Annotated in this window: 49 protein-coding genes and 1 pseudogene (1 of these 50 running past the window's edge); 13 read left to right on the top strand and 37 right to left on the bottom strand. The window is 69.7% G+C overall.

Annotated elements, in window-relative coordinates:
- Window positions 1-836 carry the 5' portion of a xylulokinase gene (locus K340_RS27260; protein WP_051264995.1) on the bottom strand. 688 nt of this gene lie to the left of the window's left edge, so only the first 836 of its 1,524 coding nucleotides appear in the window; it begins with the start codon at window positions 834-836; its stop codon lies off the left edge, out of view.
- Between the two features lie 51 nt (window positions 837-887).
- The gene (locus K340_RS0103600) at window positions 888-1,913 is read right to left on the bottom strand and encodes a zinc-dependent alcohol dehydrogenase family protein (protein WP_029135698.1); all 1,026 of its coding nucleotides are present in this window, start codon (window positions 1,911-1,913) and stop codon (window positions 888-890) included.
- Between the two features lie 142 nt (window positions 1,914-2,055).
- Between K340_RS0103600 and K340_RS0103595 the strand changes: the two genes are divergently transcribed.
- From K340_RS0103595 to K340_RS37395, 3 genes and pseudogenes are all read left to right on the top strand, one after another.
- On the top strand, window positions 2,056-3,042 hold the full coding sequence (locus tag K340_RS0103595) for a LacI family DNA-binding transcriptional regulator (RefSeq protein WP_245599463.1): 987 nt from the start codon (window positions 2,056-2,058) through the stop codon (window positions 3,040-3,042).
- Between the two features lie 54 nt (window positions 3,043-3,096).
- Window positions 3,097-3,576: pseudogene (locus K340_RS37225) on the top strand (BREX system ATP-binding domain-containing protein); the annotation flags it as partial.
- Between the two features lie 669 nt (window positions 3,577-4,245).
- The gene (locus K340_RS37395; protein ID WP_322786024.1) at window positions 4,246-5,952 is read left to right on the top strand and encodes a helix-turn-helix transcriptional regulator; all 1,707 of its coding nucleotides are present in this window, start codon (window positions 4,246-4,248) and stop codon (window positions 5,950-5,952) included.
- Here the strand turns inward: K340_RS37395 and K340_RS0103585 are convergent.
- Entirely contained in the window at window positions 5,878-6,678 is an 801-nt protein-coding gene (locus tag K340_RS0103585; RefSeq protein ID WP_029135696.1) for an alpha/beta hydrolase, read from the bottom strand. The genes K340_RS37395 and K340_RS0103585 overlap by 75 nt on opposite strands.
- 215 nt (window positions 6,679-6,893) lie before the next feature.
- Here K340_RS0103585 and K340_RS0103580 point away from each other — a divergent pair, with 215 nt between their 5' ends.
- From K340_RS0103580 to K340_RS0103570, 3 genes are all read left to right on the top strand, one after another.
- Window positions 6,894-7,673 carry an SDR family NAD(P)-dependent oxidoreductase gene (locus K340_RS0103580; RefSeq protein ID WP_029135695.1) on the top strand — a complete coding sequence of 260 codons (780 nt, stop codon included), beginning with the start codon at window positions 6,894-6,896 and terminating at the stop codon, window positions 7,671-7,673.
- Between the two features lie 114 nt (window positions 7,674-7,787).
- The gene (locus K340_RS0103575) at window positions 7,788-8,705 is read left to right on the top strand and encodes an NADP-dependent oxidoreductase (RefSeq protein WP_029135694.1); all 918 of its coding nucleotides are present in this window, start codon (window positions 7,788-7,790) and stop codon (window positions 8,703-8,705) included.
- A gap of 60 nt (window positions 8,706-8,765) precedes the next feature.
- Window positions 8,766-9,665, top strand: coding sequence for an alpha/beta fold hydrolase (locus K340_RS0103570; RefSeq protein ID WP_029135693.1), 900 nt, complete (start codon window positions 8,766-8,768; stop codon window positions 9,663-9,665).
- Between the two features lie 65 nt (window positions 9,666-9,730).
- Here K340_RS0103570 and dprA read toward each other — a convergent pair whose 3' ends face one another.
- From dprA to K340_RS33805, 11 genes are all read right to left on the bottom strand, one after another.
- A complete protein-coding gene (gene dprA, locus K340_RS0103565) occupies window positions 9,731-10,912 on the bottom strand; it encodes a DNA-processing protein DprA (protein WP_051264993.1) in 1,182 nt (393 codons plus the stop codon).
- Window positions 10,909-12,423: a YifB family Mg chelatase-like AAA ATPase gene (locus K340_RS0103560; RefSeq protein WP_029135691.1), complete on the bottom strand. Its 1,515-nt coding sequence runs from the start codon at window positions 12,421-12,423 to the stop codon at window positions 10,909-10,911. The genes dprA and K340_RS0103560 overlap by 4 nt, the downstream gene beginning before the upstream one ends.
- Window positions 12,424-12,858: 435 nt before the next feature.
- Complete coding sequence (locus K340_RS0103555; RefSeq protein ID WP_051264991.1) at window positions 12,859-14,877, bottom strand: potassium transporter Kup; 2,019 nt, start codon at window positions 14,875-14,877, stop codon at window positions 12,859-12,861.
- Window positions 14,878-14,925: 48 nt separating this feature from the next.
- Entirely contained in the window at window positions 14,926-15,180 is a 255-nt protein-coding gene (locus K340_RS0103550; RefSeq protein ID WP_154674058.1) for a hypothetical protein, read from the bottom strand.
- A gap of 109 nt (window positions 15,181-15,289) precedes the next feature.
- The gene (locus tag K340_RS0103545) at window positions 15,290-15,676 is read right to left on the bottom strand and encodes a YraN family protein (protein WP_051264989.1); all 387 of its coding nucleotides are present in this window, start codon (window positions 15,674-15,676) and stop codon (window positions 15,290-15,292) included.
- 153 nt (window positions 15,677-15,829) lie between these two features.
- Window positions 15,830-16,144: a DUF2469 domain-containing protein gene (locus K340_RS0103540; RefSeq protein ID WP_029135687.1), complete on the bottom strand. Its 315-nt coding sequence runs from the start codon at window positions 16,142-16,144 to the stop codon at window positions 15,830-15,832.
- Window positions 16,141-17,004 (bottom strand): ribonuclease HII, encoded by an 864-nt coding sequence (locus K340_RS27250; RefSeq protein WP_084614010.1) that lies wholly within the window; start codon window positions 17,002-17,004, stop codon window positions 16,141-16,143. Before K340_RS27250 ends, K340_RS0103540 begins: the two co-directional genes overlap by 4 nt.
- 1 nt (window position 17,005) lies before the next feature.
- A complete protein-coding gene (gene lepB / locus K340_RS27245; RefSeq protein ID WP_084614009.1) occupies window positions 17,006-18,040 on the bottom strand; it encodes a signal peptidase I in 1,035 nt (344 codons plus the stop codon).
- A gap of 51 nt (window positions 18,041-18,091) precedes the next feature.
- On the bottom strand, window positions 18,092-18,445 hold the full coding sequence (gene rplS / locus K340_RS0103525) for a 50S ribosomal protein L19 (protein WP_029135686.1): 354 nt from the start codon (window positions 18,443-18,445) through the stop codon (window positions 18,092-18,094).
- A 224-nt stretch (window positions 18,446-18,669) separates the two neighbouring features.
- Window positions 18,670-19,986, bottom strand: coding sequence for an MFS transporter (locus K340_RS27240; protein ID WP_084614008.1), 1,317 nt, complete (start codon window positions 19,984-19,986; stop codon window positions 18,670-18,672).
- The gene (locus K340_RS33805) at window positions 19,983-20,669 is read right to left on the bottom strand and encodes an ArsR/SmtB family transcription factor (protein ID WP_051264987.1); all 687 of its coding nucleotides are present in this window, start codon (window positions 20,667-20,669) and stop codon (window positions 19,983-19,985) included. Before K340_RS33805 ends, K340_RS27240 begins: the two co-directional genes overlap by 4 nt.
- A gap of 143 nt (window positions 20,670-20,812) precedes the next feature.
- Between K340_RS33805 and K340_RS27230 the strand changes: the two genes are divergently transcribed.
- Entirely contained in the window at window positions 20,813-23,182 is a 2,370-nt protein-coding gene (locus tag K340_RS27230) for a GH116 family glycosyl-hydrolase (protein WP_051264985.1), read from the top strand.
- Window positions 23,183-23,219: 37 nt separating this feature from the next.
- Here K340_RS27230 and trmD read toward each other — a convergent pair whose 3' ends face one another.
- Genes trmD through rpsP form a run of 4 tightly spaced genes read right to left on the bottom strand, consistent with a single transcriptional unit; the run spans window position 23,220 to window position 25,633 of the window.
- Window positions 23,220-24,056 (bottom strand): tRNA (guanosine(37)-N1)-methyltransferase TrmD, encoded by an 837-nt coding sequence (trmD, locus tag K340_RS0103505; RefSeq protein WP_029135685.1) that lies wholly within the window; start codon window positions 24,054-24,056, stop codon window positions 23,220-23,222.
- 41 nt (window positions 24,057-24,097) lie between these two features.
- On the bottom strand, window positions 24,098-24,616 hold the full coding sequence (gene rimM / locus K340_RS0103500) for a ribosome maturation factor RimM (protein WP_029135684.1): 519 nt from the start codon (window positions 24,614-24,616) through the stop codon (window positions 24,098-24,100).
- Window positions 24,617-24,626: 10 nt separating this feature from the next.
- Window positions 24,627-24,875, bottom strand: a complete 249-nt coding sequence (locus tag K340_RS0103495) for an RNA-binding protein (protein ID WP_029135683.1) — start codon at window positions 24,873-24,875, stop codon at window positions 24,627-24,629.
- A complete protein-coding gene (gene rpsP, locus K340_RS27225; RefSeq protein ID WP_084614006.1) occupies window positions 24,875-25,633 on the bottom strand; it encodes a 30S ribosomal protein S16 in 759 nt (252 codons plus the stop codon). Before rpsP ends, K340_RS0103495 begins: the two co-directional genes overlap by 1 nt.
- Window positions 25,634-25,790: 157 nt before the next feature.
- On the opposite strand from rpsP, the gene K340_RS0103485 reads away from it, so the two are divergent.
- The gene (locus K340_RS0103485; RefSeq protein ID WP_029135682.1) at window positions 25,791-26,195 is read left to right on the top strand and encodes a GNAT family N-acetyltransferase; all 405 of its coding nucleotides are present in this window, start codon (window positions 25,791-25,793) and stop codon (window positions 26,193-26,195) included.
- On the opposite strand, the gene K340_RS0103480 is transcribed toward K340_RS0103485, so the two are convergent.
- From K340_RS0103480 to K340_RS0103435, 10 genes are all read right to left on the bottom strand, one after another.
- Window positions 26,180-26,788 carry a hypothetical protein gene (locus tag K340_RS0103480; RefSeq protein ID WP_154674057.1) on the bottom strand — a complete coding sequence of 203 codons (609 nt, stop codon included), beginning with the start codon at window positions 26,786-26,788 and terminating at the stop codon, window positions 26,180-26,182. The genes K340_RS0103485 and K340_RS0103480 overlap by 16 nt on opposite strands.
- Window positions 26,785-27,897, bottom strand: coding sequence for an amidohydrolase family protein (locus tag K340_RS0103475; protein ID WP_051265162.1), 1,113 nt, complete (start codon window positions 27,895-27,897; stop codon window positions 26,785-26,787). The genes K340_RS0103480 and K340_RS0103475 overlap by 4 nt, the downstream gene beginning before the upstream one ends.
- 34 nt (window positions 27,898-27,931) lie before the next feature.
- The gene (gene ffh / locus K340_RS0103470; protein WP_029135679.1) at window positions 27,932-29,500 is read right to left on the bottom strand and encodes a signal recognition particle protein; all 1,569 of its coding nucleotides are present in this window, start codon (window positions 29,498-29,500) and stop codon (window positions 27,932-27,934) included.
- Window positions 29,501-29,509: 9 nt separating this feature from the next.
- A complete protein-coding gene (locus K340_RS27220) occupies window positions 29,510-31,876 on the bottom strand; it encodes a [protein-PII] uridylyltransferase (protein ID WP_211229253.1) in 2,367 nt (788 codons plus the stop codon).
- A 27-nt stretch (window positions 31,877-31,903) separates the two neighbouring features.
- A complete protein-coding gene (locus K340_RS0103460) occupies window positions 31,904-32,242 on the bottom strand; it encodes a P-II family nitrogen regulator (protein ID WP_029135678.1) in 339 nt (112 codons plus the stop codon).
- 67 nt (window positions 32,243-32,309) lie between these two features.
- Window positions 32,310-33,725 (bottom strand): ammonium transporter, encoded by a 1,416-nt coding sequence (locus K340_RS27215; RefSeq protein ID WP_084614004.1) that lies wholly within the window; start codon window positions 33,723-33,725, stop codon window positions 32,310-32,312.
- 162 nt (window positions 33,726-33,887) lie between these two features.
- Window positions 33,888-35,540: a signal recognition particle-docking protein FtsY gene (ftsY, locus tag K340_RS36845; protein WP_051265160.1), complete on the bottom strand. Its 1,653-nt coding sequence runs from the start codon at window positions 35,538-35,540 to the stop codon at window positions 33,888-33,890.
- Between the two features lie 28 nt (window positions 35,541-35,568).
- Entirely contained in the window at window positions 35,569-38,643 is a 3,075-nt protein-coding gene (locus K340_RS0103445) for a bifunctional [glutamine synthetase] adenylyltransferase/[glutamine synthetase]-adenylyl-L-tyrosine phosphorylase (RefSeq protein WP_029135676.1), read from the bottom strand.
- Entirely contained in the window at window positions 38,643-39,344 is a 702-nt protein-coding gene (locus K340_RS0103440) for a type 1 glutamine amidotransferase (RefSeq protein WP_037362622.1), read from the bottom strand. The genes K340_RS0103445 and K340_RS0103440 overlap by 1 nt, the downstream gene beginning before the upstream one ends.
- A 3-nt stretch (window positions 39,345-39,347) precedes the next feature.
- Window positions 39,348-40,151, bottom strand: a complete 804-nt coding sequence (locus K340_RS0103435; RefSeq protein WP_029135674.1) for an exodeoxyribonuclease III — start codon at window positions 40,149-40,151, stop codon at window positions 39,348-39,350.
- 91 nt (window positions 40,152-40,242) lie between these two features.
- Between K340_RS0103435 and K340_RS0103430 the strand changes: the two genes are divergently transcribed.
- Complete coding sequence (locus tag K340_RS0103430) at window positions 40,243-40,587, top strand: hypothetical protein (RefSeq protein WP_029135673.1); 345 nt, start codon at window positions 40,243-40,245, stop codon at window positions 40,585-40,587.
- A 55-nt stretch (window positions 40,588-40,642) separates the two neighbouring features.
- Here the strand turns inward: K340_RS0103430 and K340_RS0103425 are convergent, their stop codons facing one another.
- Both K340_RS0103425 and K340_RS0103420 read right to left on the bottom strand, forming a co-directional pair.
- Window positions 40,643-44,308 carry an error-prone DNA polymerase gene (locus tag K340_RS0103425; protein WP_029135672.1) on the bottom strand — a complete coding sequence of 1,222 codons (3,666 nt, stop codon included), beginning with the start codon at window positions 44,306-44,308 and terminating at the stop codon, window positions 40,643-40,645.
- Window positions 44,308-46,002 (bottom strand): DNA polymerase Y family protein, encoded by a 1,695-nt coding sequence (locus K340_RS0103420; RefSeq protein WP_029135671.1) that lies wholly within the window; start codon window positions 46,000-46,002, stop codon window positions 44,308-44,310. Before K340_RS0103420 ends, K340_RS0103425 begins: the two co-directional genes overlap by 1 nt.
- 167 nt (window positions 46,003-46,169) lie before the next feature.
- Here K340_RS0103420 and K340_RS0103415 point away from each other — a divergent pair, with 167 nt between their 5' ends.
- Window positions 46,170-46,931, top strand: coding sequence for a class I SAM-dependent methyltransferase (locus K340_RS0103415; RefSeq protein WP_029135670.1), 762 nt, complete (start codon window positions 46,170-46,172; stop codon window positions 46,929-46,931).
- Window positions 46,932-46,937: 6 nt separating this feature from the next.
- On the opposite strand, the gene K340_RS0103410 is transcribed toward K340_RS0103415, so the two are convergent.
- Window positions 46,938-48,758: a glycoside hydrolase family 3 protein gene (locus tag K340_RS0103410; RefSeq protein ID WP_029135669.1), complete on the bottom strand. Its 1,821-nt coding sequence runs from the start codon at window positions 48,756-48,758 to the stop codon at window positions 46,938-46,940.
- A gap of 301 nt (window positions 48,759-49,059) precedes the next feature.
- On the opposite strand from K340_RS0103410, the gene K340_RS27210 reads away from it, so the two are divergent.
- Together K340_RS27210 and K340_RS0103400 are read left to right on the top strand one after the other, a co-directional pair.
- Complete coding sequence (locus K340_RS27210; RefSeq protein WP_051264981.1) at window positions 49,060-49,803, top strand: GntR family transcriptional regulator; 744 nt, start codon at window positions 49,060-49,062, stop codon at window positions 49,801-49,803.
- 17 nt (window positions 49,804-49,820) lie between these two features.
- Window positions 49,821-50,831: a 1-aminocyclopropane-1-carboxylate deaminase gene (locus K340_RS0103400; RefSeq protein WP_029135668.1), complete on the top strand. Its 1,011-nt coding sequence runs from the start codon at window positions 49,821-49,823 to the stop codon at window positions 50,829-50,831.
- 70 nt (window positions 50,832-50,901) lie between these two features.
- Here the strand turns inward: K340_RS0103400 and K340_RS33800 are convergent, their stop codons facing one another.
- The 5 genes from K340_RS33800 to hisD all read right to left on the bottom strand — a co-directional run bounded on the left by K340_RS33800 (window position 50,902) and on the right by hisD (window position 55,721).
- Complete coding sequence (locus K340_RS33800; protein ID WP_051264978.1) at window positions 50,902-51,888, bottom strand: hypothetical protein; 987 nt, start codon at window positions 51,886-51,888, stop codon at window positions 50,902-50,904.
- Between the two features lie 10 nt (window positions 51,889-51,898).
- Window positions 51,899-52,543 (bottom strand): imidazole glycerol phosphate synthase subunit HisH, encoded by a 645-nt coding sequence (hisH, locus tag K340_RS0103390; protein ID WP_169726900.1) that lies wholly within the window; start codon window positions 52,541-52,543, stop codon window positions 51,899-51,901.
- Window positions 52,544-52,672: 129 nt separating this feature from the next.
- Complete coding sequence (gene hisB, locus K340_RS0103385; protein WP_029135666.1) at window positions 52,673-53,284, bottom strand: imidazoleglycerol-phosphate dehydratase HisB; 612 nt, start codon at window positions 53,282-53,284, stop codon at window positions 52,673-52,675.
- Window positions 53,284-54,408, bottom strand: coding sequence for a histidinol-phosphate transaminase (locus tag K340_RS0103380; protein WP_029135665.1), 1,125 nt, complete (start codon window positions 54,406-54,408; stop codon window positions 53,284-53,286). Before K340_RS0103380 ends, hisB begins: the two co-directional genes overlap by 1 nt.
- Window positions 54,405-55,721 carry a histidinol dehydrogenase gene (hisD, locus tag K340_RS0103375; RefSeq protein ID WP_029135664.1) on the bottom strand — a complete coding sequence of 439 codons (1,317 nt, stop codon included), beginning with the start codon at window positions 55,719-55,721 and terminating at the stop codon, window positions 54,405-54,407. Before hisD ends, K340_RS0103380 begins: the two co-directional genes overlap by 4 nt.
- A gap of 123 nt (window positions 55,722-55,844) precedes the next feature.
- Between hisD and K340_RS0103370 the strand changes: the two genes are divergently transcribed.
- On the top strand, window positions 55,845-56,489 hold the full coding sequence (locus K340_RS0103370; RefSeq protein WP_029135663.1) for an SDR family oxidoreductase: 645 nt from the start codon (window positions 55,845-55,847) through the stop codon (window positions 56,487-56,489).
- 105 nt (window positions 56,490-56,594) lie between these two features.
- On the opposite strand, the gene K340_RS33795 is transcribed toward K340_RS0103370, so the two are convergent.
- Window positions 56,595-57,671: HNH endonuclease signature motif containing protein (locus K340_RS33795; RefSeq protein WP_154674055.1), on the bottom strand; the 1,077-nt coding region annotated here is incomplete at its 5' end.

Below are 57,671 nucleotides of genomic sequence, written 5' to 3'. Positions count from 1 at the left end.
AGTGCGTCGAGGGTCGGTGCGGCCACCGGGGTGATCAGCTGCGCCCCGGTGCCGATGGTCAGTTGCAGGCAACCGATCTCCGTCAGCCCCGATCCCAGGGCGGCCGCCGCCGTGTCCGCGGCGCCGGCCGCCACCACCAGGCCGGCCGGGAGCCCGAGTTCGGCCGCGGCACTGCCGAGCAGCTCCCCCGCCCGGTCGCCCGAGCACGTCAGCAAGGGCGCGAACAGCGCCGGGTCGAGGCCGAGTGCCTCGATCACCTCGCCGTCCCACCGCCGGCCGACCAGGTCGTACAACAGGGTGGCCGACGCATCGCTGGGTTCGGACCGGAACTCGCCGGTGAGCCTGGCCCTGATCCAGTCCTTGGGCTGCAGCGCCCACTTCGCCCGGCGCATCGTCTCCGGTTCTTCCACTGCCAGCCAGGCCAACAGCGGTCCGGCCATCCCTGGACTGAGCGGATTTCCCAGCCTGGCCCGGGTCGCCGTCGGCAGGTCGCGATAGATCGTCAGCTGCGGCTCCGCCCGGGAATCGGACCAGAGCATCGCCGGCCGGAGCGGTTTTCCGGATGCGTCGCACACCACCACCCCGTGCATCTGGCCGGACAGGCCGATGCCGATAGGCATCCGATCGGACTGTGCCCTGACCCGGCCGACGGCGTCCACGACGGCCGCCCACCACAGGGCCGGATCTGTTTCCGCCCAGCGCGTCCGCGGCCGCTGCACCGGATAGTCGACGACGGCGGTCGCCAGCGTGCTCCCGCCCAGCTCGACCAGCACCACCTTGACCGAGCTGGTGCCCAGATCGATACCCAGCAGTGCGCCGTCAACCCGTACTGTCACTGCCGTCCTCCAGATCTTTCGAACCGGTCGGTTGTCGCGGTGTCGAACCGGTCAGGGAACGATGACGACCTTGTGCGCGGTCTTGTCCTTGGCCAGTGTCCGAAGGGCGGTCCCGTACTCGTCCAGCGAGAACCGGTGGGTGATGATGCCGTCCGTCCGGACCCGTCCGGCCCGCAGGGCCGCGATGGTGGCGCCGAACGAGGTCATCTCGGCGAACGAACCCTTGATGGTGATCTCCCGGCGGAAGACGTCGTAGGGGTGGAAGGTCATCACCTCGTCCGCCCTGGTGACGCCGTAGATCAGCACGGTGCCACCGTTGCGGGTCAACGGGACGCAGATGTCGCCGACGGTGGTGGCACCGGTCGCCTCGACGACGATGTCGTAGCCGTCGCCGGACGGTGAGGCCGCCCGCAGCGCCTCGATGTTGCCGGCCGCGTCGTTCCGGTCGATCAACACGGCATTGGTGGCGCCCAACGCCTTCGCCGTCTCCAACTTGAACGGGGTCGGGCCGGCGACGGTGACGGCGGTGGCACCGCCGGAGGCGATCAGCTGGGCGAGCAGCAACCCGGTCGGCCCGGCTCCGATCACCAGCGCGGTGGAACCCGGCCGGACGTTCAGCGTCTCCAAGCCGTGCATGGCGCAGGAGGCCGGCTCGGTGAAGACCGCGGTGTCCACTCCCATACCCTCCACCGAAAAGACCAACTGCTCCGGCACGCAGCCGTACTCGGCGAAGAATCCGGGCATGTTCGAACCCAGCCCGGTCGAGTTCTCGCAGAGGATCACCCGGCCGGACAGACAGTAGGAACACAGGCCGCAGGGCAGGTTCGGGTTGACCGTCACCTGCTCGCCGATCGAGAACCGGGTCACCCCCTCGCCCAACGCAGCGACCGTGCCGACCACCTCGTGTCCGGGGATCATCGGGAACTTGGCGTCGAAATCGCCGTGGTGCAGGTGCAGGTCGGTCCCGCACACCCCGGTCTGGATCACCTTGATCAGCACCTGGCCCGCGGCCGGCTGCGGGGTCTGGATCTCGACCACTTCGAACTCGGTGGGCGCGGTGTAGCGAACTGCTCTCATCGTCGCGGCAACTTTCTGTCGGTACCGGGTATCTGCCGCCGAGCGTAGAGCACGTGGACGTATCTGTCACCGGTGACAGAGGCCGTTCCTGACACCGGTGACAGAACCCCGGTTGACGGCTATCGTCGCTCGGGTGAGCACCATGCGGGAGGTTGCAGCGCTGGCCGGTGTCAGCGGCAAGACGGTGTCCAGAGTGATCAACGACGACCGATACGTGTCCGCGGAGGTCCGCGAGCGGGTGCAGCGGGCGATCGCCGAGCTGGCGTACGTGCCGAACATGTTGTCCCAGACCTTTCGCACCGGCCGGGACAACGCGATCGGTGTCGCGGTCCCCGACCTGGCCGACCCGTTCTTCGGGGCGGTCGTGCAGGCCGTCACCGAAAGGGCACGGGAACGTTCGGTTGCGGTGCTCATCACCAGCCTCGGATCTCGCCCGCAGGACGAACAGCCGGCGGCGGAGTCGTTGCTCCGCAGGCACATCGCCGGGTTGATCGTCGCGCCGACCAGCGACGACCACCGCTACCTGCAGCCGTGGCGGGCCGGCACAGCGTTCGTCTTCATCGATCGACCACCGCGGCATCTGGCGGCCGATGCCGTCGTGCAGGACGATGCCGGTGGAGCCCGGGCTGCGGTGGAGCACCTGCTGGCGAACGGCCATCGCCGGATCGCCTTCATCGGTTGGGATTTGACGCTGACCACGATCCAACACCGACGGGATGGTTACCGAGCAGCGTTGCGCAGCGCAGGGGTACCGCCGGACCACCGGCTGGAGCGCGTGCTGGACCCAGCGGTCGGACCCTCTGCGGCATTAGCCGCCCTCTCGGAGGTTGCCGATCCGCCAACCGCGATCTTCAGCGCGGACTCACAGACCTCCATTGCGTTGGTGCCCGAACTGCACGCGCGCCGCAATCGGGGGCTCGCGCTGGTGAGCTTCGGTGATTTTCCGATGGCCGCAGCGCTGCGGCCGTCCGTCAGCGTTGTCGATCAGGACCCGGCCGCACTCGGTGACGCCGCCGCGGAACGGCTGTTCACCCGGGTCGACCACCCGACGCGCCGACTGCGCCGTCAGATCGTCATGCCGGTCCGACTGCAGGTCCGGCAGTCGAGTGCGCGTCCCCGCGTCCGGTGAGGTCGGTGCTGCCGGACGGGTGACTTTGGTGACCCAGGGCACCCAAAGCGGCATTATCGGCAGATGCTGCTCGGACGGGACAAAGTGCTCGGGCAGCTGGACGCCCGGTTGGCCGCCGCTGCGGCAGGCGACGGCAGCACCCTGGTGGTCCGCGGCGAGCCGGGCATCGGCAAGTCGAGTCTGCTGGCCGCGCATGCACAGCGCGCCCGCGACCGCGGATTCGTGCTGTTGCGGACCACCGGTGTCGAGGCCGAGACGCCGTTGCCGTACGCCGGCCTGCAGCAGTTGCTGCGGCCCGTCATCCACGACGCAGACCTGCTGCCAGCCGGTTTGCGACTGGCGCTGCACACCGCGTTCGGGATCAGGGTCGGACCACCACCGGAACTCTTCGCAGTGGCGATGACGGTGCTCGCCCTGATCACCGACGCAGCAGCCAGGACCCCCGTCGCGGTGGTGATCGACGACCTGCAGTGGCTCGATGACGCCAGCATCTCGGCGCTCGGCTTCGTCGCCCGCCGGGTCGCGGACGACCCGGTGCTGGTGGTAGCCACGATCCGGACCGCCCATCGGGTGCCGACCTGGGAGGACTTCGCCGATCTTCACCTGCCGCCGTTGGACGACGCCAGCGCCCGCGGTCTCATCGAACAGTCCGACGTCCGGCTCCCGGCCGAGAGCGTCGAGCGGATCCTGCGGCTGGCCGGCGGGAATCCGCTGGCCCTGGTCGAACTGCCGACGGTGTGGCAGCCCGAACACCTGCCCGGGACCGACGACGCCCCGCTCACCGCGCGACTCGAGCGTGCCTTCGGGCACCGGACCGCAGAGTTGCCGGCCGACACCCGGGACGTGCTGTTGGTGGCCTCGGTCGACGATGAGGACGATCTCGGAGAGATCCTCGCCGCCGCAACCGTTCTCTCCGGTCGGCAGGTCGGAGTCGCGGCTCTGGCGCCGGCCGAGCGGGCGGGGCTGGTGCGGGTGGGTTCGACGCGGTTGCGCTTCCGTCACCCGCTGATCCGGTCCGGTGTGCGCCAGTCGGAGGGCCGGCTGCGCCGGCACGCTGCCAACGCCGCGCTGGCGGACATCCTGATCCGGGATCCCTTCCGCCGCAGTTGGTACCGCTCGCAGTCGGTCGTAGGGCCGGACGACGAGGTGGCCGACGCGCTGGAGGCCAACCATGACGAATGCATCCGTCGCGGCTCGATCCGGATGGCTATCTCTGCCCTGGAACGGGCCGCCGAACTGACCGCCGATCCGGCCGGACGGGGACGTCGGCTGCTGTTGGCCGCCGAACTCGCCTTCACCCTCGGACAGGTCGAGCTGGTCGCCCGGCTGGTCGGGGCGGCTGCGCGGACGCCGCTGTCCGCTTTGGACCTGACCAGGGTGGAATGGCTCCGGGAGATCTTCAGCGACGGTGTTCCCGGTGATGCCGGCCGGGTACACCAGTTGTGCCAGGGGGCCGCCGTCGCGGCCGGCGCGGGCGACCTCGATCTGGCACTGAACCTGTTGCTGGGCGCAGCGTTGCGCTGCTGGTGGGCGGACTGCGGGCCCCGGGCCGGCGCCGAGGTGGCCAGCACCCTTCGGTCGCTGTCAGGGGCGAATCTGGACGCCAGATACGTCGCGGCACTGGCCGTCGCCGAACCCGTCGGCTGTGCCGCCGATGTGGACGAGTTGCTGTCCGCGGTGGTGACGGAGTCGGTGGTCGATCCCGATGCGCTGCGGCTGCTCGGGATGGCGGCGCACGCGATCGGCGACCAGCCACGGGCCGCGGACTTCCTGGAACGCGCGCAGCACACCTGCCGGGCCGAGGGCCGGCTGGGGTTGCTGGCCCAGGTTCTCGGAATGCATGGGTCGGTACTGCTGGACCTGGGCGATTGGCATGGCGCCGGCGCCGCCTCGGCGGAGGGCAGAAGGGCCGCCGCCGACACCGGACAACCGATCTGGAGCGCCGGGACCCTGGTCAACGAGGCCAGGGTGGCCGGCCTGACGGGCCACGGGGCGCTGGCCCTCGAGCTGGCCGACCAGGCGGATCGTTCGTTGATGTCGCACCCGCTCAACGACTTCCGGGCCTGTGGGCAGCTCGCCCGCGGCTTCGCACTGCTCAGTGACGGCCGGTATGCGGATGCCTTCCGCGCATTGTCCAGAGTGTTCGACACCGCGGACGCCTGCCATCATCAGCGCGAGCAGTTCAGCGGCATCATGTTCCTGGCGGAGGCCGCCGTGCATGTCGGTGAACAGGCCGCGGCCAGGCGGGTGCTGGCCGACATGGAGCAGCTGGCCACGATCACCCCGTCACCCCTGTTGCGGGTGCAACTGCTGTACTCGCGGGCCGTGCTGGCGCAGGACGCGGACGCCGACCGGCTGTTCGTCCAAGCGCTGGCCGCCGACCTTGACCGGTGGCCCTGGGTGCTGGCGCGCGTCGAACTGGCCTACGGCAGCTGGCTGCGCCGGCACCGCCGGGTCGCCGAGTCGCGGCAGTATCTGCGGTCGGCCCACCACCGACTTGAGCAGATCGGTGCCGCCGCCTGGGCCGGTCAGGCGGCCGCCGAGCTCGCCGCCACCGGTGCCGGACGATCGACAGCAGTCGCGGAGACGGCGCGGATTCCACTGTCGGCGCAAGAACTTCAGATCGCACTGTTGGCCGCCGACGGCCTGTCCAACCGGGAGATCGGCAGTCGGCTGTTCCTGTCCCACCGGACGGTTGGTTCCCACCTCTACCGGATCTTCCCGAAACTCGACATCAGCTCCCGCGGCCAGTTGGCGGGCCGGCTCGCGGCGGCCAGCCGACGACCGGAACCGTCAACGGGCGGCCGCGCCGGCGCGTCCGGCCGCGGACCGGCGTCAGAGACCCTGTTCGGTCAACCAGCCCAGGCAGCCGTCGGCGACGTCGCGCCATCCGGCATCGATGGTCAATGAGTGGCCGCGCCCGGCGAACTCGAGAAGTTCGGTGACGGCGGAGGAATGGCGGTACTGCTTGAAGGTGGACTTGGTGATGGACTCGGGCACGGTGTGGTCCTCGCTGGCCATCACCAGCAGCAGCGGCCCGCGATCGGCGTTGTCCGTCTGCACCTTGGCCGGTGAGTGCAGCGAGAAGTTCGCCGCGGCGGCCTCGAACAGCGGCCTGCCGGGTGCCGGAATGGTCCACTTGTCGAACAGCGCCTGCGATTCGTCCTCGCTGAGCGCATTGCCGAAGCTGTACCGGAATTCGTCGGCGGTGAGCGATACCGCCCGGTGCTTGTTGGCGGGATTCTTGAAGACCGGCAGGGTGGCTCGCAACGACGACAGCGGCAGCGGCAGCACGCCCTTGATCTGCGCGGCATCGATGCCGATGGCCGCCGCGCCGTGGTTCTCCCCCAACAACTTCTCCGCGATCATCCCGCCGAAGGAGTGACCGATCAGGATCGGCGGCACCTCCAGCTCCGCGACGATCTTCGCGTAGTGCTCGGTGACGTCTTCGATGCCGTGATCGGCGATAAGTTCCGGGTGCTGCCTGGCCTGTTCGACCGTGTCAGGGTCTCCGGGCCAGCCGGGCGCGATCGGCTGGTAGCCGTGCTGCTGGAAGTACTCCATCCACGGCGTCCAGGACGTGGCATGCAGCCACAGCCCGTGAATGAAGACGACGGGTCGTTGCGGTTCGCTCATCTGAGAAGTCCTCCTGGGCCGTCGGGGTCGCATCGCCGTGATCGTCACACCGGGACCCGGATCTGCACTTCGGTCAGATGACTGCAGTCGGATGACCAGATGACTGCAGTCGGATGACGGAAGCCGCCGCGGCGCGCCGGTCCTACCGTCGGCACCGAGCCTGCGGTTCGGCACTGTGCCGGGCCGCGGCGGTCGGAGAAGGAGCAAACGGCGTGCTGGAACTCGGACTTGCCGGTCGGACCGCGGTGGTCACCGGCGGCGGCCGCGGCATCGGGCTGGCGGTCGTGCGAGCCTGCTTGCGGGAAGGGATGCAGGTGATCGCCGGCGCCCGGCACCTGCCGGAGCCGTTGGCGCAGGATCAGTCTGCCGGTCCCGTCCAGTTCGTCGAGGTGGACCTCGGCTCGCCGGACGGCCCCGCCGAACTCATCGCGGCCGCCGGTGATCGGATCGATCTGCTGGTCAACAACGTCGGGTCCGCACCCGCTCGAACCGGTGGTTTCCTGGCGATCACCGACCAGCAGTGGGCAGACACGTTCGACATCAACCTGATGGCCGCGGTTCGCACCACCCGCGCGGCGCTGCCGGTGATGCTCGCCGGGAACGGCGGCTCGATCGTCTTCACCGGTTCGGTCAACGCAATGCTGCCGGACCCGGCGGTGCTGGACTACAGCGCTGCCAAGGCTGCCTCGTCCAGCCTGGCCAAGTCGCTGTCCAAGGAATTCGGCCGCCGCGGAATCCGGGTGAACAGCGTCGCGCCCGGACCGGTGGCCACCGATCTGTGGCTCGGCGCCGGCGGCGTCGCGCGGACGGTCGCCGATCGGACCGGCGGCTCCGCCGACGACGTGGCGGCCGCAGCCGCCCAGCAGATGATCACCGGCCGGTTCACCCGACCTGAGGAGGTGGCCGACCTGATCCTGCTGCTGGCCGGAGCGCCGTCGGCCAACGTCACCGGCGCCACGTACATCATCGACGGCGGCCTGATCACCACCCTGTGATCTCCGCGCCCTCGGTGCCGAGCACGGAAAGGAACGCATGCCATGTCGAGGAATTCCACCGCGCGCGGTCCTGCGGTCGTGCCAGGTACCCGTTCCGGTCCGGTGCCGGCAACCATGTCAGCACTGCGGGCGCACCGACGGGGCGGGCCCGAGCAACTGGCCTTGGAGCCGGCCCCGACGCCGCCCGTGGCCGACGACGAGGCATTGATCGAGGTGCATGCCGCCGCCATCACCTTCGCCGAACTCGGGTGGGACGAGGTCTGGAAGCACCTGCCGATGATTCCGTCCCACGAGGTGTCGGGAGTGGTCGTCGCCGTCGGTCGGTCAGTGACCTGGCCGCAGGTCGGCGATCAGGTGTACGGCCTGATCCGGTTCGACCGCGACGGAGCCGCCGCCGAGTATGTCTCGGTACCGGCCGCCGACCTCGCGCCGCGGCCACGGACGGTCGGACACACCGTCGCCGCTGCGGTGCCGCTCGCCGCGCTGACGGCCTGGCAGGCGCTCGTCGACCAGGCGAAGGTCCAGCCGGGCGAGCGGGTGTTGGTGCACGGCGGCGCCGGTGGCGTGGGTTCGTACGTCACCCAGATCGCCGCCCGACTGGGCGCGCGGGTGACGGCCACCGCCTTCACCGCCGACGTGGCACACGTCCTGCGACTCGGCGCCCACCGGGTGATCGATGTTGCCACGCAACAGTTCGACGCGACACCGGCGGCGTTCGACGTGGTCATCGACACGGTTGGCGGCGCGACCCTCGAGCGCTCGTACCCAGTGCTGGTCGCCGGCGGTCGACTGGTGACACTGCAGGCGCCGCCGTCCGCCGAAATGGTCGCGCGGCACGGCATTCAGGGTTTGTTCTTCGTCGTCAGCCCGAACCGCGACGAACTGAGTGCGCTCGCTGCGATGGTGGACGCCGGCGAACTCGAGGTCAAGATCGCTTCCACCTTTCCGCTTTCCGCCGGCCGGGCTGCCTTCGAAAGCGGCGCGCACTTCGACCGCCCGCCCGGCAAGACGGTGCTACTGGTCCGTGACTGACGGACCACAGACACGCATCCGGCAGACACCCGACCGACGACACCGACGAAGGGCACACCCATGAAGCCGCAGACACACCGTCACTCACCGCACCGCCGTCGCCGGACCCTGGGGGTGACCCTGGCCGTCGTCGGCCTGATCCTCGCCGGCGTGGTCCCTGCGTCTGCCGCAGCCGGCTCCGCGGCCGCGGCCCACTCGTTGCCGAAAGCCGCAGCCCAGCACCCCACCCAGCATCCGCAGGGGCCGGTGCCCACCGTCGTGTTGGTGCACGGTGCCTGGGCGGACGGCGCCAGCTGGAGTGGCGTGGTCCAGCGGCTGCAGGACGATCGGGTCGACGTTCAGGTGTTCCCGACACCTTTGCAGAGCCTGTCCGACGACAGCGCGGCGCTCCGTGATTTCCTCGGCGCCATCGACGGTCCGATCGTATTGGTAGGCCATTCCTACGGAGGCGCGGTGATCAGCGATGCCGCTACCGGCAATGCGAACGTCAAGGCCCTGGTCTATGTCGACGCGTTCGCGCCCGACCTGGGCGAGCCCGTGCTGGCGCTGCCCGGACCCGATTCGGCGTTGGCCGACCCGGATCCCACCAAGCTCTTCCGGTTCGTCCCGACGACCCTGCCACCCACTGCCGCCACCGAGCTGTATGTGCTTCCAAAGCTGTTCGTGACGGCGTTCGCCAACGATCTGCCCGGCCGGATTGCGAAGGTGCTGGCGGTGTCCCAACGACCGGTGACATTGGGCGCACTCCGCGAACCGTCGTCGGCACCCGCCTGGAAGAGCATCCCGTCGTGGTATCAGATCGGCACCATCGACAAGGTGATCCCGGCCGCGGCCCAGCGGGCGATGGCCGTCCGCGCCGGATCCCACATCAGCACCGCGAGAACCGGTCACCTGCCGATGATCTCCGATCCTCGATCGGTCACCAGGACCATCGAGGCGGCGATCGACGGCACCCGCTGACCCGGCACAGGCCGGACCCGCGCGTTCATCGCAGCAGGCGCCACCACAGGTTCTGCCTGGGCCACTCACCGCAGCCGACGCCAGTTCGGGCCATCGCGTTCGGCCAGTTCCTGCAGCTCGAGTTCGGCCAACGCGATCATCACCTCGCCGGCCGGTACACCCGACTCCTGGGCGAGTTCCCAGACCGTCCGGCCACCGCGCCCGGGCAACGCCTCGTACACCTTCGCCGTCTCACCGACCACCAGATCCGTGGGTTTGGCGGGCATCTCCGGCGGCGGGCTCAGCTCGAACAGCCCCATCGCGTCCAGCACATCGGACGCGCTGGTTGCCACCACCGCCTGGCCCTTGCGCAGCAGATCGTGGCACCCGATGGACAGCGCCGAGGTCACCGGACCGGGTACCGCCATCACCACCCGGTTGAGCTCCGTCGCCGCGTTGGCGGTACTGATCGTCCCAGACCGACGGCCCGCCTCGACGACCACCGTCACCGCTCCGAATGCGGCGATCAGCCTGTTGCGCACCAGGAATCGGTGCCGGGCCGGTGTTGTCCCCGGCGGGTACTCGCTGAGCACCACCCCGCCACCGGCCGCGATCTCGTCGATCAACTCCTTGTTCGCCACCGGGTACACGCGGTCGATCCCGCAGGCCAGGACCGCGATCGTGGATCGCGCACCTGCAGCGCTCATCGCCCCGCGGTGCGCCGCCGCGTCCACCCCGAAGGCCGCCCCGGACACCACTCGAGACCCCCGGCCGGCCACGTCCCCGGCCAGTTCCGCCGCTACCCGCCGGCCGTAGGCCGTGCATGCCCGGCTGCCGACGATCGTCACCGCCCCTCGTTGCTCCGGTGGCAACGCCGTGCCGCGCACGTACAACCCCAACGGAGCCACCAGGTCCGACATCTCGAAGGCGGCCATCGTCGCCGCCGGCCACTCGTCCTGTTCGGGCACCACCAGCCGCGCCCCAGACTCGCTGGCTCGGCGCAGGTCGTCGATCGCCAATCGCTGCAGCTGATCCGCCGTGGACCCATCCGTCCGGCCCGACGCCGAGCGCCGTAGTCCGCCCGGCGCAGCTCTGTGACGGATCTTCTCCCAGGCCAGTACCGGCCCATGCTCGGCGACGAAGGCGGCCAGCGTCGGGCTCGGTGGTTCGATCACCCGCAACAGCCCGGCCCTGGCCACCCGGATCTCGTCGATACTCTCGCCCATGGTCAGCTGCTCTCCTTGTCCCACACCGTATTTCGCCGTCACAGCCCCTCCCCGCAGCGCAGCGCCAAGGCCCGCCCCACGTCGCCCCGGTTCGGTATCTCCCGACCGGCCAGATCCGCGCTGGTCAGCGCCAAGCGCAACACCCGGTCGAACCCCCGGCCGGTCAGCCGACCCGTCCGCACCGCCCGCTCCACCAGTTCCGTCTCCGACCGGCCCGCCCGCCATTGCCGACGCACCACGGGGCCTGGCGCTTCCGCGTTCAACCGCCACGGTGTCGATCGCCACCGGTAGGCCGCGCGCTCCCTGGCCACCAGCACTCGTTCCGCGATCGGCGCCGAGGCCTCCGGCTTCTCCGCGGACTGCGTCAGCGATGCCGGATCCAGCGGCGGGATGTCGACGCGGATGTCGATCCGATCCAGCAGCGGCCCGGAGATCCGGCTCAGGTACCGCCGGCGGATGCCCGAGGCACAGGTGCAATCGACATCGCGGGCCGCTGCACACGGGCACGGGTTGGCCGCGATCACCAACTGGAACCTGGCCGGGAACCGCACCGCTCCACTTGCCCTGGCCAACATCACCCCACCCGACTCCAGCGGCTGCCGAAGCCCGTCCAGCACAGTAGGTTTGAACTCGGGTGCCTCATCCATGAACAGCACGCCGCGATGTGCGAGGCTGACGCTGCCCGGCCGGATCAGCGAGCTGCCGCCGCCGATCACCGCGGCCAGCGACGCGGTGTGGTGCGGGTCGACGAACGGCGGCCGGGTGATCAACGGTGTCTCATCGTCCAACCCGCCGGCCACCGAGTGCACCGCGGTCACTTCCAGCGACTGCGCGGCGTCCAGCCCCGGTAGCAAACCGGGAAGGCGGGTAGCGAGCATGGTTTTGCCGGAACCGGGCGGCCCGATCATGGCCAGGTGGTGGCCGCCCGCCGCGGCGACCTCCAACGCCGCCCTGGCCTCCGGTTGACCGAGGACCTCGGACATGTCGGCGATCCGCGGCGGCCGCGGCACCGGTACCGGCGGACAGTCGACGAGACGATCCGATTCCCCGTTGAGATGGGCCAACAGGTCCGCCAGCTCCGCGACCCCCTGGACATCCAGCCCGGACAGCGCCGCCTCGGTCAGGTTCGCCAGCGGAACGATCGCCCGACGCCGGCCGGATGCCCTGGCCGCCAACAACAACGGCAGCACTCCCCGAACCGGTCGGATCCCCCCATCGAGTCCCAGTTCGCCGATCAGCACGGTATCCCCGGCCCGCCCCCGAGGTACTACCTCGGCAGCCTCGAGCACGGCGATCGCCAGCGCCAGGTCGAAACCGGCGCCCTTCTTCGGCAACGCCGCCGGCGACAGGGCCAGGGTGATGCGCAGGTCCGGCCACTTGTGACCGGAGTTGATCACCGCCGCCCGCACCCGGTCCCGGGCCTGATAGACCGCGGCGTCACCGAGCCCGATCACCAGGGTTCCCGGCAACCCACCGGCCAGATGTGCCTCCACCTGCACCAGATGTCCCGTCACCCCGTCCAACGCCACCGACCACGTCCGCGCCAACGACATTCGCCTGACCCCCTCACCTACCGAACGTCCCGAAGCGGGCCATCGGTCGGTTCCAGCCTCGCCCTCGATGCCGATTCAGGCGGAGACACCACCAACGAATGTGGAAGAAATCAGCTGTGTGGACACCCTGACACGGACAGATCCGCCCGGTCGCGAAACCACATCGACCACTTCCGGCAGATCCCCGGCGGACAGTGACGCCGCCACACCCATCAGCTGCGAAGCAGTCGAGCCGCTGGTCCCTTGCGGGCCGGTGACGGCGAGTCCGCGAAGTGCTGGATGGCCCTGCTCGACGAGCTCCGCCACCCGGGGTGAAAGACATGTTCAGAGCCACCATCGGGCACTCGATGCTCGGTAACGGACGACGGCGCGGCACGCAGATGCTGTGACGTGCTGACGCCGACTCACGACGGCCGACCGGCCGAACCGCGCCGGTCAGAGCCGGATGTGTGACCCCATCACGACCGTGCGGTCCTCGGGAAGACGGAAGGCCTCGACCGGACTGGCTGCATTGTGCGCCAGTCCCATGAACAATCGCTTGCGCCAGGTGGCCATGCGCGGGTCACTCCCCCGCTCGATCGTCATCCGGGAGAGAAAGTAGAGAGCCTCGTCAGGGTTGAATTCGAGTTCCGGGCTCAGCCCGACCGCATGCCGCAGTATCGCAGGGAGATCTTGTTCGTCCTGGAATCCGACGCGGACTGCGAGGTAGACGATGCCGTCGTCGGAGTACCCGAGTTCGTCGACGGTCAGCCGCTGATCGGTCGGGATGTGCGGGACGTTCTCGGATTCGACGGACACGATCACCACGTGTTCGTGCAGCATCCGGTTGAACTGCGTGTTGGCCCGAAGGGCCAGCGGCGCTGTCTCTTTGCTGGGATGGGGGAAGACCGCGGTGCCCGGCACCCGGGGCACCGGGTGCGCGCGCAGGGTTTCGACGAATGCCAGTAGCGGACCCTCCGCCGCCAGCCGGCGCTCGGTGATCACCCGGCGGCCGCGCTGCCAGGTCATCATCACGGTGACGACGACCACCGCGACCAGCAGCGGCAGCCAGCCGCCGTGTGCGACCTTCGTCAGGTTCGCCGCGAAGAAGGTCAGTTCGAGGCCACCGAACACGACACCGACGACCACCACCTGCCACCTGGCCCAACCCCAGCTGGAACCGGCGAGGATCAGGAACAACGTGGTCGTCAACAGCAGCGTTCCGGTGACCGCCAAACCGTAGGCGGTGGCCAGTTTGCTGGACGAGCCGAACGTCAGCATCAGGATCAGCACTCCGGCGAACAGCAGCCAGTTGACTGCCGGAACGTAGATCTGGCCGCTCTCCTTGGTCGAGGTGTGCCGCACCGTCAGTCGTGGCAAGAAGCCGAGGCGGACCGCCTGCCGAGAGACCGAGAAAGCGCCGGAGATCACGGCTTGCGACGCGATGACCGTGGCACAGGTGGCCAGTACGACCAGCGGAATGCGCGCCCAGCTCGGTGCGAGCAGGAAGAACGGGTTCGCGATGGCTCCCGGGTTGTCGAGTATCAAGGCGCCCTGACCGAGATAGTTGATGGTCAGGGCCGGGAACACCACGGCGAACCACGACATCCGGATCGGGCGGCGGCCGAAGTGGCCCATGTCCGCGTAGAGAGCTTCTGCGCCGGTGATCGCCAGCACGATGGCACCCAGTGCGATGAACGCCGTATAGGGATGATCGCCGACGAACCCGAAGATGTGGATCGGCGAGAGGGCCTGCAGGATCCCAGGTCTGGCCGCGATGTGGGGCAGCCCGGTCGCCGCCAGTACGACGAACCAGACCACCATGACGGGACCGAAGAACCTGCCGATGCGGTGGGTGCCGATGCGCTGTACCAGGAACAGAATGGTCACGATGGCGATGCCCAGCGGCAGCACGATCCCGTGCGCTCCGGGTGCCGCCACCTCGACGCCTTCGATCGCCGACAGCACGGAGATGGCCGGTGTGATCAGGCTGTCACCGTAGAACAGCGACGCCCCGATGACGCCGATGACCATGGCAACGGCTATCCGGCGGCGGCGCGACCCCAGCTTCTCCCTGATGAGTGCGGCCAGCGCCATGATCCCGCCCTCGCCGTCGTTGTCGGCCCGCAAGATGTACACCACGTACTTGACCGACACGATCACCGTGATCGACCAGAACACCAGCGAGATCACCCCGAACACGTCGTCGGGAGTCGGTGCCACCGCGTGGTTGTCGATCGCGAAGACGGTCTGCATGGCGTACAGCGGGCTGGTGCCGATGTCCCCGAACACGACACCGATGGCGCCGAGCGCCAATCCCAGCAGTCCGGTGCGGGTTACGGCCGGGTGATTCGGGTTGCCACCGTGCGGCCGGCCGGCGGGGCCGCCCGGAACGTTCGCAGCAGCGGCCGGGGGCGCGCCGAAATTCGTCGACGCGTCATCCGACGGTGTGCTGGGCGCATCGGGACCGCTCATGACGGCAAGTGTGCCCGACCTTGCGGCCGGCCACAGTGCAGCCCGCGGCTAGGACAGCCGGTCCCGCCGGATCCGCTCGATAGTGTTGTTGACCCGATCCAGCAGACCCCGGATCCGGTCCTTGTCGTACCGCGCGGGAAGCTGACGCGCCAGCATCTCGGTGAGCCTGGGCTGGATCGAGCCGAGCACTGCCTCGTCCCGGTCCGCCTGCTCAGGGGTGTTCGACGCGGGGCTGCGGTTCTCGATGAAGGTGACCGTCTCGTCGATCTCGGTCAGATCCGGCAGATCACTGGGTTCGGACATACCCAGCACGGTAGCCCGGTCCGCTGTGCTCGCGGCGCTGTGGTCCGCGCGGCTCGACCGCATCCGACCCGATGACGGGCCGGCTGACCAGCCGGTGCCGCCGGACGAATCAGAAAGCCGCTGGCAGATAGGTGATCTCGGGCTCGCTCCCGGGAGGCCAGAGCACGGAGATGACGTCGAACTGCATCGGCCGCCACGCGCCGACGTGCGCGGCCAGCCACAGGTTCGCCAGCCGCCGGATCTTGCGGCGCTTGCCACGGGTTACCGCCTCGGCCGGGGTGCCGTAGCCGATCCCGCTGCGGGTCTTCACCTCGCAGATGAAGATCCGGCTGATCCCGTCGGTGGCGACGATGTCGAGCTCGCCCTCCCGGCAGCGCCAGTTCCGATCCAGCACCACCAGGCCCAGGTCGGTCAGGTACTGCGCGGCCAGGTCCTCACCCCGGCGACCCAGCACCCGGCGGGGGTCCTCCCGCTTCCCCGCACCGGCGTCGCCCATGCCTTGCCCCCTGTCCGTCCCCGTCCCGACCGCGCCATGTGCACCGGGTCTGTAGACAGGATGACGCCGACCGGAGCCCGCGATGAACAGCGCCGCCGACATTGTGGACAGAACCGACCGGGTGGAAATCTGGGATCGGCGGCCGGCCAGCCGCTACTCGATGTTGTCCGGCAGCCGTAGGTCGGGCTTGTCCAGTTCCTCGACGTTGACGTCCTTGAACGTCACCACCCGCACGTTCTTGACGAACCGGGCCGGCCGGTACATGTCCCACACCCAGGCGTCGGACATCCGGACCTCGAAGTACATGTCCCCGTCACCGTTGCGAACCTGCAGGTCGACCGCGTTGCACAGGTAGAAGCGCCGCTCGGTCTCCACCACGTAGGCGAACTGCCCGACGATGTCGCGGTACTCCCGGTACAGCGAGAGCTCCATCTCGGTCTCGTACTGCTCGAGATCCTCCGCGCTCACGACATTCCACCCTCTTCCTCGGACCCGTCGTTCTGGCGTCCATCATGACCCAGAAGTTGCCAGCTGCGGCGGTGCACCACGCTCGCTCCATGCTGCCGGATGGCGGCCCGGTGCTCCGGCGTGGCATATCCCTTGTGCACGGCGAACCCGTACTCGGGAAAGTAGGGGTCCAGCGCGGTCAGCAGGCGGTCCCGTTCGGTCTTGGCCAGCACGCTCGCACCGGCCACGGCGGCACAGGTCAGATCGGCCTTCACCTTCAGGTGCACCGGTGGCGGCGTTCGCTCGCCGAACACCGGCAGCTCCGCCGGTCGGCCGGCACAGCCGTCCCGAGCTCCGCCGCCGAGCCCACCGGGCCCACCGTCAGCCCCGTCGTCACCCTCGTAGCCCGGCTCGAGGCCGTCGAACAGGGTCGGGTCCGGCGGAGCCAGGTAGTTGTGCTTGCCGTCCAGCAGCAACGCGTCGACCGGATCGAGCTGGGCGAGCGCCCGGCGGGCCGCCGCCCGCAGGGCGGCCATGATGCCGATGGCGTCGATCTCGACGGCGCTGGCATGGCCGACCGCGAACTCCCCACGTGCCCACCGCCGCACCGGACCGACCAGCCGCTCCCTGGCCGAGGGCGTCAGCAGCTTCGAGTCGCGCAGTCCCTCCGGTACCCGGCCGATCCGTTCGGTGACGACCACGATCCCGATGGTCACCGGACCGGCAAGCGCGCCGCGGCCCACTTCATCCATCGCGGCCAGCCGCAGGCAACCGTCCCTGATCAGCGATTTCTCGAAGCGCAGGCTCGGCCGGTGCAGGCCGCGGCCCTCAGCGCTGCCGCCCGCGCGCTGCCGGGTCGTCCTCGGCGCGACCGCCGTCATCTCAACCGCCGCTGCGGTGATCGATGCCCGGATCGCCGAGGGTGTCCCACCGGGAGACCGGCATGATGATGAAGATCGCCTTGCCGATCGCATCCGAAATCGGCACCGGTCCCTGACAACCGGTGGTGAGGCCGCCCTGACAGCCGAACGACGAATCCTTCGAGTTCGAGCGGTGGTCGCCCATCACCCACATCTGGCCGTCCGGCACCTTGATCGGCCCGAAGCAGCGCCCGGAAACATGATCACGGCTCGGCTCGGCCAGATGCGCCTCGCTGCAATCGAGATCACCGGGGAGGAAGGGGATCGGTTCGTAGATGTAAGGCTCGTTCAGCGACACTCCGTCGACCACCACATTGCCGTCGGCATCGCAGCACTTGACGGTCTGGCCGCCGACCGCGATCACCCGCTTGACGAAGTCCTTCTCATTCGGCGGGGCGATGCCGACCACCGATCCGACCGCCTGGCCGAGTTTGCCGAGCCAACTCGTCGGCCCGGCGACACTGGCCTCCGGGACCCATGACGGTGGGCCTTTGAAGACCACGATGTCTCCCGGCGCCGGGTCGCGGAAGTCGTAGACGATCTTGTTGACCAGGATCCGGTCGCCGCCGCTCTCGACCCCGTGCAGCGTCTGCTCCATCGAGCCGGAGGGCACGTAGTAGACCTTGAACAGGAACGTCTGGATCAGGAACGTCAGCACGAATGCCGTCACCAGCAGGATCGGCACCTCGACCCACCAGGGGCGCTTCTTCGCCGGCTTGCGCCGGCGGGCCGTCTTCTCCCGCCACTTGCGGACAGCATCCGCGTGGTCGTCGCTGGCCACCGGTCCGGCCTCGGCGGCCGCGCTGTCGGCGGCGGCGCTGTCGGCGCGGGTGCCGGAGGCATCGTGCTCGGCCGCTGCGTCGTGCTCGACCGGGCCGTGCTCAACCGCGGTGGCCTGGGCGTCGATGGGCGCAGCAACGCCCGCGTCCGGCGTCGCTGCTACCGAAGGCAATTCGGTGGTGTCGTCGCCGGCGCGGGCGTCCTGGGAGTCGTTCATCAGTGGACAGGCTACGTGTGTCCGATGGGGATCGGTCGCAGCCCGATCCGATCAGCGTGCGGTGTCGCGCTTTTCCTTGATCTTCGCGGCCTTGCCACGCAGTTCGCGCAGGTAGTACAGCTTGGCGCGGCGGACGTCGCCGCGGGTCACCAGCTCGATCCGGTCCAGGTTCGGCGAGTGCACCGGGAAGGTTCGCTCGACACCGACGCCGAAGCTCACCTTGCGCACGGTAAAGGTCTCGCGGATGCCGCCGCCCTGACGACGGATCACGTGGCCGGCGAAGACCTGCACCCGGGAGCGGGAGCCTTCGATGACCTTCACGTGCACCTTGACGGAGTCGCCGGGCCGGAAATCGGGAACGTCGGTCCGCAGTGAGGCGGCGTCGAGCGCGTCCAGGGTGTTCATGATGTCCTCTTGTTTCTCAGGTGTTCTGCGTCGTACAACTCGTGGGCGGTCACACCCGCCCCGGGGCGGGACGGACGGCACGGAAGCGTTGCCATCGCTGACGACAGCCTCCGGAACTGCGGTTTTCCTCGGGTAACGCCGGGGCAGGCCCGGGATGAGGCAACCGTTCTATTGTGCCAGAGCCACCGTCACCCACGAAATCGGCGGATGTCGACCGACGACGATCAGGGGGCGGATCCCGCGGCGGGGTCGTGGCCGATCGAAGCAACTGGTCCGTCGTCCGCTGGATCCGGCTCGAACGCGGCCGCGATCGCCGCCCGGTGCCGATGCAGAATCGCCCAGGTCAGCAGGCCGGCGGCGATGCCGAGTGCGCCGGAGATGACGAACACTGCCGGCAGTCCCCAGTGTCGCCCCAGCAGCCCGCCTATCAGGCTGCCCAGCGGGATGCCGCCCCAGATCACCGTGCGATAGGCGCCCTGCACCCGGCCGAACATGTGCTCCGGGATCAGCGCCTGCCGCACCGACATGATCTGCACGTTGAACGACGAAATGCCGCCGGCGGTGATCGCAAAGCACACCATGCCGACCACGGGGTGCTGCCACAGGCCCATCACCACCACCGCCGCGGACGAGGCGATCTCACCGCAACCCATCGCGGCGGTCCGGCCGAAGGTCGCCGTCAGCCGCGGAGACAGGACCGCGCCGAGCACCGCCCCGACTCCGGCCACCGCCAGCAGGATGCCGAACCCCTGCTCGGAGAGTCCCAGATTCTGCAGGGCGAACAGCACCAGAATGCCGCTGACCATGGACTGCAACAGCCCGGAGATCCCGGTGGTGATCATCAACGACCGCAGGATCCGGTGGTGCCGCAACCAGCGGAGCGCCACCGCCATGTCGTGGCGGACCGAGGTCTTCTCGGTCCTGCTGCTGGCGAAGTTCCCGGCGACGGTGACGATCAGTGCGGCCGCGATCAGATAGGCGATCGCGTTGGTCCACAACGGGATCGATGCGGCGATGGCGAACAACCAGGCCCCGATCGGCGCGCCGAGGAAGATGTTGCCGACGCTCTCCCCTGTCGTCAGCAGGCTGTTGCCGCGTTCCAGCTGCTGCTTACCGATGACCGCGGGCAGCATCGCCCGGGCGGCGCTGTCGTACACGGTCTCGGCGCAGCCGAGCAGGAACGCCGTCGCGTACAGCAGCGGCAGCGAGGCGATCCCGGTGAGCACCGCCGTTGCCATCAGCGCCAGCAGGCCGGCCCGGAACACGTTGGCCACCGCCATCGCGGTGCGCCGGTTGACCCGATCCACCAGGGTGCCGGCCGGCAGCGCGAACAACAGCCAGGGCAGGAAGGCCAGCGACGCGAGCGCCGACACGGCGACGGGGTCGCGGGTCAATGTTGCGGCCAGCAGCGGAAGAGCCGCCTGCAGCACGCCGTCGGACAGGTTGGAGGTGCCGCTGGAGGTGAACAGCCGCCAGAACGGCGTGCCGAGGGGCTGGGGCCGTGTCTTGGGCGTTCCCTGCTGCGCTCTTGGTCGGCTCACCGGTCGACCTCGTGGTCGGTGGGCAGGGTGTTGAGCAGGACGGCGACCCGGCGCGCGCCCGGTCCCGGCGGCAGCGCTAGGTAGCGGCGGATCACCGCGTCCAGCTCGTCGATCATCCGCCGGGTCTGCCCGGCGTCCAGACTGAGCACCGCCTCGTGCCGACTGATCGCGTTGCGCCACTCGGCCGGCCAGCCCGGCGCACTCGCCAGCGCCGCCAGCTGCCGCCGCTGGTCGGCGACCAGCTGCTCGTGCATCACCAGGTCGATGGCCGCGGCGTTGGCGGCGTCCTGCGCCAGGTCCAACACCGGGAGATCCCAGCCGCCACGCCGCGGTATCCAGTAGCGCTCGCGACCCGAGCCGGCGTCCGGATCCTCCTCGACGAAGCCGTGCCGGTGCAGCTGGCGTAGGTGATAGCTGGTGGCACCACTGGACTCGCCCAGCGCGGCAGCCAGCTGGCTGGCCGTCGCCGACCCACGGTCGTTGAGTGCCGCCAGCAACTGCAGCCGGAGCGGATGGGCCAGTCCCTTGAGCGCCGCCGGCCCGACCGTGTGCTGATCGGGCTGGTGCTGATCGGCCGCCGGCTGATCGCGACCCTGATCCGACGCCGGGTCGCTCGGCGGGACGATTCGCAGGTCAGGGGGCGCCTGGTCGCCGGCGTCGCCCGGATGTGGTTCTGGGGCCATGGCATGAACCGTAAGGCATGCAAAGAACTCTTTGCAACGAAATATCTGCACTCCCGGCCGCGGACTGCTCGAAACGGCGTTCCGTTACCGTTCTCCATACGCCGCACCACCCGTCCCCGCCCGCTGCACCCGCCGGAGCATCGATGACGTCCCCCGAACCGCGCAGTGCCCACCCGACGCCGGACCGGCGCGCTGCTGACGGCCACCTGACCGGCGGACACCCCGACACCGGACCCTCCGATTCCGGGGGCGGCACCGGCGACTGGCCGACCGTCCGCCGGTTCACCGGTGACCAGCTGACCCACCTGAAGATGCCGGTCGGCGGCATCGGGACCGGATGCGTGAGCCTGGCCGGCAACGGCCGGCTGTGCGACTGGGAACTGTTCAACCGGCCGGCCAAGGGCTTCGACGCGCGGAGCTTCTTCGCCGTGAGCGTGCTGCCCGAGGGCGGCGAGCGGGTGACCAAGGTGCTGGAGGGCGAGCTGTCGGCGGCCGACCTGTCCGGCGCGGACGGCAGCACGGTGCCGGTGGCCGGTCTGCCGCGGTTCCGGGAGGCCGGCTTCTGTGCCGCGTACCCGTTCGGTCGAGTCGAGCTGACCGACCCGGACATCCCGCTGGCCGTCACCGTCGGCGCATTCAACCCGCTGATCCCCGGGGATGCCGAGGCCAGCGGCATTCCGCTGCTCGCCTACCGGGTGACACTGCGCAACACCGGCGACGTACCGGTCGAGGTCTCGGTTGTCGGTTCGGTGCAGAACATCTGCGGGCGGGAACCGGGCTCCGTCATCCCGGAGAATCCGCCGTGGCGTGCGGTACCGACCCCGGGGGCAACAGTGCTGCTCGGCAGGACCGACGCCGTCGCCGAGGATGCAGAGTCCTACGGCACCCTGGCGCTGGGATTGCTCGGCGCCGCCAGCTCCACCCGATCACACTGGAGCCGCTGGAACTGGCGGTTCGAGGTACTCGACTTCTGGGACGACTTCGCGGCCGACGGCCAACTCGATGGCCCGGCCGAGGGCGGTCCTGCCCAGGGCAGCCCGACATCCACTGCGTCCCTGGTCGCCAGCAGGACACTGGCACCCGGCGCGAGCGGCCGGTTCGACTTTCTGATCGGGTGGCACTTCCCGAACCGGCGGAACTGGACGCTGGGCGACCGGTACGGCGACGTGATCGTCGGAAACCATTACGCGACACAGCATTCCGACGCCGCGGCAGTTCTGCGGGCGGTGATCCCCCGACTCGACGAGCTGGAGCGGGACACCGTTGCCTTCGTCCGACAGGTCCTCGATTCCGGCGTCCCGACGCCGGTGGCCGAGGCGGCCCTGGCCAACCTGGCGGTGCTCAAGTCCCCCACCTGCTTCCGTACGGCTGACGGGACCTTCTACGGCTGGGAGGGAACCTGGGACGACCACGGCAGCTGTTTCGGCAGCTGCACACACGTCTGGAACTACCAGTACGCCGTCGAGGAGCTGTTCCCCGAGTTGGCCTGGACCATGCGGCACACCGAATTCATCGATTCCACCGACGACCGCGGCCTGATGACCTTCCGCTCCGCGCTGCCGGCCCATCACCCCGCGTCGGCCTGGCCGACCGCGGCGGCCGACGGGCAGCTGGGCACCATCGTCCGGCTGCACCGGTTGTGGCGGATCACCGGGGATGACGAACGGCTGCACCAGCTCTGGCCGGCGGCCCGCCGGGCGTTGGAATTCGCCTGGCTCGACGGCGGTTGGGACGCGGACCGGGACGGAGTATTGGAGGGCTGTCAGCACAACACCATGGACGTGGAGTACTACGGCCCCTCCGGCGTCAACCAGTCCTGGTACCTGGCGGCCCTGGCGGCCGCCGTCGAACTGGCGGAAGCGCTGCGGGACAACGACTTCGCCGCCACCTGTCGGGACCTGCTGACCCGCGGCACCGCCTGGACGGACCGTCACCTGTTCAACGGCGAGTTCTACCAGCAGCAGATCCACCGGGTCGGCCCGGACACCCCGATCGCCGTCGGCCTGCGGCACCACGACGAGATCGGTCCGCAGGATCCGTCGCAGGATCCGGACTCACAGATCGGGCCCGGCTGCCTGCCGGATCAGCTGGTCGGCTACTGGATGGCCTGTGCCGCAGGGCTGACGGTGCCGTTGGATCCCGAGCACGTCCGGATCGCGATGGACAGCGTGGTTCGGTACAACTCGATGCCGGACTTCCACCGACACGCCAACGACAAGCGCAGCTATGTGGCGGCGGACGAACGAGGACTGGTGAACGCCGCCTATCCGCGCGGCGGTCGCCCGCGGCGCCCGTTCCCCTACTGGGCCGAAGTATGGACCGGCATCGAGTACACCGCGGCGATCGGGCTGGCCCGGCTGGGCCGGCAGGCGGACGCGCTGACGATCGTCTCCGACATCCGGGACCGGTATGACGGCTCCCGCCGCAACCCCTTCGACGAGGTCGAGTGCGGCCATCACTACGTGCGGTCGATGGCGTCCTGGGGACTGCTCGGGGCGTGGCCGGCCCGCTGATCAGGCCTGGTCGGCCGGCTGTCCAAACGGACCGGCGTCAACTCCGCCGGCGGCGCGCCTTCTTGGCCGCCCTGGCTGCGCGTTCGGCGGCCACCCGCTCGGCCAGCCCGGCCGGCGGGCTGACACCGGCCGCCAGCAGGACGTCCAGATCGTCGCCGTCCAACTGATCGGCGGTGAGCTCAGCCAGCAGGTCGGGCCGGTTGGCGGCCGTCCGGCGCAGCGACTCGTCGCGACGGTGCCGCTCGATGGCGGCATGATTGCCGCCCAGCAGCACCTCGGGCACGTCGAGCCCCCGGTAGGTCGGCGGCCTGGTGTACGAGGGAGCCTCCACCAGCCCCGTCAGACCGGCGCCGAAGGAATCGTCGACGGCCGACTCCGGGTTCCCGAGTACGCCCGGGATCAGCCTGGCGATCGCCTCGACCATCACCAGCACTGCGACCTCGCCGCCGGCCAGCACGTAGTCGCCGATCGACAACTCACGCACCGGCATTCGGCCGGCGGCCTCATCGATCACCCGCTGGTCGATGCCCTCGTACCGCCCGCAGGCGAACACCAATCGCGGCAGGATCGACAGCTCCGCCGCGACCTGCTGGGTGAACGGCCGGCCGGCCGGGGTCGGCACGATCAGTGTCGGCGGCGGCTCGACCCCGTCGGTGACGGCGTCCAACGCTGCGCCCCAGACGTCGGCCTTCATCACCATGCCGGGGCCACCGCCGTACGGCGGATCGTCGACGGTCCGGTGCCGGTCGGTTGTCCAGTTCCGCAGGTCGTGAATGCCGACACCGATCAGGCCGTCCTCGATGGCCTTGCCCAGCAACGATTCCCGCAGCGGCGACAGGTACTCGCCGAAGATGGTGACGATGTCGATGTGCATGCGGACTCCGATCTGCTCCGGGTCGACCGGTTCCGGGAGGGTCAGTCCTGCGCGGCGTCGAACATGCCGTCCGGCGGGTCGATCGTCAGCCGGCCGGCGGTCAGATCGACGGTCGGCACGATGGCCGAGACGAAGGGCACCAGCACTTCCTCACCGGCAGCAGTGGTGATGGTCAGCACCGGCGCGGCCGGGGCATGCAGCACGCCGGTCACCGTGCCCAGACCGGTGCCGTCGACGTGCTGGGCCGTCAGCCCGATGAGTTGGTGATCGTAGAAGGCATCGGGGTCGTCCTTGGGCGGACTGACCTCCACGTCCACCAGCAACCTGGTGCCGCGCAACGACTCTGCGCCGCTACGGTCGGTGATCCCGTCGACGGTGATCACCAGGATGCCACTGTGCAGCCGCGAGGTGAGAACCGTCAGCGGGCCGGTCTCCGCCGGGTCGGTGTCCAGCACCGACCCGGCGGCGAACCGGGTTTCGGGGTCGTCGGTGTGCACCTCGACGGTGACAGCACCCTTCACCCCGTGTGGACGGCCGATCCGGCCGACCAGTAGATCCACCTCAGCGACCTCAGCGGCCGGGGCGATCGGTGTCGACGACGTCGACCCTGATCCCGCGCCCGCCGACGGCCGCCATCACGGTGCGCAGCGCGGTAGCCGTGCGGCCACCCCGACCGATCACCTTGCCGAGGTCGTCCGGGTGCACCCGAACCTGGAGCGTGCGTCCGCGGCGGCCGGTGGTCATGTCCACCTTGACGTCGTCATCGTGGTCGACGATGCCGCGGACCAGGTGCTCCAGCGCCTCGGGCAACATGCTCATTACTCGTCACCCTGCTGCGACTTCGGCAGCGAGAAACCGGCCTTCTCGGCGGCCTCCTCGGTCGCGAACCAGACCTCGGCGACGGTCGAGTCGTAGAACGGGGTGCCCGGGCGGTGGTACAGCTTCGAACTGGCGTTGCCCTTGATCGGGAACCCGTCCGGCTGCGCGTCGTCGGCGATCGGGGCGTGCGAGCCCTCGCCGAACGGGGCCTCGTCCGACTTCGCGTCGTCCGCCTTCGCCTCGTCAGCCTCGTCAGCCTTGGCGGCGGGAGCGTCGACGAGAGCCTGCGGCTTCTCCGCCTTGCTGTCGTCCGCCTTGCTGTCGTCGGCCTTGCTGTCGTCGGCCTTGGTGTCGTCGGCCTTCTTGGCCGGCTTCTTCCGTGCGGTGGTGGCGCCCGAGGTGTCCTCGACGGTGCCGCCGGCCGCGGCAACGGCCGCCTCGTACACGGCCTTCTTGTCGACCCTTTCCGGCTGCGGCTTCAGGGTGCCCTCGGCGCCCGGCAGGCCCTTGAACTTCTGCCAGTCACCGGTCACCTTGAACAGCGCGACAACGGCCTCGGTCGGCTGGGCGCCGACCCCCAGCCAGTACTGCGCCCGCTCGGACTCGATCTGGATGACGCTGGGCTCGGCCTTCGGGTTGTAACGCCCGATGGTCTCGATGGCCCGGCCGCTGCGCCGGGTGCGGGCATCGGCAACGACAACGCGGTAGAACGGCTCGCGAATCTTGCCGTAGCGGGCAAGCTTGATCTTGACAGCCACTGTGGTGGACTTCTCCTCGATACGTGTGGCGGATGGTTCCGCCGCGGGTGTGGGTTCGGCGAGCGAGTGGGGGCACCGCCGGCGAACACACGAATGGCGGCCACGCCCGGTGAGAGGGGCCGAGCGACGGCCGTGACAGGCGTTATTGTGCCAGACGATGACCACCGTGACGAACGAGCGCCCAGCGACCCCCGAGCTGCTGGCCCTCTACGACGCCGTCGGCTGGAGCGCCTATACCCGCGATCCCGACCGGCTGACTGCCGCGGTGGCCGGGTCGCATGCGGTGCTCACCGCCCGGGATGACGACGGCCGGCTGGTCGGGCTGGCCAGGACCATCTCCGACGGAGCCAGCGTCTGCTACCTGCAGGACATCCTGGTGCACCCGGACGCGCAGCGGACCGGGGTCGGCCGGACGCTGCTGACGGCGATGCTGGCCGAATACGCCGACCTGCGCCAGTTCGTCCTGCTGACCGATGACGACCGGACCCAGCGCGCCTTCTACACCTCGCTCGGTCTGCTGCGCTCCGACGAGTCCGGTCTGCACGCCTACCTGCGGCCCTGACGTTCAGATCGCGCACCGATAGCAACCGGCAAGCGTTTACCAGCACTGGTGACAGCAACCACCTCTGGCGCGGGACCAGGGCCGCTCTGTACGGCCAGCCCAGGTCCCCATTCGGTAATCCGCTGTCGCGCCCGCCAACACACGATTACCTGGCCGTGATCCGGAATCGGCCGCATCCGCCCTGCGACGCGAAGCTGCCGGAGGTCCGGGCCGGTTTCCAGGTACCAGCAACATAAATAGAAGCCCGACCATGGCATCACGCCGGAGCTGATCAGCCGCTCGGATCCACCGTGGACGTTGCAACTCTCCCCGGCGGGCCGCTCGCCGGCCGACAGCAGCAGCGAACCCATCGGTTCTGTCCGCCAGCCATGTCGATCCCGTAACAGCCCGGTGAAATGCAGCACCGTGACGCCCCGCGGGCGGACATGGGCGATCAGCGTCGCCGCGGCGCGGCCGGTGCTGTCGACGTCCAACGGCGTCAACTCGTCGCCGCCGTCCGCGGACACCCGGTCGGCGGTGCCATCCACCATGCGCAGGCTCAGCGTCCGCAGCGATTCTTGCAGCTCCGGGCTCGGCATCATCTCCGTCGTCACGCCCGCCATGCTGAGCCGGACCGCACGACCCCGGCGCGAATCACCGCGAGCGGAGACTTCAGCACAGCCAGGTCCTCGGCCGGGTCGGCGGGGTAGACCACCAGGTCGGCCGGGTCGCCGATGCCGCCGACGGGCGCCCCGAGCCAAGCTCTGGCCCGGTGCGAGGCGACGTCCATCGCCTGCCGCGCCGTCAGCCCGTCGATGCCGGCCAGCGCCGCGACCTCGTCGGCGATCCGGCCGTGCTCGATGTAGCCGCCGGCGTCCGTGCCGGCGTGCACGGCGATCCCGGCCTCCACCGCCATCGCGAAGGTCTCGTCGCGCCGCTCGTACAGGTCCCGCATGTGCTTGGCGTAGGCCGGGAATCGCGTTGCCGCCTCGGCGAAGTCGGGGAAGTTTTCGATGTTGATCAGGGTCGGCACCAGGTGCACGCCGCCGCGGACCATCTCGTCGATCGTCGCCGGCGTCAGCCCGGTGCCGTGCTCGATGCAGTCGATGCCGGCGGCCAGCAGGCCCGGCAGTGCGTCCTCGGCGAACACGTGCGCGGTGACCCGCACCCCGGCGCCGTGTGCCACCGCAATCGCCTCGGCCAGTACGTCGTCCGGCCACAACGGCGCCAGGTCGCCGATGTCCCGGTCGATCCAGTCCCCCACCAGCTTGATCCAGCCGGTACCGAACGGCGCACTGCCGTACTCGATCTGCCGCGCCACCTCGGCCGGCAGGTCGGCCGGGTCGTCCAGGTCGACGCCGAGGTCCCGGATGTACCGCTTGGGGCGGGCGATGTGTCGGCCGGCCCGGATCAGCACCGGCAGGTCGTCCCGGCCGGCCAGGGCGCTGGTATCGATGGGTGAACCGCAGTCGCGGATCAGCAGTACGCCGGCGGCCAGGTCGTCGCGCGCCTGCCGCTCGGCGGTCGGCAGGTCGACCGCGCCGCGCATCGAGTAGCCGATGTGGCAGTGCGCGTCCACCAGGCCGGGCAGGGTCCAGCCACCGAGTTCGACGGCCCCGGCGACCGGTCCGTCGACGAACCGGCCCTCGGCGGTCCAACGCTCGACCGGCTCCCCGGTGGCCGCATCGGTGCCGACGATGTGCAGACGATCAGCGCGTTTCATCGGAGTTCGCTCGGCGTCGGTATCGGCCACCCGGTCATTTCCCCTTGGGGAACTGGATCTTCGTCGGGTCGAAGTCGGCCGGTAGGTCGTCCAGCGAGAATCCGCCGGGCAGCTGACCCTTGCCGCCGGCACCGGCGGGCAGACCGGGCATACCGCCGGGCAGGCCGTTGGGCAGGCCTGGCATGCCGGGGAATCCGCCGGGCATCCCCTTCATCTTCGGCGGGGTGGGGCCGCGGCCGGAACCCTTGCCCTTCTTGCCCTTCTTGCCCTTCTGCTTCTTGTTGTTCATCCGTCGCATGCCGAACTGGCCGGCCATCGACGACATCATCTTGCGGGCCTCGAAGAACCGATCGACCAGCGAGTTGACCTGGGAGACAGTGGATCCCGATCCCCTGGCGATCCGCTGTCGCCGGGACGACTGGATGATCTTCGGGTTGGCCCGCTCCTGCGGCGTCATCGACTGGATGATGGCGGCGGTCCGGTCGACGTCGCGATCGTCGATGTTGGCCATCGCCTCCTTCATCTGGCCGGCGCCGGGCAGCATGCCGAGCAGGCCGCCGATCGGGCCCATCCGTTTGAGCATCTGCATCTGCTGCAGGAAGTCCTCGAGGGTGAAGTCGTCGCCGGCCAGCTTGGCCGCCATCTGCTCGGCTTCTTCTTGCTCGAAGACCTGCTCGGCCTGCTCGATCAGCGTCAGCATGTCGCCCATGCCGAGGATCCGGGAGGCCATCCGGTCAGGGTGGAAGGTATCGAAATCGCCGAGCTTCTCGCCGGTGGAGGCGAACATGATCGGCGCGCCGGTGACCTGCCGCACCGACAGCGCGGCACCGCCGCGGGCGTCGCCGTCGAGCTTGGTCAGCACCACGCCGGTGAAGCCGACGCCGTCGCGGAACGCCTCGGCGGTGGCCACCGCGTCCTGGCCGATCATCGCGTCGACCACGAACAGGATCTCGTCCGGATCGACGGCGTCGCGGATGTTGGCGGCCTGCGCCATCATCTCGGCGTCGACACCGAGCCGGCCGGCGGTGTCGACCACCACCACGTCGTACTGCTTGGACTTCGCGGTCTCGATGCCGGCCCTTGACACCGCTACTGGGTCGCCGACCCCGTTGCCGGGCTCGGGCGCGAAGACGGTGACGCCGGCCTGCTCGCCGACCACCTGTAGCTGGGTGACGGCATTCGGCCGCTGCAGGTCCGCGGCCACCAGCAGCGGCGTGTGCCCCTGGCCCTTGAGCCACTTCGCCAGCTTGCCGGCGAGGGTGGTCTTGCCGGCGCCCTGCAGGCCGGCCAGCAGGATGACGGTGGGTGGGTTCTTCGCGAACTGCAGCCGCCTGGTCTCACCGCCCAGGATGGCGATGAGTTCTTCGTTGACGATCTTGATGACCTGCTGGGCCGGGTTCAGCGCCTGCGAGATCTCCTCGCTGGAGGCGCGTTCCTTGATCGCGGCGATGAACTGCCGGACCACGGGCAGCGCGACGTCGGCCTCCAGTAGGGCGATCCGGATCTCCCGGCAGGTCGCATCGATATCGGCGGGGGTCAGCCGGCCTTTGCCACGGATGCCCGTGAGGACGCCGGACAGCCGGTCGGAAAGAGTCTCGAACACTCCGACAGGCTATCCCGGACCGGCCGCGGACCCGTCCGCAGCGAGCGCAGCCCGCAGCAGCGTCGCCAGCCGCTCGGCCGCCTGCGAGGGCAACGGCCTGCCGTTGGCCCCACGCAGGTACAGCACGTCGACGGCCTCGGCGCCCCAGGTGTGCACCAGCGCGGTGACGACGGTCGCGCCGGTCGCCGCCACCGCCCGGGCGGCGGTGTGCAGTAGGCCGGCCGCGTCGTGCGCGCGGATCTCGACCACGGTGGCCATCTCGGATGCACCGTCGATGACGAGCACCTCAGGGGCAGCGAAGTCTTTCCTGGCCGGCCGCTGCGCTGCCGATCGCCGTCGCACCGGCCCGGGGTTGCCGGGCTCGGCCAGCGCGGCCACCAGCAGCGCCCGGACGGTCGACGGCTCGGGCGGGTCGCCGAATTCCGGCTCGGCCTGCCAGGTCTGCACCGCCCTGCCGCGGTCCGTCCGGACCGTCGCCGACCGGATGCTCAGCCGCTGGGCGGTCAGGGCCCCGGCGATGTCGGCCAGCAGTCCGACCCGGTCGGGTGCCTCGACCACCACGGTCAGTCCATCGGCCGCCGGATGTACCTGCACCGTGAGCTCGGTGCCGGCCGCCCGCAGCTCCGGCCCGAGCTCCGGGTCGGGCTGCGGTTCCGGGTCGAGCTGCGGTTCCGGTTCCGCCGACCGCCAGCCGCCGAGCGCCGCCCGGGTCCGGGCCGCCAGTGTCGCCACCTGCTGGGCCTTCCAACTCGTCCAGGCGGCCGGCCCGGCCGCCAACGCGTCAGCCTCGGTGAGAGCCTGCAGCAGGTCCAGCACTCCCACCGTCCCGACCGCCTCGGCGATCAGCGCCACCGTTGCCGGATCGTCCGGGTCACGTCGGGTCGCGGTCTCGGCCAGCAGCAGGTGGTGCCGGACGAGGGTCACGACCACCTCGATGTCCGGCTCGGCCAGCCCGAACCGCCGACAGAGCGGACCGGCCAGTTCGGCGCCGGCCACCGAATGATCCCGCCCGGTGCCCTTGCCGATGTCGTGCAGCAGCGCAGCGATCAGCAACAGGTCGGGTCTGACCACCCGTCGGACCAGCGCGGCCGCCTCCACCACGGTCTGCACCAGGTGCCGGTCGACGGTGTAGGCGTGGACCGGATCCCGCTGCGGCATCGACCGCAGCCGCTCCCATCCGGGCAGCAACGAACTGATCAGGCCGACCTGATCCATCGACTCCCAGACGCCGACCAACGGTCCGCCGGCGCCGAGCAGCCGCAGGAACTCCGCACCGGCGGTCGCCGGCCACCGCTCGGGCAGCGGCGGACAGAGCCGCGCCAACCGGGCCAAGGTCGCCGGCCCGATCGGGATCCCGGCCTGGGCTGCTGCCGCGGCCACCCGCAGCGGGAGAGCAGGGTCGCCGGCCGGGTCGGCAGACTTGGCCAGGGTGGCCTCGCCGTCCTGCTCGACCACATCGTGCGCCAGCGGGTGCCGATCGGCGCGACCCACCGGGGCGGCCCCGACCGCACGACCGTCCAGTGCCCGCTTGACCCGGTGCCAGGTCAGGTCGACCGCATGCCCGACCCGGCGGCCGATGGCGGAAACCATGCGCAACAAGTCGTCTCGGTCTGCCAGGCCCAGCCTGGCGGCAACTGCGTCCTGGTCCTGCAGCTGCAGCCGGTCGGTTGCCCGCCCCGTCACGGTGTGCATGGCGTCCCGCACCGCCAGCAGGTCGAACCTGGCTTCCTCCAGCCCCTGGTGCGGACAGTCGGCCACCCATGACGCCGCCACCGCCCGCATCACCACCATGTCGCGCAGGCCGCCACGGGAATTCTTCAGGTCACCGGTGGTGGCGAAGGCCAGGTCGCCACTGCGCTCCCACCGACGCCGGCACATCTCGAGCAGTTCGGGGAGCCGCCGGTCGGCATCCGCCCGCCAGTCCCCCAGTACCCGCCTGCGCAGCGTGACGGCGAGCTCCGGGTCGCCGGCGATGTGCCGGATGTCCAGTACTCCCAACAGGTCTGCCAGGTCGACCCGGGCAACCTGCCGCGCACCACCGACCGAGCGCATCGCGTGGTCAAGACGGACGGACGAGTCCCAGATCGGATACCAGAGCCGCTCGGCGATCATTGCTGCGTAGTCGTCGGGCGTCTCGGACGAGTGCAGCAGCACCAGGTCGAGATCGGAGTACGGCGACAGCTCGGCGCGACCGTAGCCACCGACCGCCACCAGTTCGACACCGCCGACCGTCACCCCGGAGTCGACCGCCAGTTCGGCCAGCCAGCCGTCGGTGAGTCTGCTCAGTGCCCGACTGCGGGCCGGACCGGACATCGGAGTCCGGGCCAACAATGCCGCCCGCAGATCGGTGTAGGAATCGCCGATAGGGGTTGGCACGAGCAGGATTCCCTTCGAGCTGTCGGATCAGAGCGCGTCGGGTCCGACTTCACCGGTGCGGACCCGGACGACGGAGCCGACCTCGGTGGTCCACACCTTGCCGTCACCGATCTTCCCGGTACGCGCCGCCCGGACGATCACGTCGGTCACGTCGTCGGCGTCGTCGTCCTCGACCAGGATCTCCAGCCGCACCTTCGGCAGTAGTTCGACGGTGTATTCGGCGCCCCGGTAGACCTCGGTGTGCCCGCGCTGCCGGCCGTAGCCGGACGACTCGGAGACCGTCATCCCGTTCACCCCGAATGCCAGCAGCGCGGCCCGTACCTCGTCCAGTTTGAACGGCTTGATCACTGCGGTGACGAGCTTCATGCCGTCACCCCGCCCGTTACTCGTGGCGTGCCCGCGTTCCGTGCCGACGATCCGTTCGCAAGCTCACTCATGCGTTGACCTCTTCCTTGCTCGACTCTTCCCCGTCCCGGGCGGACGACGACGTGGGCTTCGGCCGGCCGGCCAGCGTGCCACCGGACCCGCCGGACCCCACCGAACCTTCGGTGTCGTAGGCACTCTCACCGTGGACGGTGATGTCGAGCCCGTCAGCTTCGTTCTCTTCGTCGGCCCGTAGACCCATCGTGTACTTCAGGGCAAGGCCGATGACGGTGGTGAGCACCGCGGAGAAGACGATCGCGCAGGCCGCTATCACGATCTGCACCACCAACTGCTTGCCGCCGCCGCCGTAGAACAGGCCGGTGTCGGTTCCGAGGAAGCCGATGCCGACGGTGCCGATAATGCCCCCGACCAGGTGCACGCCGACCACGTCGAGCGAATCGTCGTAGCCCAGGCGGTACTTCAGACCCACTGCCAGAGCACAGATCACCCCGGCAACCAGACCAAGTGCGATCGCGCCGACCGGGCTCAGTGCGCCGGCCGCCGGGGTGATGGCAACCAGGCCGGCCACCACACCCGAGGCTGCCCCGACACCCGTGGCGTGCTTGTCCCTGATCATCTCGACCGCCAACCAACCGAGCATCGCCGCCGAGGTGGCGGTGGAGGTGTTCAGCCAGGCCAGACCCGCCAGGCCATTGGCTGCGCCGGCGGAACCGGCATTGAAGCCGAACCAACCGAACCACAGCAGCGCGGCGCCGAGCATGGTGTACGGCACGTTGTGCGGGCGCATCGGCTCCTTGCCGAAGCCGCGGCGCTTGCCCAACAGCAGAGCCAGCATCAGGCCGGCGACGCCGGCATTGATGTGCACGACGGTGCCACCGGCGAAGTCGATCGGCGCCACGCTCGCTACGCCGTCTGTGGTGCCGAAAAGCTTTGCCGCAATACCGTTCTCCCAGCCGGAGAGCAATCCGCCGCCCCAGACCATATGGGCCATCGGGAAGTACACGAGGGTGACCCAGACGCCGGAGAAGACCAGCCAGGTGGAGAACTTCATCCGGTCCGCGACCGACCCGGAGATCAGCGCCACGGTGATGATCGCGAAGGTCAGCTGGAAGGCGACGAACGCCATCGAGCTGACGCCGCTGCCGCTCAGCACGGAATTGGCGACGGTCTCGATGCCGTCGGCGTTGACTCCCTCCGGGAACAGCCCTTTCATGCCGAAAGCCGTTGCCGGGTCGCCGAACAGGCCGCCGGCCACGTTCGGCGAGAACGACATCGAGTACCCCCACAACACGTAGACGATGCCGACGACGCCCATCGCCGAGAACGACATCATCATCATGTTGAGCACAGATTTGCGACGGACCATGCCGCCGTAGAAGAACGCCACTCCTGGCGTCATTAGCAACACCAAGGCCGCGGATGCGAGCAGCCAGGCGTTGTTTCCGGTATCGAGCGTGGGGACCATACAAGCCTCCGAGACGGCCGGTGAGGGGAATTCCCTCGGACTCGCAGACTGTCCCGCAGTTGTGTTGCCCCGACCGTTCCCGAATGTTTCCCGGGTGTGAACCGGTGGACCGCTAAGTTGCCATCTCGTTGCCGGCGACCCTTGGCCGGCAGCTCGCGCGGGTCAGTCGCCGAGCAGGGCGTCCACGAAGGCGCCGGCTTCGAACGGGGCCAGATCGTCCGGTCCCTCGCCGAGCCCGACCAACTTGACCGGCACCCCGAGGGCCCGTTGCACGGCCACCACGATCCCGCCCTTGGCGGTCCCGTCCAGTTTGGTCAGCACGATGCCGGTGATGTTGACGACCTCGGCGAACACCCTGGCCTGGACCAACCCGTTCTGTCCGGTGGTGGCGTCCAGCACCAGCAGCACCTCGTCCACCTCGGCCTGTTTTTCGACGACCCGCTTGACCTTTCCCAGTTCGTCCATCAGGCCGGCCTTGGTGTGCAGGCGCCCCGCGGTGTCGATCAACACCGCATCGGCGCCGGTCGCGATCCCGGTCTTCACCGCATCGAAGGCGACGGAGGCCGGGTCGGCGCCGGCATCGGCGCGCACCACGGTGGCGCCGGCACGTTCCGCCCAGGTAGCCAGCTGGTCCGCTGCAGCCGCCCGGAAGGTGTCGGCGGCCCCGAGCACCACCTTGTGACCGTCGGCCACCAGCACCCTGGCCAGTTTGCCGGTGGTGGTGGTCTTTCCCGTTCCGTTGACGCCGACCACCAGCGACACCGACGGCCGGCCGTCGTGCGGCAGTGCCCGGACGCTGCGTTCCATGCTCGGGTCGACGGCCTCCACCAGGACCCGACGGAGCAGCGCCCTGGCCTCGGCGCTGCTGCCGATGCCGTTGGCCGCCACTTCGGCCCGCAGCTTCTCGGCGATCTCGGCTGACGCCTGCGCGCCGAGATCGGCCAGCAACAGGGTGTCCTCGACATCCGTCCAGGAGTCCTCGTCCATCGTGCCGGCCCCGAGCAGGCCGAGCATGGAGCGGCCGAAGGCGTTCTGTGAGCGGGAGAGCCGGCCGCGCAGGCGGTTGAGCCGGCCGTCGGTCGGGGCGATCTCGGTATCCGGCGATGGCTCCACGCCGGTGGCTTGCACGGTGGCGGGGGCCGCAGTGGTGGATTCCGGAGTGCTGGATTCCGCAGTGCTGGATTCCGCAGTGCTGGATTCCGCAGTGCTGGATTCCGCAGTGGTGGATTCCGCAGTGGTGGATTCCGCAGGGCTGGATTCCGCAGTGCTGGGTGCCGCAGTGGTAGGGGCCGGGGTCGTTTCGACCGCCGGGCCGGTCACCGCAGGGAGGGCCTCCTCGGTCGGCACCGCTGCCGCGTCTTCGACCGGCGTCGCTTGCGCTACCGACCCGGATTGCGCGCCCGGAACTGCGTCCTCCGCGGGCCGCGACTCAGCGGCTGGTTCGACGGCAGGCTCGACCGCAGCTGACGATTCGGCTCCGGGCGACGGTTCTGCCTGAGGTGAAGGTTCGGTGCGTTCGGGTTCTGGTGAGGGTTCGGGGGCCGGCGCCGGCGGCCGGTCCTGCACGGCTGTCCCGGATCCACTGGAGAACGAGATCGATCCGCCGGCCTTGTAGCCGCCCTTCGCGGGAGGCTTGCCGGCGTCAACGGCCGCAGGCTTGGTCGGCGCTGTGTCCCGCAGCGAGATCCGACGGCGGTTCGCCCGCATCAGGCCGACCACGAACAACGCGGCGACAACGACAACTACGACAATGAGGATCCAGATCCAGTTAGGCACCGGGCCATCATCCCAAACGGATCGCCATCCAAGGCACATCAGCCTGACGACGTTCAGCCGACGGCCGTCATCCCGGATCGCGGTCGAACAGCTGGTCGACCGCTCGACGGGCCCGGCGGGCGGTCCGGCGGTAGTCGTCGACGAACTCACCCGGGTCACTGCCGCGGGGATAGCCGAGCGCCTCAGCGGTCGCCTCCAGGGCATGTCCCTGCCGCGGGATCTGATCCTCCGGTTTGCCCAGCACCAGCATCAACGCGTTGCGCACCCTGGCCGCCAACGTCCAGGCGGCACCGAGCCGCCTGGCCTGCTCCCTGCTGATCAGGCCGGCGTCCAACGCAGCATCGAGCGCCGGCAGGGTCGCGGTCGTCCGAAGCCCCTCGACCCGGCCGCCGTGCTGCAGCTGGAGCAGTTGCACCGTCCACTCCACGTCGGAGAGCCCGCCGCGGCCCAGCTTGACATGGGTCGTGGGATCGGCGCCCCTTGGCAACCGCTCGGTGTCCACCCTGGCCTTGATCCGGCGGATCTCGATGACGTCGTGGTGGTCGAGCCCATCAGCGGGATAGCGGAATTCGTCGGCAGCGGCGACGAATTCCGCACCCAGTTCGTCGTCGCCGGCCACCGGCCGCGCGCGCAGCATTGCCTGGCGTTCCCACGGCGCGGCGAACTTGCGCCAGTAGCTGCGGTAGGAGTCCAGTGTGCGGACCAGCTGACCGTTGCGTCCCTCCGGACGCAGCGCGGTGTCCAACGCCAGCGCCGGATCCGGGCTGGACCGGCCCAGATTCCGACCGATCAACTCGGTGACGGTGGTACAGGCCGCGAGAACCTGGTCGACATCGGCGCCCTCGTCGGGTTCGGCGACGTAGATCACGTCGGCATCCGAGCCGTATCCGAGCTCGCCGCCGCCGAGCCGGCCCATCCCGATCACCGCCAGCCGGCCCTGGATGGGGCCGCGGTCCGCCTCCACCTGACGCCGGGCACCCTCGAACGCCGCCTGCAGGGTCGCCTCGGCGACCTTCGTCAGCCCGATCATCACCTGTGGCAGGTCGAGCAGACCGAGCAGATCGCCGCAGGCGAGACGGAGCATCTCGTGCCGCCGCGACGAGCGTGCGGAATCTGCGGCGTCCTGAGCGGCGACCGCCCGGCGACTCCTGGCCACCAAGGCGGCGGCGACGGTGTCCGGCTTCACCGCCACCAGGGCCGCGTCGTCGTCGATCAACCGGAGCACCTCCGGTGCCCTCAACAACAGCTCGGCCACCAGTTTCGAGACGCCGAGCAGCTCGGCCAGTCGAATCGCGACGGTGCCCTCGTCGCGGAGCAGGCGCAGGAACCAGGGTGTGTCGGCCAGCGCCTCGGACACCCTGCGGTAGGCCAACAATCCACCATCCGGGTCGGGACATTCGGCGAAGGAATCCAGCAGCACCGGCAGCAGCGTGCGCTGGATCGCCGCCCGCCGGCTGACGCCGGAGGTCAGCGCGGTCAGGTGGCGCAGCGCAGAATCCGGCGAGAAGCCCAGCGCGGCAAGCCGTTCGCCGGCCGCCTCGGTGGACAGCCGCAGGTCGTCGCCGACCGCAGCGACCGCGTTCAACAGCGGCCGGTAGAAGAGCTTCTCGTGCAGCCGGCGCACCGTCGCCGCATGCCGGACCCGCTCGGCGGCGAACACCTGCGCCGCCGACTCCGACCCGGACGCCGTATACCCGTCTGCCCTGGCCAGCCATTCCAGGTCGACCTCGGAGTCCGGCAACAGATGGGTGCGGCGCAGCCGCTGCAGCTGCAGCCGATGTTCGGCCCGACGCAGAAACGTGTAAGCACCAGCCATCTCGGCGCCGTCGGACCGGCCGACGTAGCCACCCTGGATCAGCCGCCGCAGGGCCATCAGGGTGCCGGTGACCCGCAGCGACACGTCGGTCCGGCCGTGAACCAGTTGCAGCAGCTGCACGGCGAATTCGACGTCCCGCAGCCCGCCGGGCCCGAGTTTGAGTTCCCGGTCGCGTTGCGCATCGGGAATGTTCGCCTCCACCCGGCGGCGCATCGCCTGGACGTCCTCGACAAAGGAATCGCGGCCGGCCGCCGACCAGACCCCGGCCCTGGCGATCTCCAGGAATTCCCGGCCAGCCTCCGGGTCGCCGGCTGCCGGTCTGGCCTTCAGCATGGCCTGGAACTCCCAGGTCTCGGCCCACCGGCTGTAGTACGCCCGATGGCTCGCCGGGGTCCGGACAAGGGCGCCGGCCGCACCCTCCGGTCGCAGATTGGCGTCGACCTCCCAGGCCACCGAGCCGCAGATCCGCATCATCGACGAAGCCAGCTGACTGGCGGTGGCCAGCATCGCCGACTCCGGCGGATCGTTCGCCTGATCACCGACCGCCGGGAGGTCGAGCACCGGATGGTCGGCCACGAACAGCACGTCGACGTCGGACAGGTAATTCAGCTCTCTGGCACCGGCTTTGCCCAGCGCCACCACCGACAGCCGGCACGGAGCCGCCGATGGCGGGAGTTCGGCGGCCGCGACCGCGAGCGCGGTCTGCAGAGTGGCGTCGGCCAGGTCGGTCAGGGCTCGACAGACCGACGGCAGCGGCACAACTTCCAGCGTCGCATCGACCGCCGGCGCCAGGTCGTGCGCCGCGATCAGCAGCAGTCGGTCCCGATAGGCCCGTCGCAACGGCGGGATCGCCTCTGGGCCGTGGATCGGAGCCCGGGCGCCGTCGGTGCCGGTACATCGGGCGGCCTCCGGCGTCAGCCCTACCGCGGCCGCCATCGACCGCACGGTGCCGGTCGGGTCGACCAGCGCCACCTGCAGCGGCTCGACCCGCAGCGTCGGCCAGGCGTCCGGGTGCGCGACCAGGTGATCGCCGAGTGCGCTCGAACCACCGAGGATCGCGATCAGTCGCGCCCGCAGGCCCCGCTCGTCCCGCAACGCGGCCGTGATGGCCGGCGCGTCCGGTCCGGCCGCCGTCAACAGCCGGGCCAGGGTCGCTACGGCGAGTCGCGGACGACCGGCCCGGGAAATCGCGCCCAGCACCGGTTCTGCTCCCGGAGCGACCAGCCCGTCCGGGGTGGCCAGCCCGGCCAGCGCCAGATCGGCCTGGGTCCGGTCGGTGTCCGGCAGCCCGTAGCGCACTGCCGCTCGCGGTGCCGGTCGACTCATCAGGATCCGATCAGCGGCAGCCGCGGTCGTAAGGTGACGAAGCGATGTGCGAACTCGCGCCAGACCTCCGCCATGTTCGCCGCCGCCTCATCGAGCGCGGGACCGAGGCGGGCGGCAGATCCCTTGCCGGCCGCCCACAATCGCAGGGTCTCGGCGTCGGCCTCGATGTGGAACTGGATGCCCCACGCCGCTTCGCCGACCCTGAACGCCTGGTTCTCGTACCCGGTGCCGGCGAACAGCAGCACCGCATCCGGCGGTAGCTCGGTGATCACATCGGCATGGCTCTGCATCACATCAGGGGTCATCGGGAGCCAGCCGAACAACGGATCCCGCTCCGCGGCATCACGTTTCGCGGTGAGATAGGCGCCGTACTCGGGGCCGCGGTTGCCCGGTTCCACCATGCCCCCGGTGGCCAGGGTGAGCAGTTGCGCGCCCAGGCAGATGGCCAGGGTCGGCGTCTTGTCGGTGACCGCTGTCGCCAGCAACGCCTTGGTCGCCGGCAACCAATCGACGGTCTCGTCGTCCCAGGCGGACATCGCCCCGCCCAGGCAGACCAGCGCGTCGAAACCGCTGGTGTCGGAGGGGATCTCGTCGCCGTCGTACAGTCGCCGCACGTCCAGCGTGGCACCGGCCTCGGTGAGCCACTGGCCGAGCCGCTGCGGCCCGTCCTCGGCAGAATGCTGCAGCAGCAGGATCTTCACTTCTCAACCACCGAATTCCACGATGACCGGCGCATGATCGGAGGCGCCCTTGCCCTTGCGTTCCTCCCGGTCGATCCTGGCGCTGGTGACCCGCGCCGCCAACGCCGCCGACGCGAGCACGAAGTCGATCCGCATTCCGCGGTTCTTCGGGAACCGCAGCTGTTGGTAGTCCCAGTAGGTGAACGTCCTGGGCTCGGAGGTGTACGGCCGCACCACATCGGCATAACCGGCGTCGACCACCGCCTGGAACGCCGCGCGTTCCGGCGGGGTCGTGTGGGTCTTGTCCAGGTAATAGTCGACCGACCAGACGTCGGCGTCGGTGGGCGCGATGTTGTAGTCGCCGCAGAAAGCCATCTGCAGGGCCGGATCCGCGGCCAGCGCCTCGGTACCGTAGCGGGCCAGCGCCTCCAGCCAGGCGAGCTTGTACTGGTAGTGCGGATGTTCGATCTCCCGGCCGTTCGGCACGTACACACTCCAGACCCGCACCCCACCGCACACCGCAGACAGCGCCCGGGCCTCGGTTGCGGGAGGTTCGCCGTAACCGGGCATGCCGGGGAAACCGACCTGGACGTCATCCAGTCCGACCCTGGACAGGACGGCGACCCCGTTCCACTGGTTCAGCCCGTGGTGAGCGACCTGGTAGCCGAGGTCCGAGATCGCCGCTACCGGGAAGCCGTCGTCGCGGACCTTGGTCTCCTGGATCGCCAGCACATCGACATCACTGCGCCGCAGGAACTCGATGACTCGGTCGGTCCTGGCCCTGATCGAGTTGACGTTCCAGGTGGCCAGCCGGAGTGGATCGCTCACCGAGCGGTCCCACCGGTGACGACGAAGGTCCGGCAGCAGCGATTTCCTCGACTCATGCCCCAATCCTTCCAGAGCGGGTTAGCGTGTTGTCATGCAACCGATGCCGCCGACGCAGCCGGTCACCGCGCCGACCCGCGCCGTGTCGAATGCTGCCGTGCCGAATGCCGCCGTGTCGAATGCCGCCTGGTCGTCGGTGCAGATGACCTCCGCGCAGCCGCAAGTGCCGCTCCCGATGCCCGCCGATCCGGAGACCGCAGCGTTCCTGCGAGCGGTGCGGCGGCGGCAGCTGATCTGGATCGTGATCGGCGCGGCGGCGGCACTGGCCGCGGTGATCGCGCTGCTGATCTGGCCCAACGAGATCAAGGAGGGCGTGGCCCAAGGTGCTGCAGCGCTCTGGCGGTTGCTGCAGATGATCTTCGGCGGGTTCGGGAACTGATCGGGCCAGGACCCATTCCATCGGGTTCGACAGTTCCGTTGGTCCACCCGCGTGATCAGCGGAAGTCCCTGGAGGGCATCGCGACGATCAGGTCGACCGCGGCTATCCGATCGGCCAGCACCGAGATGGCACCACCTGCCCGTTCCACCATTCCGCGGATCAGCAATGAGGGCGCTCCCCTTGCCACCCGTCGGTAGCGGCGCCACAGCGCGTTGGAGCAGATGATGTTGAGCATCCCGGTCTCGTCCTCGAGGTTGATGAACACCACGCCCGACGCCGTCGCCGGTCGTTGCCGATGGGTCACCATCCCGGCAACCAGCACCCTGGTGCCGTGCTGCACGCCGAACAGATCGGTCGCTGTCCGCACGCCCAGTCCGGCCAGCCGCTCCCTGGAGTATTCGGTCGGGTAGCGGTCCGGGGAGATGCCGGTGGCCCAGATGTCGGCCAGGGTCAGCTCGATGTCGCTCATCCCGGGCAGGGTGGGCGCCGTCAGCCCGACGACCGTCCCCGGCAGGGTGCCGGCCCGTTCTCCGGCCGCCGCACCCGATGCCCACAGCGCGGCCCTTCTGGCCTGCCCACGGTCGGTCGGCCGGTCGCCGTCGGCCGCCCGACCCAGGCTGTCAAGGGCGCCGGCGGTGGCCAGTGCCTCCGCCTGGGCGGAGGTGAGGGTGACCAGCCGGGTGAGCTGGTCGATACTGCGGTAGCCGTCCGCCGGCCGAGCCGCGACGATCCGCTCGGCCAGTTCCGTGCCGATGGTGCGCACCTCGTCCAGACCCAGCCGGACGGCGAGGGTCCCGCTGCCGGGCAGGTTCCGACCTCGGTACCGGCGAGCGCGGCGGCCACCGGCCCCCGGGCCGGCGGGTCGCGGCTCGGTGCGCCCGGGAGTGACAGGCTCGAGGTCGACGGCCTTGAGGCCGGCGGGCTTGAGCTCGACGGCCTTGAGATCGGCGGGCTCGAGATCGGCATAGTAGTTGGAGCGGTTGATGTCCGGCAGACGGATGGTGACGCCGTGTCGGCGGGCGTCGGCAACCAATGACTGCGGCGAGTAGAACCCCATCGGCTGCGCCCGCAGCAGGGCGGCGCAGAACGCCGCCGGATGGTGCAGTTTGAGCCAGGACGAGTAGAAGACCAGGGCGGCGAAGCTCAGCGCGTGCGACTCGGCGAAACCGAAATTGGCGAAGGCCAGCAGCCGTTCGTAGATCCGGTCCGCGGCGGCTCCGGTGATCCCGTGCAGCCGCGACATCCCTTCGTACAGGCGCGCTCTGAGCTCCTCCATCTTGGCCACTGAACGTTTCGAACCCATCGCCCTGCGGAGCTGGTCGGCCTCGCCGGCATCGAAGCCGGCCACGTCGATGGCCAGCTGCATCAGCTGCTCCTGGAACAACGGGATGCCCAGTGTCTTACCCAGCGACTTCTCCATGATCGGATGATCGAAGGTCACCTTCTCCTGCTTGTTGCGACGCCGGATGTACGGATGCACCGAACCGCCCTGGATCGGGCCGGGCCGGATCAGCGCCACCTCGACCACCAGGTCGTAGAACTCTCTCGGTTTGAGCCGCGGCAGGGTGGCCATCTGGGCCCTGGATTCCACCTGGAACACGCCGACGGAGTCGGCCTTCTGCAACATTTCGTACACCGCGGTCTCCTCGAGATCCAAGGCAGCGAAGTCGATCTCGATGTTCTCGTGGTCGGCGATCAGGTCGACGGCGTAGTGCAGGGCGGACAGCATGCCAAGGCCCAGCAGGTCGAACTTCACCAGCCCGATCGCCGCGCAGTCGTCCTTGTCCCACTGCAGCACCGATCGGTTCGCCATCCTGGCCCACTCCACCGGACAGACCTCGGCCACCGGCCGATCGCAGATCACCATGCCCCCGGAGTGGATGGACAGATGCCGCGGGAAGTCCTGTACCTGTTGCGCGAGATCCAGTACCGGGGCGGGGATCTGCAGGCCGTCATCGTCGGTGGATCCGTCCCTGCCGGTTGAGTCGGCGCGGCCGGTGGAGTCGGCGCGGCCGGCCGGTCGGCCGCGATCTGCGCCTCCGGTTGCTTGCCGCTGTGCGATCAGTGGAGTCCAGCCGTCGATCTGCTGGGAGTAGGCATCCTGCTGCCCCGGCGAGTGCCCCATCGCCTTGGCCATGTCCCGCACCGCCATCCGTGGCCGGAAGGTGTTGACGTTGGCCACTTGCGCGGCATGGTCGCGGCCGTACTTGGTGTAGACGTACTGGATCACCTCCTCCCGGCGGTCGGACTCGATGTCGACGTCGATGTCCGGCGGTCCGTCCCGCTCCGGGGCGAGGAACCGTTCGAAGAGCAGCTCGTAGCGCACCGCATCGACGGCGGTGATGCCCAGCGCATAGCAGACCGCCGAGTTGGCCGCCGATCCCCGACCCTGACAGAGGATGTCGTTGTCCTGACAGAACTTCACGATGTCGTTGACGATCAGGAAGTAACCAGGGAACTCGAGCTCCGCGATGATCCGCAGCTCCTTGTCGAGCTGCCGGTAGGCAGCCGGATTGTCCGCCCGCGACCCGTAACGCCGGGCCGCGCCGGCCATGGTGAGCTCGTGCAGATGGCTGTTCTCGTCCGCCCCCGGCGGTACGTCGTAGGGCGGCAGGTTGGGCGCGATCAGGGTCAGGTCGAAGGCGCATTGCTCGCCGATGGCGGCAGCGGTCGGCACCGCGGTGGGATGACGGGCATACAGCGCGGCCATCTCCGCGCCGGACCGCAGGTGTGCGCCGGGACCGGCCGGCAGGTAGGGATCCGCCTCGTCCAGGCTCCGCCTGGCCCGGACCGCGGCCAACGAGGCGCCGAGCCGGCTCGCGTCCGGCGTTGCGTAATGCGCACCGGTGGTGGCCACCAGCGGGAGGCGCAACTCGGCGGCCAGCGCGGCCAGCATGTCGTTGTCCTCGTCGTCGGTCGGCGCCGTTGTCGAGGTCAACTCCACCACCACGTTGTCCCGCCCGAATCGATCCGTCAACTGCCGCAAGGCTTCCCGGGCACCGTGGGAGCCATCGGGGCCGTGTCGCTGCAGTGCCCGGCGGACGCTGCCCTTGCGGCAACCGGTGAGGATCAACCAATGATCGTCCGCGGCGTTGGCCAGCGCATCCAGCTGATAGCTCGGACGGCCCTTCTCGCCGCCGTTCAGCTGCGCCCGACTGATCTGCCGGGACAACCTCCGATAACCCTCCTGACCACGGGCCAGCACCAGCAGGTGCTCCCCCACCGGATCCGGAACGCCGAGCTGCGGCTCCGGCAGGCCGAGCGAGAGTTCCGATCCGTACAGGGTTTTCAGCCCGGTGCCGGCCGCCGCCTCGGCGAACCTGACCACTCCGTAGAAGCCGTCATGATCGGTCAGGGCCAGGCCGTCCAGGCCCAGCCGGACCGCCTCACCGACCAGTTGTTCGGGGTTAGACGCGCCGTCCAGGAAGCTGAACGCCGAATGCGCATGCAGCTCGGTGAACGGCACCCTGGTCTTCGATGCCACCTTGGTCTGCGGTGACGCCGGCACGGGCGGTCGGAGACGGTCCCGGCGGTGCCGGGACACCGGGCCGAGCAGATCGGGGTGCGGACCGCGCGGATCCTCCGGCAGGGTTGACGGGTCTCCTGACGGGTTCTCGGGGGCCGGCACGAACGCTCCCGGCCCGCGGCCGGGCGGGGGCGGCCGACCCGACAGCGCCCGTTCCAGCTCGGACCACGGGACGTTGGGGTTGGACCAGCCCATCAGTCGTACACCCCCTCGATCTGCCATGGTTGTGCCGGACTCTGCACCGATGCCGCGGTCAGATATCGCAGCAACAGGACGGGTCCGTCGCGGCAGAGCACCTGCATCCGGGCCGCGACCTGCGGCGGTGCCGCGACCAGTGATGCGGGCGGCTGATTCGGTTCCCACCACCGCTCGTCGACCAGCCACGGCCCTGCCCACCCCGCGATCTGCCGGCCGTCGACGGCAACCGGGGTCGCACTCAACAGCCCGCGCCCGGTCAGCAACACCGGGCGCCCGACGTCGTCCAGGAGTTCGACCCGCCGGGTCGCACCGATCCGCTCCCGCCCGGCCTGCTGACCACCAGGCCGGCTGGGATCGGCGAGCCTGGTGGGTGACGGCGCCGGCAACGCGCCGGGCCAGGGCGCGGCGGGGTCCCTGGCCGGAACCCGCTCGTCACCCCAGCTGACCAGGGTGACCCGGTCGCCCGGCGTACGTCCGCCCGAAAGAACCGGCGTCAGAACGGATTCCGGCCCCAGCAGGCCCTGCACCCTGGCGAACGCCCAGCCGGCGCGGTGATCGTCCTCGCCGTCGCTGCCCCACAGGCCGTACTGCACCCGGCCGGCGTCCACGGCCTCGATCGGTTCGAGCCGCAACGCGATGATGGCGCCGGGACCGGCGCTCTCGGTGGGATCGGACGCGCTGCCGGACCGGACCGCATCCTGCCGGGCAGTGTCACGCCGGGCAGTGGAGGTGAGCCACCCCTCGAGCTGCCAGCGCAACCGGTCGGCGGTGGCGGCCGGGGTGAGCGGCCTGGCCGACCGCCAGACCCGCCGGAGGGTCCGACCGCGCTCGGTACGCGCGGAGATGGCCAGCCGGGTACAGGCCAGGCCGGCGTCGGCCAGACCGGCGTGGAACCTCTCGGCCAGCGCCCGGCCGAGGAAGGCAGCGGTGTCCACCCGGTCCAGCGGCGGATCGCAGACCTGCTCGATGACCCGGTCCTGCGGGATGCTGCGCCGGGAGATCCCCCGTTCGGCCAGACCATGGGCCAGCCGGTGCGCCAGCAGGGCATCCGGCCCGAACCTGGTGGCCACCCGCTCCTGTGGCAACGCCGCGAACGCCCCGACGGTGGTGATGCCCAACCGCACCAACAGATCGACAAGGCCGGCCCGCTCCGGCGGGGAGATCGCCGGGTCCCTGGCCAGTTCGGCGATCGGCAACCCGGCGCAGAACTCGGCCGCGTCCCCGACCGGAACGATCCGCTGCTGACGGGCGGCCAGTACGGCCACCGGCAATACGTCGGCGATGCCGACCCTGGCCTCAACGTCGAGCGCCTCGACGGCGTCGACAATCCTTTCGGCGGCAGCATTCTCGCTACCGAAGTAGCGTCGTGGACCACGGGCAGGGCAGGCGATCATGCCGGGCCTGAGCACCTCGATTCCCGGCGCAACGGCTTCCACCGCCGCGGCCACCGACTCGAACGCACGACCCGCCGCATCGTGATCGACGGGCAGCACCACCAGTTCTGGGCACCGGGACTGCGCCTCCCGGCGGCGCATGCCGATCCGGATACCGTCGGCCCTGGCGGCAGCGGTGCAGGCCTGCACCCGGTTGGCGTGGAACACCGCGACCGGCCCGGTGGCCGGCTTCCTGGCCTGCTGGGCCGCGGCCACCGCCGGCCAGTCCGGACACCAGACCACCAGCGTGCGGACCATCGCTCCTCCTTCGACCACCTCATCGTATCGAACAGATGTTCGATACACAAAGTGTGGCGGGAGCTCACCACGGAGACGTCACGCTGTCCGGATCGACGTAATGCGGGAGGATCACCGGATGCCAGGGCCGACCATGACCAAGCCGACCAGATGACAGGGCCGACCAGATGACCGAGCGCTCACGGAGCTTCGGATCGGCGGCGGCGGCCTACGAGCGATTCCGTCCCGGCTACCCGGACGAACTCGTCGATCACGTGCTCGGCTACGCCGGCCGCCCGGTCCGGACCGCGCTGGAGATCGGCGCCGGCACCGGCAAGGCCACCCGGGCATTCGCCGGTCGTGGCATCGCCGTGACCGCCAGCGAACCCGACCCGGCCATGCTCGAGGAGCTGCGCACCCACCTGCCGGCAACGGTGACGACGGTGCTGGCGGCGTTCGAGGAACTGATACCGATCGACCATGGCTACGACCTGGTGTACGCGGCGGCCGCGTTGCACTGGACGGCGGCCCGGCAACGTCCGGCACGCATCGCCGCGCTGCTCGCGCCGGGCGGGACCTTCGCCTCCTTCGGCGGCCAGCTGCAGCCGGCCGACCCTGACGTCGCGGCCGCGGTGCGGGCGGCCAGATCAGCGGTCGTCGACTCCGACGAGATCCCTTCGCCCGACGGGACTCCACCGGAAGACCCGATGCAGTGGCCGGGATCCGAACTGATCCGGTCGGGACGCTTCATCGACGTGCAGCAGTTGACCGTGCAGCGGCGCATGACGATCTCCGCCGACGACTACCTCGGCCATCTCACGACCGTGTCCGCCTACCTCACCCTCGCCGAGTCGGCTCGAGTGACCGTGCTGCAGCGAATCCGCCGGGCGCTGCCCGATTCTGTGCGGATCAGCGCCGACCTCACCGTGCACCTCGCCCGGAAGGCTTGAGGCCGGTCACCAGGTCAGACCGGCCCCGAGCGGGTACAGGGTGCCGCCGCCCTTCTCCGGTACCGCGACCGGAAGAGTGCCCGTCGGTCCGACCTCGCCGACAATCACCCGGACCAGCGACTCGATGGCCACTGCCTGGTAGGAGTAGGTGGCCAGGTAGGTCGGTACGTCGGGGAACTCGGCGACGTCGTAAGGATTGCGGACCGCGGCGACGATCACCGTGGCGCCACTGGTCCGCAAGGCGGCAACCAGCTTCGCCTGCCCGGGCGACGCCGCCGCGTTCATGGTGAGCACGACGGTGGCATCGGTCGCGCCGGCGGCCGCGACCGCACCGGAGATCTGCGCATCGGTCGGATTGGTCGAGGTGGCGGCGATCGACGGGTCGGCACCACGCTCGGCGAGCTTGTCGGCCAACGTCTGCTTGGTCGTGACGCCGTAACCGGTCACCAGGATCTTCTTGCCGGACACCGCCAACGGCAGCGTGCCACCGTCGTTGCTCAGCACCGTCGTCGAGTCGTCGGTGACCTGCTGGACCCGGTCAAGGTGCGGCTGGATGCCGACGATCGCCGGTACCTTTCGCTCGTTCACCAACGGATGCAGGACCGTCCCGTTGCGCCACTTCAGCATCAGCACCCGGGTGACGGACTCGTCGATCCGCCCGGTGGTCAATTCGCCGGAGGCCACCGCGGACAACACCCCGTTGTAGGCGACGTCCAGATCCGGCGGGTTCAGCAGGATGTCGGCACCGGCCTTCAGCGCGAGTACCGGAACCCTGGCATCTCCGTACTTGTCCCGTACGCCCTGCATACCGAGTGAATCGGTCACGATGACGCCCTTGAAGCCGAGTTCGCCACGCAGGATCCCGGTCAGGATGGGCTTGGACAGGGTGGCCGGGTCACCGGACTGATCGAGCGCCGGTACCTGGATGTGGGCGGTCATGATGACGTCGATCCCGGCCTTGATCGCCGCCTCGAACGGCGGCTTGTCGATCTCGTCCCATTGCTGCCGGGTGTGATTGATGACCGGGAATCCGTAGTGCGAGTCAACGTCGGTGTCACCGTGTCCGGGGAAATGCTTTGCGGCGGAAGAGATCCCGGCATCGTCCTGATAGCCGCGCACCTGCGCGGCGGTGAGCCGGGCGACGGTGGTCGGGTCCGAGCCGAACGAGCGCACGCCGATCACCGGATTGTCAGGGTTGACGTTGACGTCGGCCACCGGGGCGAAGTTCTGCCGAACGCCGACGGCGGCAAGCTCTTTGCCCTGGATGGCGGCGATATCGCGGGCACCGTCGGCGTCACGGGTGGCGCCCAGAGCCATCGCGCCCGGCGTCTGGGTCGCCGGCTCCAGCATCCTGGTGACCAGCCCGCCCTCCTGGTCGATCGACATCAACATCGGGACGTGTGCACCGGTACTCAGAGCGACTCGCTGGATGCCGTTCGACAAACCGGCCGCCTGGATGGGGTTGTCGACGCTGTGGGTCCAGGCGAAGTAGAGCACGCCACCGAGGTGGTACTTGGCGATGATCTCCCGCGGGGTGGCCAGACCGTACTCGGCGACATTGTTCGGGTCCGACGAGTCGACCGTGGTGCCGTAGACATGGGTGGAGAACAGCTGACCGACCTTCTCCTGGATCGTCATGTGCCGTAGCGTGTTTCGGGCCCAGATCCGACCGAGCAGCTCGGAGAGGTCCGGCCGCTGGTGAGCCGAGGCCGACGAGCCGGAGATCTCGGATGCGACGGGGGCTGACGGCGCCGAAGCCGCGGCAGAAGCGGCCGGGGCCAGCATCGAGCCGGCCATCAACAGGGAAACCGCTGTTGCTGTCGCCATCCTGAATCGTCCGGTGAACCTGCCGCCCGCTCGTCGTGTCATGGCGCGAGACGCTACGTCGATGGTCGATCCCCGGCAATGTTCGCTGCGCGTTTTCCGCCATTCTCAATCACCTTCACGCAACTGCCGCAACAAATGGTTCAGCGGTGACTCAGGGTGACACCCGCGGCCCTCGCGTCGATCGCCGAGAGCTCGGCCCGGCTCGATGCCGGCCAGCCCTCGGCTTCGCCCAAGCCGTGGCGACCTAGACAGGGGCCTCGTCGGCTTGACACGGTCCACCAGGTCCGGTGCAATATATTGCATGCCGATTTCTGCCGAGGTCCCGGCGCTGACCCGTAGCCTGCTGCGGGACGACGTCTACCAGCGGCTCAGGGATGCCATCGTCGACGGCAGCCTGGCTCCGGGTGAGCAGTTGCGCGACGGCGAACTCGCCGGCCGGCTCGGGGTGAGCCGCACCCCGGTCCGGGAAGCTCTGCTCCGACTGCAGCAGGCCGGCCTGGTGATCACCGCTCCGGGCCGGTCGACGGTCGTCAGCAGCCTGGACCTCCGGGCCGTTCGCGACGCCCAATCCGTGGTCGCATCGATGCACGAACTCGCGGTCCGGGAAGCCGTCGGCCAGCTCACCGCCGACGACCTGGACCGGATGCGAGCGGCGAACCGCCTGTTCGCGGCGGCCATCCGGGCCGCTGATGCGGAAGCGGCACTGCGCGCCGACGACGAACTGCACGCGATCCCGGTGGCCGCCGCGAACAACTCCGCGGTGGTTGCGGTGCTGGAGCAGTTCACCCCGGTGGTACGTCGGCTGGAACGGGCCCGGTTCGCCTCGATCGCCGGTCGCGGATCGGTGCGGCTGCACACCGAGTTGATCGACCTGTGCGCGGCCGGTGACGTCGAGGCAGCAGCCGCCGCCTCGTATCGGACCTGGCAGACCCTGGCGCCACTGTTGGACGCGATCCAAGAACCGACCGGCGGCGCCGCCCACACCGCTACCGCCACCCACACTCACACCGACACCGACACCGACACCGACACCGCTGATCATTGATCGACGAAGGAGACGCTATGGCACTCAAGGATTTTCCCCGTCATCCCCTGTTGTTCGGACCCAGCCCGGTTCATCCCCTGGATCGGCTGAGTCGGCACCTGGGCGGCGCCCGGATCTGGGCGAAGCGCGAGGACTGCAACAGCGGCCTGGCCTTCGGCGGGAACAAGACCCGAAAGCTGGAGTACCTGGTTCCGGACATCCTGGCGCAGGGCGCCGACACGCTGGTCTCCATCGGCGGATACCAGTCCAACCACACCAGGCAGGTGGCCGCCCTCGCTGCCCATCTGGGACTGAAAGCCGTTCTGGTACAGGAGAAATGGGTCGACTGGCCGGACGTCGTCAACGACCGGGTCGGCAATATCATGCTGTCCCGGATCATGGGGGCGGAGGTTCGGCTGGATCCGGCCGGGTTCGGTATCGGGTTCAAGGACTCGTGGAACCAGGCGCTGGACGACGTCCGGGAGCGCGGCGGCAAGCCGTACGGGATTCCGGCCGGCGCGTCCGATCATCCGTTGGGCGGGCTGGGCTTCGCGAACTGGGCTGACGAGGTGCAACGCCAGGAGGCGGAGCTCGGCGTCTTCTTCGACACCGTCGTGGTCTGTTCGGTGACCGGATCCACCCACGCCGGCATGATCGCCGGCTTCGCCGGGCAGGACCGTCCGCGCCGGGTGATCGGGATCGATGCCTCAGCCAAGCTGGACGAGACCAGGGCACAGGTTGCCAGGATCGCCCGCAACACCGCGGAGCTGATCGACCTGGGCAGGGAGCTGACCGATGACGAGATCACCGTGTTGCCCGGCTGGGCCGGTGACTACTACGGGATTCCGGTCGACTCGACCCTGGAGGCGATCCGGCTCACCGGGTCGCTGGAGGGCATGATCATCGACCCGGTGTACGAGGGGAAGTCGATGGCCGGGCTGATCGACCTGGTGAGCGGCGGACAAATCGGCAAGGACTCAACGGTGCTCTACGCGCATCTCGGCGGGCAGCCGGCGCTGAACGCCTACGGCGCGCTCTTCACCGCCTGACTGCACCCGGTCTCTTCGACCGATAACTGCGCCTCCCGCCGCGTTTGCCAGGTGGGGATTCGACGTCTCCTCACATCGCCGCCGGGATGGGGGCGGCGATCGGTTCGGTGATCGCGGTCCCGGTCGCGGTGTCGACCATGGCGACGGTGCCGTCCCGTCGCCCGGACAACAGCACCGTGTGCTCGTGTCCCGGTCGGCCGGCTCGACGACCGCCGACCTCGATCGTCAGCTCCCGATCCCGCAGCCTGCCGGTCCCCTGCCCGATGCCCGCCCACCCGGTGTGTCTGGCTCGCAGGACCAGATCCGCACCTGGCCAGCTCCCCGCCACCAGCAGCACCGTGCCGTGCTGTCGAAGCCGACCGGAGAGCACCCGCAGCCGAGCGGGTGTCCCCCACGGTCCGCACGGCGCGCCGGCGACGATCAGCTCGACACCGTCGACAAGCACCGAAACCACATGCAGGACATCGGGTCCGGGATCGGGTATCACCACCAGCCGCTCCAGATCGGCGCCGAGCTCGGCAGCGGCCACCAACCCGATGTCCGGCATACCGACCACCGCCGTCCATCGCGGAGTCGGCGAGGCAAGCAGACTCAGTAGCAGGCTGGAGGCACCGCCGGGTCCCGGGTCCGTCCAGGCCTCGGCCCCGGCGCCGTCGGCACCCAGCCGGTTGCCGAGGCGGACGAGCCGCCCGTTGCCGGGTCCGGCGAGCTGCCCGTTGCCGGGTCCGGCGCGCCGCCCGTTGCCGGGTCCGGCGCGCTGCCCGCTGCCGGGTCCGGCGGCAGGTTCTGCGGGGTACTTCCCGCCTTGGACGGCGACCACTCCGCCGCGGGGCAGCCCGCCGCGGGGCAGGATCTCGGCCAACGGGCCGAGCACCGGTAACACCTCGGAGTCGATACCGGCGGCTGCCACGTGTTTCCGGGAAGTTCCCGGGACGGCCAGCGGTGCTGTCGGCCTCCGGGAGGGCCTGAACGCATCGCCACCGATTCGGCGGCGCAGCTCGGCCAGTATCTGCTCCCGGGAGGGGGCTACCGTCGGAATCTCCTGAGTATCGAACATCTGTTCGATACTAGAGGTTCTTCACCCATCGCGACAAGATCTCGGCCCCGGCATCGCCGGACTTCTCCGGATGGAACTGGGTGGCCGTCAGCGGCCCGTTCTCCACCGCGGCCACGAAGCCATCGCCGCCGTGATCGGCCCAGGTCACCGCGGGTTCCGGGAACGGAGGATGAACCTGGAGATCCCAACTGCGGGCGGCATAGGAATGCACGAAATAGAACCTGGTGTCCGGGTCGATGCCGTCGAACAATCTGCTGCCGGCGCCGGGTCGAACGGTGTTCCAGCCCATGTGCGGCACGATCGGCGCCCGCAACCGCTCGATGACGCCGGGCCATTCACCGACGCCTTCGGTCTCGACGCCGTGCTCGACCCCTCGTTCGAACAGGATCTGCATCCCGACGCAGATGCCCAGCACCGGCCGTGACCCGGCCAGCCGGCGACCGATGATCCGGTCCCCACGCACGGCGCGCAGCCCGGCCATGCAGGCGGCATAGGCGCCGACGCCGGGTACCACCAGACCATCGGCGGCCAGTGCGGTGTCGAAATCACCCGTCACCTCGACGTCCGCCCCGACCCGGGCCAGTGCCCGCCTGGCCGAAGCCAGGTTGCCCGACCCGTAGTCGAGGACGACCACCCGCGGGGGTACGGCTGTCACAGCGCCCACTCGTTCGTCGTCACAGCCACGATCGTTCGCCTCCGCGCTCACTACGGGCCGGCCACGCTCGCTCCGCTCCCGCGTCCGTTGCCTCCGCTCCCGCGTCCGTTGCCTCCGCTCGCTGTTGGCTCACAGGGCACCCTTCGTCGACGGCACCCCGCTGACCCGCGGGTCCGGCTCGACCGCCGCCCGAAGCGCCCTGGCCACCGCCTTGAACTGGGCCTCGCAGATGTGGTGCGGGTCGCGGCCGTAGAGCACCCTGACATGCAGTGCGATCCTGGCGTGGAAGGCCAACGAGTCGAACACGTGCCGGTTGAGCACGACCGGATAGTTGCCGCCGACAGTGAAGCCCAGTACCGAATCCGGTTCGCCGGTGTGCACGCAGAACGGTCGCCCGGAGACGTCCACGACGGCCTGCGCAAGTGTCTCGTCCATCGGGATGAAGGCATCACCGAAGCGACGGATGCCGGCCTTGTCCCCCAACGCTTCTCCGATCGCCTGACCCAACACGATGGCCACGTCCTCGACGGTGTGGTGGGTATCGATCTCGATGTCGCCGGTGGCCTGCACGGTCAGGTCGAACGCGCCGTGCACGCCGAAGGCCGTCAGCATGTGGTCGTAGAACGGCACCCCGGTGGTGATGTCGACATTGCCGGTGCCGTCCAGATCGATCTCGACAACCACGTGCGACTCCGACGTCTTCCGTTCGATTCGCGCGGTTCGCTTCGATTGCCTGGCCATCATTTCTCCGTTCGGACGTCGGCGCGCCCGGCGGCGGCCTGTTGGAGGAAAGCGTCGTTCTCGGCGGGCACACCGATGGTCACCCGCAGGTATCCGGGGATGCCGACGTCGCGCAGCAGGATCCCGGCGTCCAGGAACCGTTGCCAGGCGGCCGACGCATCGTCATCGGCGAAGCCGCCGAACAGCAGGAAGTTCGCCTGCGAGTCGATCACTGCATATCCCAAGCCGCCCAGCGCATCTGCCACCCGGTTCCGTTCGGCGACCAGGGCGGCAACGGTGGCCAGGGTGTCGTCGGCGTGCCGCAGTGCGGCCGCGGCAGCAGCCTGGGTCAGCGTCGACAGGTGGTACGGCAGCCGCACCAGCAGCAGGGCATCGATGACCGCCGGCGCAGCCGCCAGATATCCGAGCCTGCCCCCGGCGAAGGCGAACGCCTTCGACATGGTGCGGACCACCACCACCTGCCCGGGGAACTCGTCGATCAGGCCGACGGCCGAGGGAGCGGCACTGAACTCGGCGTAGGCCTCGTCCACCACCACGATGCCAGGTGCCGCCTGCACCAGGGTGCGAACCTCGTCCAGGGTCAGCGCGCCGCCGGTCGGGTTGTTCGGCGTGGTGAGAAACAGCAGATCGGGCCGGTGCCGGGCAATCTGCTGCCGAGCCCCCTCGACATCCAGGCTGAAGTCACTCCGCCGCGGAGAGGGAATCCACACGGTCCTGGTACCGGTGGCGATGATCGGGTGCATCGAGTACGACGGTTCAAAGCCCATTGCACATCGGCCGTCACCCCCGAACGCCTGCAACAGCTGCTGGAGGATCTCGTTCGATCCGTTGGCAGCCCACAGGTTTGCCACCGTCAGTGGCACTCCGGTCGCACCCGCCAGGTAGGCGGCGAGCGCTGTGCGCAACTCGACGGCGTCACGCTCCGGGTAACGGTTGAGCCCGGTAGCCACCTTGGCGACCGACGCGGCCAGGTCCGCCACCAGGGCCGCGGACGGAGCGTACGGATTCTCGTTGGTGTTCGCCTGTACCTGCACGGTGAGCTGCGGAGCCCCGTACGGCGTGCGACCGACCAGGTCCGCCCGCAGCGGCAGGTCGGCGAGCCGCGCCGTGTCGCCGATGGTCATTCGCCGAACCTCGCAGCCACCGCGGCGCCATGGGCGGGCAGGTTCTCCGCTTCCGCCAGCACGCCGACCGACGCCGCCACCACGGCCAGCGCCGACTCGTTGTACGTGATCACCTGGACCGATTTGAGGAAAGTCGTGGTGTTCAGCCCCGATGAGTAACGCGCCCCGCCCGACGTCGGGAGCACGTGGTTGGAGCCCGCGCAGTAATCGCCGAGGGATACCGGCGAGAACGGACCGACGAAGATCGCACCCGCGTTGGTGATCCGACCGGCCACCGCTGCGGCGTCCGTGGTCTGGATCTCCAGATGCTCGGCGGCGTAGGCGTTCGCCACCGCGATGGCGTCGCCCAGCGACCGAACCAATACCGTGCCCGACTGCTGCCCCGTCAACGCCTGCTTGACGCGCTCACGGTGTTTGGTGGTGGCCACCAGTTCGCCCAGCAAGGTGTCGACGGAGTCGGCCAGCTCGGCAGACGTGGTGATCAGTACTGCCGCCGCATTCGGGTCGTGCTCGGCCTGCGAGATCAGGTCCGCGGCGACGAACCGCGGATCGGCGGAATCGTCTGCCAGCACGGCGATCTCGGTCGGTCCGGCCTCGGAGTCGATCGCCACAGTGCCGCGCAGGGCGCGTTTGGCCGCTGTCACGTAGACATTGCCCGGACCGGTGATCACATCGACCGGTTCCACGGCCGACGATCCTCCCGCGGCCGATCCGTAACCCAGCAGGGCGATGCCCTGCGCACCGCCGGCGGCGTACACCTCGGTGACGCCGAGCAGCGCGCAGGCAGCCAGCACGGTCGGGTCCGGCCAGCCGTCGTTGTCGGCCTGCGGCGGTGAGGCGACAACAATCTCGGCCACCCCGGCGACCTGCGCCGGTACCACGTTCATCACCACACTGGACGGGTAGAGAGCAAGACCGCCAGGGACATAAAGGCCGACGCGCCGTACCGGGATCCACCGTTGGGTCACGCTGCCACCCGGGGTCAGGTGGGTGACCGTCTCGGCCGGCAACTGCGCCTCGTGCCCGCGCCGTGCCCGGTCCATCGATTCGGCGAGCGCGCCGCGCAACGTCTCCTCCAGACCGTGCAAGGCGCCCTCGACGACCGACTGCGGCACCCGAACGTCCGCCGGACAGACACCGTCGAAGCGCTCCGAGGCGTCCTGAACCGCGGCGACGCCGCGTTCCCGCACGTCAGCCAGGATCCCGGCGACTGCGGCATCGGCCGCCGCGGCGGCGCCGACGGCGCGGGGCAGCACGTCGCGGACCTCGCGGACGTCGCCGAGGCCGGCGGTCAGATCGATTCGTCGCAGCATGGGACCCCTGCACTGTCGGAGTGGTTGTGGACAAGCCTAGGGCCGCCGCCGACCGGCGCTGACCCCGGCATCTGGATCGGCGTCGGCATCGGCACCGGCGCCGACCCGGATAGCCTGATCCTCATGACGGACGTCGGCATCATCGGTGGCCACGGAAAGGTGGCCCTGCTGCTCGAGCCGCTGCTGATCCAGGCCGGTCATCAGGTGACCGGCATCATTCGCCGGCCCGATCAAGCCGGCGACGTCGCGGCCACCGGAGCGACACCGGTGGTGGCGGACATCGAACGCAGGTCGACAGCGGAGATCGCCGAGCTGATCGGCGGATTCGACGCGCTGGTGTGGTCCGCCGGTGCCGGCGGCGGGAACCCGGAACGCACCTGGGCCGTCGACCGGGACGCCGCGATCAGGTCGATCGACGCCGCCGGGCAGGCCGGGGTAGACCGGTACCTGATGGTGTCGTACTTCGGTGCCGGTGCCGAGCACGGTGTGCCGCCGGAGGACAGCTTCTACCCGTACGCGGAGGCCAAGTCCCTGGCCGATGCCCATCTCGCCGGGACTGAGCTCGGCTGGACGATCCTGCGACCGAGCGGGCTGACGCCGCAGGCTCCGACGGGTCGGATCGAGACAGGCGACGGCGTGCAGCCGGGCTCGGTGAGTCGCGGCAACGTGGCAGCCGTGATCGCAGCGTCGTTGGACCTGCCGTCGACGATCGGGCGCACCATCGAGTTCAACGACGGCGCGATCCCGATCCGGGTCGCCCTGGGGTAGCTGGATGGTGGCCGGGGCATCGGCGCGTGGCCGCTGCGCGTTGGTGCCCGGCGAGTCCGATGGGTTCAGGCTCGTCGTACGGGTCCTCGCGCGGTGGTGTGCTCCTCAGTGCCGTCGGCGCAGGGTGATCTGGAGGCCCGTCCGGATACCGGGCCAGACCCGGTCGATCGGTGGCCGGCATCGGCTGTCCAGTGGCTGCCCGGCCGGCGTCGGCCGCTGGCGCCGGCGGTGCCGTGGCCGGGGATCGGATGTGGGTCGGGGTCCGGCCGGGTGGTCGTCGAACCACCGGGCCGGCACTTTGGCCGGTCGGTCGCCGGATCGTCCGGACGCCGATGTCGACGGTCGGGAAGTCTTGCCAGCCCTGGGGTCTCTGGGTAGCCCGGCGGACCTGGGTCCGGCCCCGGGCGGGGAGGTATCGGGCGGGGAGGTATCGGGCGAAGATGTTTCGGGCCGGCCAGATTCGGGGTCGCCGGACTTGGTGCCACCGGGATCGGGGTCACCGGAGTTGGTGTCGCCGGAACCAGCCCGGCTCGAGTCGGGGTCGTCGGACTGGGTGTCGGCAGGGCCGGCAGTCCCGGTGAAGTGCCCGCCAGCGGTGAACAGGTGGTTCCGGCGGGGCCGCTGGGCCGGATCCAGCCATCTGGGCGGGATGAACTCCGGGCGGCCGTCCGCGGCCATCCGACACACCCACCTGCCCAAGTGGATCTCCGTGTGATGGAACCCGCAAATCAACACCCCGTTCTCCAACACCGTCAAACCACCATCGGCCCAGAAAACGATGTGGTGCGCATCGCACCAACCAGCCGGGGTATCACAACCGGGCCAGGCACAGCCCGCCCCATCACGGACCACCATCGCCCGCCGCAACGCCGGCGGGAACGACCGGGCCTTCGCCCACGCCTCCAGCGGCAGATCCGTCGATCCCAGGACCAGCGGCTGCACATCCGCATCACAGGTCAACAACCGGGCGATCCGCACCGACACCGTCCCGACAAAATCCAGCGTCGCGACCCCCTGCCCAGAAGCCAGCTCGGCCAGCCCGACCGTGACCGTCGCCTGCGGACGCACCCCACCACTTTTCGGCCCCGCACCGGCCTTCAAGAACCGCCGACACACCTCGACCAGCGCCTGCCCCCGCCGCACCCCCGCCGGCCGCAGGTCCGGCAGATCCGCACCCGCCGG

Origin of the sequence: Nakamurella lactea DSM 19367 (assembly GCF_000426645.1) — a bacterium.
Classification (GTDB): Bacteria; Actinomycetota; Actinomycetes; order Mycobacteriales; family Nakamurellaceae; genus Nakamurella; species Nakamurella lactea.
Note: the sequence above shows the minus strand (reverse complement) of the source record. Positions and strands in the feature narration are given on the sequence as shown.

Coding starts and splice junctions, on each gene's coding strand:
- K340_RS0103410 (WP_029135669.1), bottom strand. CDS start 48,758: ATGGCGACAGCAACAGCGGTTTCCCTGTTGATGGCCGGCTCGATGCTG.
- lepB (WP_084614009.1), bottom strand. CDS start 18,040: ATGAACGACTCCCAGGACGCCCGCGCCGGCGACGACACCACCGAATTG.
- K340_RS0103475 (WP_051265162.1), bottom strand. CDS start 27,897: ATGAAACGCGCTGATCGTCTGCACATCGTCGGCACCGATGCGGCCACC.
- K340_RS0103545 (WP_051264989.1), bottom strand. CDS start 15,676: ATGGGCGACGCCGGTGCGGGGAAGCGGGAGGACCCCCGCCGGGTGCTG.
- K340_RS0103430 (WP_029135673.1), top strand. CDS start 40,243: ATGCAACCGATGCCGCCGACGCAGCCGGTCACCGCGCCGACCCGCGCC.
- K340_RS0103370 (WP_029135663.1), top strand. CDS start 55,845: ATGACGGACGTCGGCATCATCGGTGGCCACGGAAAGGTGGCCCTGCTG.
- K340_RS0103600 (WP_029135698.1), bottom strand. CDS start 1,913: ATGAGAGCAGTTCGCTACACCGCGCCCACCGAGTTCGAAGTGGTCGAG.
- K340_RS27250 (WP_084614010.1), bottom strand. CDS start 17,004: ATGACGGCGGTCGCGCCGAGGACGACCCGGCAGCGCGCGGGCGGCAGC.
- K340_RS0103420 (WP_029135671.1), bottom strand. CDS start 46,002: ATGGTCCGCACGCTGGTGGTCTGGTGTCCGGACTGGCCGGCGGTGGCC.
- K340_RS0103445 (WP_029135676.1), bottom strand. CDS start 38,643: ATGAGTCGACCGGCACCGCGAGCGGCAGTGCGCTACGGGCTGCCGGAC.
- K340_RS27215 (WP_084614004.1), bottom strand. CDS start 33,725: ATGGTCCCCACGCTCGATACCGGAAACAACGCCTGGCTGCTCGCATCC.
- K340_RS37395 (WP_322786024.1), top strand. CDS start 4,246: ATGGCTATCTCTGCCCTGGAACGGGCCGCCGAACTGACCGCCGATCCG.
- K340_RS0103570 (WP_029135693.1), top strand. CDS start 8,766: ATGAAGCCGCAGACACACCGTCACTCACCGCACCGCCGTCGCCGGACC.
- K340_RS0103595 (WP_245599463.1), top strand. CDS start 2,056: ATGCGGGAGGTTGCAGCGCTGGCCGGTGTCAGCGGCAAGACGGTGTCC.
- ftsY (WP_051265160.1), bottom strand. CDS start 35,540: ATGTGCCTTGGATGGCGATCCGTTTGGGATGATGGCCCGGTGCCTAAC.
- rplS (WP_029135686.1), bottom strand. CDS start 18,445: ATGAACACCCTGGACGCGCTCGACGCCGCCTCACTGCGGACCGACGTT.
- K340_RS0103415 (WP_029135670.1), top strand. CDS start 46,170: ATGACCGAGCGCTCACGGAGCTTCGGATCGGCGGCGGCGGCCTACGAG.
- K340_RS0103495 (WP_029135683.1), bottom strand. CDS start 24,875: ATGAGCATGTTGCCCGAGGCGCTGGAGCACCTGGTCCGCGGCATCGTC.
- K340_RS27210 (WP_051264981.1), top strand. CDS start 49,060: ATGCCGATTTCTGCCGAGGTCCCGGCGCTGACCCGTAGCCTGCTGCGG.
- K340_RS0103560 (WP_029135691.1), bottom strand. CDS start 12,423: ATGTCGTTGGCGCGGACGTGGTCGGTGGCGTTGGACGGGGTGACGGGA.
- trmD (WP_029135685.1), bottom strand. CDS start 24,056: ATGCACATCGACATCGTCACCATCTTCGGCGAGTACCTGTCGCCGCTG.
- hisB (WP_029135666.1), bottom strand. CDS start 53,284: ATGGCCAGGCAATCGAAGCGAACCGCGCGAATCGAACGGAAGACGTCG.
- hisD (WP_029135664.1), bottom strand. CDS start 55,721: ATGCTGCGACGAATCGATCTGACCGCCGGCCTCGGCGACGTCCGCGAG.
- K340_RS0103585 (WP_029135696.1), bottom strand. CDS start 6,678: ATGAGCGAACCGCAACGACCCGTCGTCTTCATTCACGGGCTGTGGCTG.
- K340_RS0103380 (WP_029135665.1), bottom strand. CDS start 54,408: ATGACCATCGGCGACACGGCGCGGCTCGCCGACCTGCCGCTGCGGGCG.
- K340_RS0103460 (WP_029135678.1), bottom strand. CDS start 32,242: ATGAAGCTCGTCACCGCAGTGATCAAGCCGTTCAAACTGGACGAGGTA.
- K340_RS0103485 (WP_029135682.1), top strand. CDS start 25,791: ATGACCACCGTGACGAACGAGCGCCCAGCGACCCCCGAGCTGCTGGCC.
- K340_RS0103575 (WP_029135694.1), top strand. CDS start 7,788: ATGTCAGCACTGCGGGCGCACCGACGGGGCGGGCCCGAGCAACTGGCC.
- K340_RS0103400 (WP_029135668.1), top strand. CDS start 49,821: ATGGCACTCAAGGATTTTCCCCGTCATCCCCTGTTGTTCGGACCCAGC.
- K340_RS33800 (WP_051264978.1), bottom strand. CDS start 51,888: ATGTTCGATACTCAGGAGATTCCGACGGTAGCCCCCTCCCGGGAGCAG.
- K340_RS0103555 (WP_051264991.1), bottom strand. CDS start 14,877: ATGAGCGGTCCCGATGCGCCCAGCACACCGTCGGATGACGCGTCGACG.
- K340_RS0103550 (WP_154674058.1), bottom strand. CDS start 15,180: ATGTCCGAACCCAGTGATCTGCCGGATCTGACCGAGATCGACGAGACG.
- K340_RS27230 (WP_051264985.1), top strand. CDS start 20,813: ATGACGTCCCCCGAACCGCGCAGTGCCCACCCGACGCCGGACCGGCGC.
- K340_RS33805 (WP_051264987.1), bottom strand. CDS start 20,669: ATGGCCCCAGAACCACATCCGGGCGACGCCGGCGACCAGGCGCCCCCT.
- K340_RS0103425 (WP_029135672.1), bottom strand. CDS start 44,308: ATGGGCTGGTCCAACCCCAACGTCCCGTGGTCCGAGCTGGAACGGGCG.